Raw genomic sequence first — 57671 nt, 5'->3', positions numbered from 1 at the left:
AGTAAATACCTTGGAGAAGGTTGGACTTCCCTGACCAGAGATGCAGAACAGGAAATCAATGTTTGGCATCACCTGACAATGACGTCGGGTATCAATGATGATGTAGCGAATTTGAATGACTTTTCCCCCGAAAATTTAAGATACCAATCTGAGCCAGGTCTAAGGTGGGCATATCATAATGCCCTTTACACCCTGTTGTACAATGTGGTGGAGAGTGCCACTGGAATGTCATTTAACGATTTCTTTAACCAAAACTTAGCTTCAAAAATCGGAATGACTGGCTCATGGCAAAGGATTGGATTTAACAATGTGTATTTCAGCAATGCCCGTTCAATGGCAAGATTTGGATTGTTTATTTTAGCAAATGGGGAATGGGACGGAGTATCGGTCTTGAGTAAGGATTTTGTTCAGGAAATGATTTCCACTTCTCAGTCCATCAATGAAAGTTATGGGTATTTATGGTGGATCAATGGGAAAAATTCTTTTATGGTGCCTTCGATTCAAGCGCAGTTTCCCGGTTCTTTTGCCCCCAACGCTCCAGATGACATGGTATGTGGGATAGGAAAAGATGGGCAATATATCTGTGTGGTCCCTTCATCTGGAATAGTCCTGGTAAGAATGGGAGAAAATCCTGATCAAGCTTTGGTTCCTTTCAGGTTTATTGATGACATATGGAAGGAATTAAATAATATCATTGTGCAGTAATGAGCACATGTTTACAAAGATTTGTATCTTGTCATATTCACCAAAATGTAAATTTTTATGAGTAAAAAAATAGAATACAGTTTGTTTAATGATGTCTGTGGTTTCGTGGATGATGCAGCCAAGCATATGGATTTGCATCCAGGACTTCTGGATCAAATCAAGCAATGCAATAGTATTTATAAGTTTAATTTTCCGTTGAGAAATGAGGATGGTACCTATGAAACCATGATAGGCTATAGGGTCCAACACTCTCATCATAAGCTCCCTGTTAAAGGAGGTATCCGTTACTCTGAGCATGTGGATGAAGAAGAAGTAAAGGGATTGGCAGCTTTGATGACCTATAAGTGTGCTCTTGTCAACATTCCATTTGGAGGAGCAAAGGGTGGTGTTAGCATAGATCCGCTGAAGTACAATGAAAGACAGTTGGAGAAAATCACAAGAAGATATACTGCTGAATTGATTAAGAAAAAATTTATAGGTCCCGCTATCGATGTTCCTGCTCCTGATTATGGAACTGGGGCAAGAGAAATGGCTTGGATAGTAGATACTTTTGAGGCTTTCAACCCTGAATTGATCAATGCAAAGGGTGCTGTTACAGGTAAGCCACTTTCTCAGCACGGTATTGATGGTAGAACCGAAGCTACCGGTCAAGGTGTGTTTTATGGTATACGGGAAGCAGTCAGTGTAGCAGAAGACATGGAGGCATTAGGGCTTTCTGTAGGTCTTAAAGGTAAAAGTGTCATCATTCAGGGACTTGGTAATGTGGGATATTATTCTGCAAAATACCTCAAAGAGTCAGGAGCCAAGATCATAGGAGTTGCAGAGTGGAATGGAGGGATTTGGAATGAGTCTGGTATCGATATTGAAGAGCTGAAAACATATCAAATTGAAAACAAAGGATTCAAGGGATACAGTAAAGGTGAGTTTGTCAAAAACTCCGGAGAAATGTTAACCTACCCTTGTGATATTCTTGTGCCCGCAGCACTTGAAAATCAGATCACCGATAAGAATGCGGATAAAATTCAGGCGAAGATAATTGGAGAGGCAGCAAATGGCCCGGTGACCAATGAGGCTGAGAAGATACTGCTGAAAAAAGGCGTGATGATTATTCCTGACATGTACCTGAATGCGGGTGGTGTAACTGTTTCCTATTTCGAGTGGCTTAAAAACCTGTCAAGGGTTTCTTTTGGCAAACTTGAAAAGCGATATGATATGGAAAAATATAGGAAGCTTTTGGGTACCATCGAAAACGCTACCGGAGAGCGCTTTACCGAAGACGAAAGAGATGCGCTTATCAAAGGTGCCTCAGAGAGAGATTTGGTTTTGTCTGGGTTGGAGGAAACAATGGTGACTGCCTACCACGATATGAATAGAACTAGAAAAGAAAAAGGGATTCAAAGTCTAAGAACTGCAGGCTTTATCCTGGCCCTTCAGAGGATATCTATTAGTTATATGGATTTGGGGATTTTCCCATAATTAAGTCCATTGATGGCTGTCTTACAAATTATTATTAAGTTTTGTAAGACAGCCTTAATCATATCTTTTCTATTTTTTGATAAGAGGCAAGTACTCCACGAACCATAGCCGCTGAAAAACCCTGGTGCTCCATCTCATTAAGTCCAACGATTGTACAACCTTTTGGCGTTGTAACCTTGTCAATAGCCTCTTCTGGGTGCATGTTTTTTTGTATCATGAGTTCAGCTGCCCCTTTGACCGTTTGATTTACAATTTGACTTGCTGTTTTGGCATCAAAACCGATTTGAATGCCTCCTTGAATCATGGCACGCATAAACCGAAGTACATAAGCTATTCCACAGGCACCCAATACAGTAGCAGCTTCCATTAGTCCTTCATCTATGCTGATGCTTATGCCGACACTCTCAAAGAGCTCCTTGACTAGGACTTCACTCTCTGGGGTTTGGTTTTTGCCGCAAATACAGGTAACAGACTCTTGAATATCAGCAGCAATATTAGGCATTGCCCTGTAGGTCACCGTATCAGCATCAAGAGCTAAGTATATTTCGTCTAAGGTTATTCCTGTTGCGAGGGAAACGATAATCTGCTTTTTAGGAGCAAGAACAGGCTTGATTTCCTTCAAAATTTCGGTGACATTATAAGGTTTGACTCCCAAAATCACTAAATCTGCCTGAGCCGCAGCTATAAGGTTATCTGAGTGCACCCTGACTCCTTTGTCTTGTAAGTAAAGTAAATTTGATGGGTTTCTTTTGGTCAGGTGAAGATTTTCAGGATTGAAACCTTCCAAATTCAAAAGTCCATTTACAATGGAACTTCCTAGATTGCCACAGCCAATGATAGCGATTTTGATATCCTTTAACATGATTGAAATACAGTGATAAATTTTATAATCATTGCAAAGGTAAAAAGTAATCATTGGATAGAAGGGTAAAGGCAGGATTTTTGAATGAAATAACCGAGGAAAATTAAACTTGGTTTGATGAATATAAAAGTCAATTTTCCAGAATTTATCTCCTTAAAAAGCAATAAAAAGTTAACTTTGACTTTTTAAAATCTAAAACCTGAATGCCAAAATTAATACGTATTACAACTGTTCCACTTTCCCTAAAACTTTTATTGGCAGGACAGATGAAATTCATGAAAGAAGCCGGATGGGATGTTCTGATGGTAAGTGCTGATGGACGAGAAATAAATGAAGTGCGTAAAAGGGAAGGCTGCGAACATCATGTAATCCCCTTTACCAGAAAAATAACACCTTTTCACGACCTGTACTGTCTGTGGCTTTTATTCATGCTTTTTAGAAAAGAAAAACCGGACATTGTACATTCTCATACCCCAAAAGCCGGCTTGTTGGCTATGATAGCAGCTAGACTTGCGGGAGTAAAAACGAAAATCCATACAGTTGCAGGCATGCCTTATATGGTGGCTGAAAAGAATAAGAAAAAGCTTTTGATTGCAATGGAAAAGCTCACTTTCAGATGGGCTGATGAGGTTTGGCCTAATTCTTTCTCCCTAAAGGACTTTATGCTCCAAGAAGGACTATTGGAAGAAACTAAAGTCAGAGTAATTGGAAATGGTTCTTCTAATGGTGTTGATTTAAGTAAGTTTAATAGGAATTCCTTGGCTGAAAACCATCTGGTTGCAGCCACTATGAGGATCACACCTTCTGAAAATGATTTTCTGATCTTGGCAGTCGGAAGACTGGTAAGAGACAAAGGAGTTGAGGAATTGGTAGAGGCATTTCTTCAGTCCAAAGTTTCTAAATATGGGAAATTGGTGTTGTTGGGTTCTTTCGAACAGAAACTCAATCCGATCAAGGATGATGTCATGCGGAAAATTCAGGATCATCCCAGAATAGTCCAGATAGAATGGTCAGACCATGTGGCCCATTACCTGGCTTTGGCAGATGTGCTGGTCCACGCATCACATAGGGAAGGATTTCCAAATGTTTTGTTGGAAGCTGGAGCCATGCAGGTGCCAGTGATTTGTTCTGATATCATAGGGAATGTAGATCTGATCACCAATAAAGAAACAGGGCTGGTTTTTCCTGTCAAAAATGCAGAGGTACTGAAAGATGCCCTTGAATTTGCCTTTGTTAAAAGAGATTATATGCAGCAATTGGCAGATAATTTATACCATAAAGTCAAATCACAGTTTGACAGGAATGACATCCATCACCTGGTTTTGGAAAATTATACAAGGCTTGTTGAAGAAGAAGATGAAAATGAAGCCCACCAAAGCTGAAATTGTGAAAATACTTGCGTTTATTTGTTTTGATACGTGAAACATAAAATATTCTAAGAAATAAAAATTGAGTCTACCTGCTTAAGGCAAGTGTTCCTTTCCGATGGCCGACGGACATCCCAATACACCGGGACAGGTAATGACCTCTAATAAACAAATTATAATCATATGAAATGCCCATGAGAAAAGGTTCTCACACAGGGGGATGATTATTTAGGGCATTCCATGTGACCTTTGAAAAGCTAATTATAAACACATGAAATATTTGATTACCGGTACAGCCGGTTTTATAGGCTTTCACCTTGCCAACTTGCTTTTGGAAAGAGGAGATACAGTAGTCGGTATCGACAACATCAATGATTATTATGATGTGAACCTGAAATTTGCGAGGCTTAAAGAAAGTGGGATTTCCAAAGAGGAGATTGAAGTTCATCAAGCTGTCAGGTCAAATAAGTTTGAGCGTTACACTTTTATCAAGATGGATCTTGCGGATAAGGAAGCTTTGATGTCTTTGTTTGAAAAGGAAAAATTTGATATTGTCATTAATCTTGCCGCACAGGCAGGTGTCAGGTACTCTTTGATTAATCCTGCGGCTTATATTCAAACAAATGTCACCGGGTTTGTCAATATTTTGGAAGCCTGCAGAGCCTATCCTGTCAAACACCTCGTATACGCTTCATCCAGTTCCGTCTATGGCGCCAATACGCAGATGCCTTTTTCTACCTCAGACAATGTAGACCATCCGTTGAGCCTTTATGCCGCTTCCAAGAAGTCTAATGAGTTGATGGCACATACATACAGTCATTTGTTTAATATTCCCACCACTGGATTGAGGTTTTTTACAGTCTATGGTCCATGGGGAAGACCGGATATGGCATTGTTTTTATTTATTGAGGCCATATCCAAAGGAGAAGCTATAGAGGTATTCAACCATGGTAAAATGAAACGTGATTTCACTTATGTAGGCGATATAGTAGAGGGGATAAAAAGAGTAGCTGATAGGCCTGCTTCAGGAGATCCGCAATGGAATGGAGATAAGCCTGATCCAGGAAGTTCTTATGCCCCATACAAAGTATATAATATAGGCAATTCAAGCCCTGTAGAACTTATGGATTATATAGGTGCTTTGGAAAAGGCAGTTGGAAAGGAAGCCAAGAAAATAATGTTGCCTTTACAGCCTGGAGATGTACCAGCTACTTTTGCAGATGTAAGCGACTTGATGAGAGATACAGGTTACAAGCCTGATACTCCTGTAGAAAAAGGCGTAGCCAAGTTTGTTGAGTGGTACAAAGCATTTTATCAAAAATAGTCCAAGAAAAAAACCATTGATTTTATGAAAAAGAATATTTTGATCACTGGAGGTGCTGGGTTTATTGGCAGTCATGTAGTGGCACTTTTTGTCAAAAAATACCCTGATTACCATATCATCAACCTGGATGCACTCACCTATGCAGGCAATCTTGAAAACCTGAAGGAAATAGAGAATGCCAGTAATTATACATTTGAAAAAGTTGATATATTGGATGAAGCTGAATTGACAAGGGTCTTTCATACACATCAGGTTACCGATGTGATACATTTAGCAGCAGAATCTCATGTCGATAGATCAATCACTGATCCATTGGCTTTTGTCCGCACCAACGTCATTGGAACAGTCAATCTTCTGAATGCTGCAAAAACTTACTGGAAGGAATATGAAAAGCACCTTTTTTATCATGTCTCTACTGATGAGGTGTACGGTTCCCTGGATGATGGCGGGTTTTTTCTTGAAACTACATCTTATGATCCGCAGTCACCTTATTCTGCTTCAAAAGCCTCTTCTGATCATTTTGTAAGGGCTTATAACAATACTTACAAGCTGAGAATTGTTATCTCCAATTGCAGCAACAATTACGGACCCAACCAATTTCCTGAAAAACTGATCCCTCTTTGTATCAACAATATCAAAAACAACAAGCCTTTGCCTGTCTATGGGAAAGGTGAAAATATCCGGGATTGGCTATATGTAGTAGACCATGCAAGGGCTATTGATGTGGTGTTCCATTCCGGTAAAAACGGTGAGACCTACAATATTGGAGGATTCAACGAATGGAAGAACATCGATATAGTAAGAGTCCTCTGTGAGGTCATGGATAAGAAGCTTGGTCGTGAAAAAGGGGAGTCCGAAAAGTTGATCACCTTTGTAAAAGATAGGGCAGGACATGACCACAGGTATGCCATTGATGCTTCTAAAATACAAAAGGAATTGGACTGGGAGCCTAGTTTACAATTTGAAGAAGGGATTGAAAAAACAGTAGATTGGTATTTGGGCAATGAGACTTGGTTGGAAAATGTGACTTCAGGGAATTACCAGAAGTATTATGAGGAGCATTATGAGTAAAAGTATTGCCTTATTTTGGAGATAGGGATAAATAGTCCAAATGCAAATTGGTAAGTATATATGGATGAATTTACAGACTTCACCTAGGTATGGTAGAAGTCTAAGCTAAATTCAAAGTTTTTTTTTGAGTCACGCAAAACAAAAAATATTCAGCAAAACAAGAGTCCATCTGGGGGTTTGTAAATAAAGATTTAGTAATTTTTTACTATAAATATCCGAATAAAACATTCGCCAATCTCATACGAATTGGTTGTATATGCGAAAGTTTGTATCGGGTATATTACCGTTGTGCTACACTTTAGAAAAGCAACTTTCGCATTTTTTCGCATCTAAATAACTCTTTTGTTCCATTATTCGTTAACTTTACAGCATGGAGAAAAAAAGAACACTGATTTTCTACAGGGACTATTTCAATGACTTTTTTGACAAGCTTCCTGAAAAGGTGAAAGGCAAAATTGATGAAGTGCTTTATATGATTATGGTTCTTGAAAGAATTCCGGCAAAGTTTTTCTCGCATATGACTGCTTATGATGGACTCTATGAAATACGGATAGAGTATAGCAGCAATATCTACGGTCCCGATAGCTATCGGGATGCTGTTTTGATGAAGGTAATTTGATAGTGCTGTTCAATGGCTTCCAAAAGAAGTCTCAAAAGACCCCTCAAAAGGAAATTGACAAAGCATTGAAAATCAAAGCCGAGTATTTTGAAGAAAAGAACAAACAAAAGAAAGATGGAAAAAAGTAGCTCAATTACAACATTTGAACAACACCTTGAAAAAAGGTACGGGCAAGTAGGCGAAGAAAAAAGAATGGCTTTTGAAGCGAAAGCTAAGGCTTTTGCCATTGGTGAACTCATAAAAGAAGAGCGAAGACTTTCAAATATGACTCAAGAACAACTTGCCACTAAAACAGGGACTAAGAAAAGCTTTATCTCCAGGATTGAAAATGGAAAAAGCGATATTCAACTTTCAACACTTTATCGAATTTTAGAATTGGGGCTAGGTAAAAAAATCTCATTCACGATAGAATAAAAGCGAAGCACAACATCACCTTGGATACAGCGGGCGGTTCAGAGTAAATAGAAAGATTAGTATCTTTGAGAAGTTAGGAGTGTATTGGAAGAGAACGGCTCCGAATGCCCGCCGTCTCCAAGCTGAATCACGTTATCGCTCACCTTACCCTCATGCCCTTCCATAAAGAAGGTTCCTTTCTCCATTCTACCAAAGAAGCAAGTGTTTCATCGTCAATATAATCATTGGCTAAGGCTTGGGGCAACATAGAGGAATAGTCGCTGAGGCATATCAACTTTACTCCCGCAGCTTCAAAGTTTTGCTTTGCAATATCAAAGCCATAGGTGAAAATACTCACCATGCCAAGTACCTCAAAACCGGCAGCTTTCAAGTCTTCTACAGCTTTGAGGGAGCTCCCTCCTGTAGAGACCAAGTCTTCTACCACTACTACTTTTTGACCGGGAGTGATTTTTCCTTCGATCATATTTTCCATTCCATGACCTTTGGGTTTTGATCTGACATACAAAAATGGAAGTTCCATTTGATCAGCAATCAGCGCACCTTGAGGTATTCCCGCTGTAGCTACTCCGGCAATTGCTTCTGCTGAAGGGAAATTTTGCTCTATGGCTTTTACCAGGTTTTTTTTGATAAATGTCCTGACTTCTGGGAAAGATAGTGAAAGTCTATTGTCACAATAAATAGGTGAACTCCAACCTGAAGCCCAGGTAAATGGTTTTTCTGGTTGTAATCTGATAGCCCTTACTTCAAGTAACAATGAGGCAACTTCTGCTGCAGTCTTTTTGTCGAATATTTCCATACCTCAAAATTAAAGGATAAAATAGAAGAGTCGGTTGTACAGGCTGAAAATTTTATGCATTTTTGATCTTTAGAGAATAGCTTTCAGGCCAAAAAATACCCGCCATGAAGATTTTTATCAACGATAAGCCACTGGATATCCTTACTCATGATGAACTTTCCAAAGATAAAACTTTTGAGTGCATCTATGACCATCCTACTGACATACCTGCCACCAGTGATTTTCATGACGATGTGTTGATTGTCGAACCCTCTCATGATATCATCATCAAGTTACTTTATCTCTTACGAACCAGAAAACTAAAGCATTTGGATTCCGTGACCATAGTCTCTGAAGATAAAAAGGCATTAAAGAAATTTATTAAAAGCCGTTTTTCAGTAATCAAGGCAGCCGGGGGAGTCGTTACCAAGGCAAAAAACATACTATTCATTTACAGGCTTGGGAAATGGGATCTACCCAAAGGGAAATTTGATAAAGGAGAGACTCCTGCGCAATGTGCAGTAAGGGAAGTGGAAGAGGAATGCAATATTCAGGTGAAACTTGGCCCTGAAATATGTAAGACTTGGCACACTTATACCCACAACCGTAAAAGTATACTAAAAAAAACCTATTGGTTTGTAATGGAAAGTGCTGACGATACAGCTATGACTCCGCAAAAAGAAGAAGGCATAGAAGACATCAGATGGCTGAGTCATCATGAAGCAAAAATTGCATTAGTCAATTCTTACCCCTCTATGCGTTACTTATACAAACGGTTTTTGAGAATGGTGCCGAAGGTTCAGACTTCGTAAGGAATATATTCGCTTATGTCCGCACCGAATTTGTGAACTTCTCGGATTACGGTTGAGCTAACTGCAGCAAAATGGGGAGAAGTAATCAGAAATACCGTTTCCAATTCTGGATTAAGTTTACGGTTCATTTGGCTGATAGTATTTTCATATTCAAAGTCCGTAGTATTCCTAAGTCCCCTTAATAAAAAGTTCGCATTATGCTTTTTGGCTAGGCTTGAAGTAAGTTCATTATAAATGATGACTTTGACTTTTGGTTCATCCTTATAAAGTGTCTTGATCTTATTGACCATATCTTCGATTTCAAAATACCTGGTTTTTTTGGCAACATTATATCCAATTCCAATGATGAGCTCATCAAACAAGCTGAGTCCTCTCAAAACGATATCATGATGGCCCTTGGTAAATGGATCAAATGAGCCTGGGAAGATGGCGATTTTTTTCATAGATGAATTTAAATGTATGCCCAACTTGTCTCTAAGGCAGCACTTTCCAGAGTCTTATCGAAACTTTTATGGTAGATTATATTTGGTTGTGGTATTGTGAGTTTGAAGTTTTTAAAGTAAATCTCTCCCCATTCATTATCAATACCAATAGATTTGAAATCTCCTAGGACATTAATTCTACAAAGCTTTCTATTGAACTCGAGTTGCTGTATAATACCTAATGTATATTTCAAAAGATCATCTTTATTATCAGCTTCAAACCGATTGAATACCATCAATTCCTGTTTGGAGAATGCTGCCAGATAGAAATGGTTTTCAAAAAAGTAAATTAAAATTTCCTGGTTCAGAAGGTTTAGTTTTTCATTAAAACAATACGAAAGGAAAGAAATCGCACCATGATAAAATTCAATGTTGGTTTTACCAATACTCAGTAGTTGGTGAATGTTTGTAGAAACTCCCCCGACTATGTGAATTCGATTACTTTCTAATGCTGTGCTATAGGAAGTTTTTTGATTGACTTCCCCTGCAAATGCCAAATAGGTGTTGAGGAAAGCAGGATTGAAAACCATCCCTGGAACCAAACTGAAAATGTGATTATGTACATAGACTCTCGTAGGAAGGTCTAGCTTATATATTTCGTCACTGCTGATTGTCTCAGATAATTGCTCAAGGTTTGAAAAGGAAATTGTATGAACCAGCATTACCTTTTCATTCTGGTCTTTGGCCATTAAAAAAGCCAAGTGCTCATATAAGAAAAGCGATAAGCTTGACACCAAATTGATATCAAACTTATCGCATATGAATTTCTCTTGAGTATTTAGAGTTGAACTTGTCAAAATTACTCCCAGTTACCAGAAGTAGATGAATCAGTTCTAGATCCCACTCTTAGGGCCTTTTCGTTATTATTTTCTCTCCTTTTTGGATTGATTGGAGCAGGATCTCTGATTTCAAAAACTGGAATATCTCTTCCACTTCTTTCGATCATATCAGAGAAAAACTCGAATTCAACTCCACCTGAACCTGGAACTATGTGAAGATTGTCAAGATTGAAATTCGGATATCTCCTTTCATTGAATAGAGAATCCATTACATTCACTGAACCCAGTGTATCAATGGTGACAGTTGTTTCTTCTTTTCCATACTCAAGAAGTTTGGTAGTTTCTTTCTTTTCTATTAACCAAATCTGACCGCCTTGGATAAATTCTCTCAGGTCATTCCAGTTATCTGCGTACTCTCTGTTTGAAGCATTGTATGCCACTTGAGCATCTCTCAGCATTTGAAGTTTTTCAATAATTCTGGATTCCAATGCAGCGATTCTTTTTTCTTCTTGCATGACATTGTCCACGCTCTTGAAAAGCATGAAGCCCAAACCAAGAGCGCCTAAAAAGAAAACTACGGATAATATTTTGCTTAGTGTCATTTTTGAGATGATTTAATCTTTTATAAAGGTTGATGGTTTTTAATCAGGTTGCTATTTTATCGATTTATTTTCAAAATTAAAATATCCATTCCATTTTCTCACATCTTTCAATGATTTTATTCCTTGGAAAATGGGATGTTTTTCATCTTTTTGGATCAAATGGAGCTTATCGATGGTAAGAAATTTAATTTCGGTGATCAATTGATTTTTCTTGTCTAGTTCTGGGTCTGTTCCAAGTTGAAGGTTTCCACCAGTCCTTTCTACTAAAAAAAACAATTCTACTGCATGTAAAGGTGTTTCTAAATACTCGTGAACACAAACAAATTTACATATGCGGATATCAAGTCCTGTTTCCTCCTTAAATTCTCGTTTTAAATTGTCCTCAGTGGAGCTCCCGTATTTCATTCCACCACCGGGAACATTCCAAAAGTATCTTTCAGGCCCCATTCTATGCCTGATCATCAAAACAGAATTATTTTCTATCAGTATGCCATTTACTCTTGTTCTGAGCCTACCTCCGAATTTATCGGTCAATTCTTTTTCCAGTGTTGCCATTTAAAGCTAGATTCGTCATTGCATGACAGGTAAAGATAATCAGGGCTTAATCAAGCCATCAATTTTATTGAAAAAAAATTTTCAGTTCGAACCCACTTCGGGCCAAAATGATTTTTTTTCCCAAATGGATAAGTTTTTAACAGAAGCAGACCCATCAGGAGATACTTTTGTCTTGAGAGGGTACGCTGGAACAGGGAAGACATCTCTTGTGTCTGCTTTGGTTAAAGTGCTTCCAAGAATAAAACTTAAGTCTATGCTACTTGCACCGACTGGAAGGGCCGCCAAGGTAATGGGCAATTACAGCAACAAGGCAGCTTTTACTATCCATAAAATAATTTATCGACCCAAAGAACAAGCTGGAGAAATGGGTTCCGGATTTGAACTGGTTAAAAACTATTACCAAAACACAGTATTTATTGTCGATGAGGCTTCTATGCTGGCAGATGAGCAAATGGGTGGAAGAAGTTTGTTAAGGGATTTAATCCATTATGTCTTTCAAGTGAGCAGTAACAGGCTGATTTTGGTGGGAGATACAGCACAGTTACCGCCGGTAGGCAGCAGCCTAAGCCCAGGGTTAGACAGGGATTACCTGATCAGGCATTTCAGACTCAAGGTTTCCATGATTGAGTTGACTGAAGTGATGCGTCAGCAACTGGAGTCGGGGATTCTATACAATGCCACTTACTTGAGAGATCAGGTGACTTCCAAGGATCCCGTTATTTTTTTCCAAACAAAGGGATTCAATGATTTCTTTAAAATGACTGGAGAAAGGCTGGAGGATGGCTTAAGATATGCCTATGATAAATATGGGGTCGAAAATACAGCTATAGTCACGAGGTCCAATAAAACAGCCGTTCAATACAATCAATATATCCGGAGAACCATTCATTTTTACGATGATGAGATCAGCGCCGGAGATTTATTGATGATTGTCAAAAATAATTATACCTATATGGCCGATTCGGAAAAAGTAAATTTCCTGGCCAATGGGGATTTTGCAGAAGTTACAAAAATCAGGTCTTTTGAGGAAATGTATGGCTTGAGGTTTGCTACATTGGAACTCAGGTTGATCGATTATCCTGAAGAACCTTATTTTGAGGCCAAGGTGATAATGGATACATTATATAGTCCGAGTCCGGCGCTAACAGTGACGGAATATAGGGAGCTCTACAGACAGGTTTCGGAGGACTATATGGATGTTGTTAATAAAAGTGAAAGAATGGAACTGATCAAAAAAGATCCTTATCTTTCGGCTTTGCAGGTGAAGTTCGCTTATGCACTTACTTGTCATAAATCACAAGGTGGACAGTGGGATGCGGTATTTGTAGACCAAGGTTACCTTACTGATGAGCTGGTCAACCATGAATATATACGGTGGTTGTATACAGCGGTGACCAGGGCAAAGAAAGAGTTGTTTATGGTGAACTTTAATCCAAAATTTTACATTTACAACTCGGAAAAGAATTCGAATTAAATTAAATTATAAGACCATGAAAAAGTTGTTTTTGTTAGTAGTGTTTGCCTTTGCAGCTTTTGCAGTTCATGCACAAAGTGACAATAAAGGAGCTACAATTGATTTCAATGAAAAATCCAAGGACTTTGGGGATATCACCCAAGGGGACAAAGTAGAGCATACATTTGTATTTACCAATTCTGGTGATGTTCCATTAGTGATCTCCAATGTGGCAGTTTCTTGTGGATGTACTGCACCAAACTGGCCAAAAGAACCGGTTGCTCCAGGTGCCACGGGAGAATTGAAGGTTGTCTTCAACTCCGCCGGTAAAATGGGAAGACAAAATTCAGTGGTGAGAATATATTCAAATGCCTCTGAGCCTATCGAGAAGGTGTCTTTGATTTCAAATGTGCTTCCTAAGGGGAAGTGAAAATTTTTCTTTTATTAGGTCAATAAAAAGGGATGGTGTTCAACGCCATCCCTTTTTACTTTTTATAGGTGTATGAATTGAATCAGCCAATATTAAAGGTCCTCTCACATTTTTCTCAATTGATATTAATTTGTCATGTATGAAATAGAACTACGATTTGATAAGTTTTCGAATGAAAATAAAATCAATGTGAGATACCCAATGAATTATGACATCATCATCAGCAAAAGAAGACAAAGGAAAACGATAAGTATATGGCGCATAAGGGAAATGGATATTCCTAATAGCTACCAAATCTTTTGCCTATTTTGTGAATGAGAAGAAAATAAATGTTAAAATTTAAAATTTTCACATATCATTTGAATTCCATTTCTGAGGAGATGACCAATTCTGCCAGTTTTGCCCATTTGGAATAAACCAAACCACTGGGATGAAGCTGGTCTTCCACTACCATTTCCGGCCTTGCGCCTATTTTTCTATAGTCTTCAGTGATATCTATATAGTGGGTACCAAGAGCCATTGAAACCTCTTTTTTTGCCTGGTTGTAACTGTCAATTTCAGTTTTCACCTTTTCTGGATCCACATTTTTTGACGCTGCAAATGGTGTAATACCCCAATCCGGTATTGAAAGGACCAACACCCTGTCGGGATTGTCATTGGCAAACCGTATGGCTTGTTCCAATTGTTTGCGAAACTCCAATTTGAAATTCTCCACATCTCTTCCTCTGTATTGGTTATTGACTCCGATCAGCAGCGTAACCAGGTCGTAGGTATTGCCGGAAATTTCCGCTTCATCAATTCCTTTTGCCAATTCATCAGTGGTCCAGCCTGTGACGGCAATAATGGTGGGTTTTTCAAAATGAATGTTCCGGGCTTTGAGTGAACTGACCAATTGGTTTGGATAGCGTTCTTTTTCTTCTACTCCTTCGCCTATGGTGTAAGAATCTCCAAGAGCCAGATAGGAATATGTTTTTGTATCTTTGGGTCTGTTTGGTTTTTGGGTCATACAACTCGAAAATATGAGTACAATCAAAAGGTAAAAGAAGAATGGCTGTTTCATAATGGTTATTCAATCCTTAAATATGGGGTAAAGCATAGTGAAAGTACCTGCTTCTGCATCCATTTCGACTTCAGCACCTACAGGTATAATGAACTGTTTGGGTATATGTCCAATCATGGCACCTTTAAATGCCGGGATATTTAATGGCAGGATATAGTCGTCTAATATATCATCTAATGTCAATGATCCATAACCACCCCCGGGAGTACAGTTTGTACATTGACCAAAAATAAATCCCTTTACCTTGGAAAGTGTGCCATTGAGCAAAAGGGTGCTCATCATTCTGTCAATTTTATATGGATCCTCGCTGATATCTTCTATAAATAAAATCGAATCAGTGAAATCCGGAAGATAGGGAGTGCCTGATAAAGCTGTCAGGACGGTAAGGTTACCTCCTAAAATCTTACCTCTTACCACTCCGGGATAAAGCGTTTGAATCCTGTTCTGCTTGACGATCAATTCATCCCCTTTGCTTTGTTCATTTTCAAAAGTCAACATTCCCTGATTAAAAAATATTTGCTCAAATTGATTCACATTGAAGCTGTTCCAGCTTCCTGAACCATTTGGGCCATGAAAGGTAATCAGTCCTGTTTTGGTATGGATAGCATTGTGTAGGGCAGTGATGTCTGAATACCCCAACAATGGCTTTGGGTTCTTTTTTATGCTGTCGTAATTGATCAAGGGTAATATTCTGGCAGCACCGGAGCCTCCTCGAATACAAATGACAGCTTTGACGCTTTTGTCTTCAAACATCCTGTTGAGGTCGGAAGCCCGCTCTTCATCGGTACCAGCCAAATGACCCCTGCGCTTTTTCAGGTGCTCACCAAGTACCACCTCAAGCCCCAAAGCTTCTAATGCTTCTTGTGCAAACTGGAATTCTATACGCTCCCCTGTAGCAGCAGAGGGACTAATCAAACCTACCTTATCTCCAGTTTTTAATGGAGCAGGAAGGAGAAGGCTTTGATTAAGTGCTGAATCAGTTATAAATGAGGTAAGCGGCAAGGCTCCTATTCCCAATCCGAATGTTTTTATAAAAGCTCTCTTGTTCATGGCCTGATTTCAGTTTTCTCCAAAATAAATTAATATTCTTCAAATTGCTTCTTGGTCAAAAGAATCTTTAAAGACATATCGCTTGAAATGGTCAGTAATTTTCCTTTATGTAAAGCAGCACTTTTTCCATTTCTCTCCTTATTTCCGATGCTTTATTCATGTAATTGTTGTTTAAAAAAGCAAAGGCATGATGTCGTCCGCTGTCAGTCCTGATGATGCCTACCAAGGCATGGTTATTACTGATGGTTCCTGTTTTGGCAAAAATATAAGGACGTGGTGCTTTGTAATTATTCTTCAAAGTTCCATTTATTCCACCTTGAGGGAGCAATTGCATCAACTGGTCTCGGGGAATAGCCCTATCGATTTTCTCCATAAGGGTAATCATACTTCTTGGAGTGACAAGGTTATGTCTTGAAAGGCCAGAACCATCCACCCACTTAGGGCTATCCGGTAAGTCTTTCAAATAAGTTTTCTTGATGTAATCAATAGCTCGATCTGAATTGAGCTCTCCAAAAAGTTGGTCTGAGACCATCAATAAAATTTGTTCTGCTATAAAATTATCACTTTCCTGAAGCATTTCCTTCCAAAGCGGATTCATGCTTCCTCCATTAAAGACCCTTGCAGATGCAGGAAGTTCAGCGTTGACGAGTTCTACAGGTTTTTTGAGTACATCCCTTAGCAATTGAACGGTGAGCTCAGGAGAGGTTACATAGGGTAACATTGGGCCTGGATTGGTATACGTTTTTGGATTGTAATAAAAAACATTGCTATGAAAGTCTCTTCTTACTGTAGGGGATACTTTATCGAAAGTTTTTACACTATTGGCAAAAGCAGGAATTGTAGATTGTGGGGTGCGGTTGACATTCTTGAAAATAACAATGTTTCCATAAATGGGTAAGGAGGATCTTTCGGCAGAATAAGAATAATAATAATCATCCCACTGCCATCCATAGCCAAAGGACTCGTCTTTCCAGTTGGATGCTGAAAAATTGATTTTTTTGTATTTGGAGAGGAAGTCTTCGATTTTAGGTTGGGGAAGAATGTTGTACTTCCAAGAAGGATCACCTGAGCCCCAGATGGTAATTTCTTCTCCGTTTTCCACATATCGGAAAGTATTGGTTCTGTCTCTCAAGACCATCAAAGAAGCATAAAAAGTAAATAATTTGGTGGTAGAAGCCGGTATGAAGTTCATATGGCTATTTTTTTCAAAATGAACCCAGCCTGAATCCAATTCATACAACATGAAACCAGTGGGGTGGTTATCAAAAAAAGTATTTGGACCCACCAATGCGTTGAGTCCTTCATACCGTTCTCTGGCATCTAATTCTTGCGCAATGATAGAACCGAAAGAAACCGAAAATATCAGTAAAGCGAGGGCAATCTTTTTAATCATGAAGTTACTTTTTGGGATGTTTGGCAGAGATCATCATCATTATCCAACCGGCTATAAAAGCAACGCCGCCTATAGGAGTAATTGCTCCCAGCCAAGAAACGCCGGTAAGCGATAATATGTATAATGATCCGGAAAAAATAAAGATACCAGCTACGAACAACCAAAATGCAGAAGTAAGCTTTCTATTGCTCGGGTAAAGCTCCAGTATGAAAGCACAGACCAGCATGGCTAAAGTATGGTAAAAATGGTATTTAACGGCTGTTTCGAAAGTGTCAGCCGTATTATTGTTTTCCAAAATAGCTTGAAGGCCATGTGCTCCAAATGCACCTATTCCAACAGCCAATGCACCGAATAGCGCAGCAATCTGTAGATATCTGTAATTTTTCATTTTTAGTTGTAATCTCTTTCTCCAAAAATAGCTGTTCCAATTCTTACCATTGTACTTCCTTGTTTTTGTGCAATCAGATAATCTCCAGTCATTCCCATGGAAAGCTCTTGAAGGTCAAAATTTTCAGGCAGTTGACTTTGGCTAAGTTTATCTTTTAAGCTTTTTAAACCTGCGAATTCTTTTTCTACCTGTATTTGATTTTCTGTAAAAGTAGCCATTCCCATCAAGCCAATTATCTTCACATTCTTAAGTTCATGAATTACCTCACCTGCCAACATGTCGAGCAATTCTTTTTCGTCAAAACCAAATTTACTATCTTCTTCCGCAATATGTACTTGCAAGAGACAATTGATGGTCCTGTTTACCTTTATCGCCTGCTTGTTGATTTCTTTTAGGAGTTTGAGAGAGTCCACACCATGAATCAGATGAACAAACTCAGCCATGTATTTTACTTTGTTCCTTTGGAGGTGGCCGATCATATGCCAACGAATATCTTTCGGTAGTTTTTCAGCCTTTTCAACCATTTCCTGAACCTTATTTTCCCCAAAATCCCTTACTCCGGCCTCGTATGCTTCCATAATCAGTTCGGCGGGTTTGGTCTTGCTCACTGCGATGAGTTTGCAATTTGGATCAGTAAACGTATTTTTTATTTCAATTAGGTTTGCTTTAATGCTCATTCCTTTAATTTTGGTACTTAAGAGGTACATCTAAAGTAAGCAAAGATATGGCGATATTGGGTACATTACTAAAAAAAGGGATCAGATTAAGAGTTTCTCTTGAGCAGGAGTATGGCTCGCCTATAGAACTGCAAAAAGAGGAGCTTAAAAAGCTTTTGATAAGGGCATCATCTACAGAGATAGGGAAGAAGTATGGATTTAAGTTGATCCTGAGGGAATTCAAAAAACCCAACAATGATTTTTATAGGGCATTTAGCTCAATAGTGCCTATTTACGATTATGAAAAAATATACCAGGAATGGTGGTATAGACTGAAAGCTGGGGAAAGAAATATCACCTGGCCGGGTGCCATCAGGTATTTTGCACTGACTTCCGGGACATCAGGGGCGGCATCCAAGTACATCCCCATTTCTACAGAAATGGTGAATGCGATCAGGAAAACCGGAGTCAGACAAATGTTGTCTCTTTCTAAGTATGAACTCCCAGATGATCTTTTCACCAAAGGTATTTTGATGTTGGGAGGGAGTACTGATCTGGATTTCAACGGTACTTTCTTTTCGGGAGACTTAAGTGGCATTACCACTGGGAGGCTACCCATTTGGTTTCAACGTTTTTATAAGCCTGGTAAGCAGATTTCAAGGAACAAGAATTGGGGGGAAAAGCTGGATCAAATTGTCGAGATGGCTCCCAAGTGGGATATTGGGATTATTGTAGGTGTTCCTGCATGGCTTCAGATTCTAATCGAAAAAATCATAGAAAGGTACCAGCTGAAAACTATACATGACATCTGGCCCAATCTCCAGATTTTTGTGCACGGAGGCGTTTCTTTTGAGCCTTACAAAAAAGGCTTCGAAAAATTGCTGGACAGGCCTTTGATCTATATGGAGACCTACTTGGCTTCAGAGGGTTTTCTGGCATTTCAGGCGCTACCAAACCGAAGAAGTATGCGTCTGGTTCTTAATAATGGGATCTTCTATGAATTCATACCTTTTATAGATGACAACTTTGATGAAAATGGAGAGGTTAGGGAAGGTGTGAGGACCCTGAAGATTGATGAGTTGGATGAAGGGAAGGATTATGCCCTTTTGATCAGTACCTGTTCGGGTGCATGGCGATACCTTATAGGAGATGTGATCAGGTTTGTTTCTTTGGAAGAAAGTGAAATCATCATCACTGGCAGGACCAAGCATTTTCTGAGTCTTTGCGGGGAGCACCTTTCTATGGATAATATGAATAAGGCTATAGAAATGGTGGCTGAAGAAAGAAATTTGAATATCAAGGAGTTTACTGTGATAGGGCTTCCAGATGGGAATCTCTTCAAACACCACTGGTTTGTAGGTACTGATGATGAAGTCAATCAAGATGAACTCATGGAAGAAATAGACGAAAAACTCAAGATCTTGAATGACGATTATGTGGTGGAGAGAAAGCATGCCTTAAAAAATGTTGCATGTACGGTTTTGTCTCCCAGGTACTTTTACGAATGGCTAAAAGTTCAGGGAAAAGAAGGCGGACAAAACAAATTTCCCAGAGTACTCAAAAAAGAAAAAATGAATCATTGGCTGGAATTTTTGAAGTCAAACAATATCGAAATATGATGCAGGCCCTGCTGGAAGGGATAGGAATGGGACTGGTTTTGTCAGCGATGATAGGGCCAGTCTTTTTTGCCTTGATCACCAATAGTATTGAAAATGGGTTTAGGCATACAGTCGTGTTGGCATTAGGAATCTTATTCAGTGACCTGATTTATGTGCTGATTACTTATTTTGGAGTCAGTTTTTTTTCTCAAAATCCCTATTTTGAAATCATTCTGGGCTTCGTGGGAGGAATAATTTTGATTGCTTTTGGTATCAACTCTTTTTTCAAAAAGAACCTTTCCCGTCCCAACTCAGGCGGATTACCTTTACCCAAAGCGGGAAAGACAAAAGGGTTTTTCAAAGGATTCAGTATCAATGGAGTGAATCCATTTGTACTGTTATTTTGGATTTCCATTGCTGGTTTGGTAAGTTTAAAGGATAAATTTGGAAGGGCGGATATCACGCTTTATTATATTGGAATTCTGGGGACTGTTTTTTCGATAGATTTGCTTAAAGCCTATGTGGCTAAACAGCTGCGTGCATTTATTACGCCAAGGGTGATGGGACTTCTCAATAGGGTAGTAGGGGTGTTGTTGGTACTATTTGGTCTGCGTTTGATATATTTTGCACTGGAAAGGCAGGGGTTGGTGTGAAAAAATGTAGGAGGTTCCTTTCTGCTGTAACTACTGGCCTCAGTTAGTACCCCCACTAACCGAAACCACTCGCCTCGGTTAGTGTCTCCACTAACCGAAACCGAAACTGAAAACAACTTCAAACCCTCAAGAACTTATTTATTATCTCCCGCAGATTACGCAGATTTTCGCAGATAGAAATAGCAGTTTTACTGTTTAGCCCATAAGCCTCGGTTACTGTCTTCACTAACCTAAATCGGAACTGAAAACGAAGCCTCGGTTAGTGTCTTCACTAACCGAAACCAAGCCTGAGTTAATTTCTTCACTAACCGAAATCGAAACTGAAAATAACTTCAAACCTTTCGCCTCAGTCAGTGTCTCCACTAACCGAAACTTCAACTCAGCATCTTTCTTCAAAATCTCCAGATTTAACCTTTTATTGTTGCAAAACTTAATGTTTTGGTTTGTAATGGAGGCTCTTTTTTAATGAAACTTCTTCACCTTTTCCTGCGCAGCAGTAGTTGAAAAATCCTGGGATAGCCTTTCTGCATAATCATCCAAAAGCTCCCTAACCCGTGTATGATTTTTGGATTTGACAATCAATCCTGCATGGTAATCCAAAGGTACCTTAAAGCAAACCTCAGTATCATTGAAAGAAGATAAATCAGGATGTTGGTATTTGGATAGGGTAAGTACGATTCCTGCGTATCCTTTTTGAATTTTTGGGAGCTTATACTTGGTTCCTTTTACTTTTGCGTCTTCGATTTTAGCCCACTCCGTCCACATATTGATGCCAGATGCTGCGTCTACCATTTCTGCAAGATGTGCCCCGCCTACACGTGATGAGGTTTCAAGAAAATAGATTTTCCCATCTTTCTTGCCTTTGATAAATTCAGTATGGGCGGCGCCACTTTTCATACCAAAGGCCTTCATGACCTGTTTATTGGCCTCTTTGATGGCTTTGTCATCATCTGAACCATAGGTGATATTGGCACTTCTAAAGATTCCACCTCCTAGTGAAATTTCCATAGGAGTAGCCAAATACTGGGAAACGATGCAAGCAATGGGTTTGCCATCAATATTCAGACTATCCGCATGATAGACATCCCCAGGTTCGAATTTTTCTACCAGATACCTGACCCTGTTGTCACCCAGCTCGTGGATATTTTGCCAAAGCTCATCTTTGTTGTGCACCTTAATGATACCATTTGCAGAAGCTTCAGAACGGGGCTTAAGTACCCATGGAGCAGGAACAGTGTCAGCAAAGTTGTTGATTTCTTTATCATTGAAGAGAGGAGAAAATTCAGGGACCAATACCCCTGCATCTTTAGCCCTCATGCGCATGGCTAATTTGTCTCGGAAATACCTACCTGTAGTTTGCCCCATGCCCGGGATTCTCAGACTTTCGCGAAGAAAGGTTGCTTTTTCAACATCATAATCATCCAAAGCAATAATAGAATCGATTTTATTGGCTTTCATGATGCCGGCAACTCCAAAAAGAAGTTTCTCCAAGTCCCAGTCCAAATCCTGTCCAGGCATATAGAATATTTCATCAATATGGTCATGCGGCCAGGGACTGTCTTTGAGTTTTTCTGTTGTGATCAAATAAACCTTATTTTCCGCTTCTTTGAGTGCTATCAGAAAAGCAGCTCCTTTGAAATAGTTGGAAATACACAAAAATGTTTTGGAAGTATCTTGACTCATGGCTTAGTGATTTTCTAACAATTTAATCAATAAATGAACACCAAAGGCAGTGGCATGCTTGGTTTTTGCAAATTCAGAATCCCCAAATGCAGTACCCGCAATATCTATGTGGGCCCAGGAAGTGTGTTTTTCAGTGAAAAACTCCAAGAATTTGGCCGCCGTGATGGCTCCGGCAAAAGGTTTGCCGTGGAAATTTTTGATGTCCGCAATTTCGCTGTCCATTTCAGACTTATAGCATTCCCATAGGGGAAGTGGCCATACCCTTTCACCTATTTTCTCACCTTCGTTTTGGAGGTTTTTAGACAATTCCTGGTCATTGGTAAACAACGCGGCACATTCATATCCAAAAGTTCCTACAGTGCTTCCTGTAAGTGTAGCAATGTCAATGATGGTATCGGGCTGATAGTTTTTGATCAGGTAGCTAATGCCATCAGCCAGGATTAGCCTGCCTTCAGCATCTGTATCGATGATTTCTATAGTTTTACCACTATAACTTCCGATGACATCCGAAGGTAAATAGGATAGATTGTCTACAGCGTTTTCTACGCAGGGGACTATCGCAGTTACCTGAACGGGTAGATTGAGGTCGGCAATAAGTTGCATAGCTCCCAGTACTGCCGCTGCTCCACCCATGTCACATTTCATATGGACCATTCCCTGGGTTTTGATGTTCAGGCCTCCTGTATCAAAAGTGACTCCTTTGCCTACCAATCCAATATGTTTGCTTGCCTTTTTGTGCTTATAGCTCATGATGATAAACTGAGGCTCTTTTACCGAGCCTTGGCTGACAGCAAGAAATGCTTCCAACTTTTCTTTTTGGGCTTTTTTACGGTCGAGGACTTTTACGGAGAAGCCATATTGTTTCCCACTGTTTTTAGCCCAGTCAGCCAAATATTCCGGGGTAGCAACATTAGAGGGTAAATCTACCAATTTGAATGTTTCCAACTGGGCATTGGCGATTTTATGGGCTTTTTCCACGTCTTTGGCCACTTGATTGAGTGGACTGTGGATGTAAAGCTGAAGTGAGGAAAAATCCTTTTTATCTTCTGATTTGAAATGAGATAACCTGTAGGTGCCCAGTACAAAACCGGAGACTGCTGCTTCAACAAAAGCGCTGTCCATTTCTTGATGGAAATACAAGTGTACATCTGAATCTATCAGATCGTCTTTTTTAGCAGTAATTCTTCTGAAAGCTTTTTTGATGCTATTGTATTCGGGGTCTTTTCCCAATCCGATTAGATAGAAAATCAAATCCTTGTCTTCGGATTCAAATAATAAAGTACTGTCTTTTTTCCCAGAAAAAACTTTCGAAGAGATGTCTTTTCCTCCGAATTTCTCTGGCAGCTTAATTTTATCTTCAGATTCCATGTAGGGAATGATAAGCAAGCCTTTAAGTTTTTTATTTGAAGGATTGATTTGTGTTTTCACGGGATTATATGTTAGTATATGCAAAAATTGATTTAAATATTACCCTCTTTATTTGAGAAAAAGAGCCACTCTATTGCCTTTGGAAATTCATCAGACCAATAGGTTTCACTGTGCTTGCCTTCCTCATTGATACTGAGCTTCACCTTCATTTTTTCTCTGATACTTTCTCTTTTGAGGAGTCTCTTCTTAAACTTCTTAGTGTGTTTTACCATAGTTTCACTTTCATCACCTCCCGCATAGAGGTAAATTTTGGTTTCCATTGGTTCAAAGAAGTCTAGGAAGGGAAATTTGATTTTTGGAATTACCCAAAGAGATGGAGAAAATATCATGAGTTTTCCATAAACTTCCGGATAAATCAAGCCTGAGAAAATACTGACCAATCCTCCCATACTACTGCCTCCTATGCCGGTAAACTCCCTTTCTGGTTTGGTTCTAAAGTTTTTGTCGACAAAAGGTTTCAGGGTGTCCGTAACAAACCTGATGTACTTTTTACCCTGTCCTTGGCCAAGCAGGGTTTTGCCAAAATTATACTCCAGCACCCGCTCTTTTTCTCCGTGTTCTATAGCAATGATGATGATTTTCCCAATGCCATAATCAGACATTACTGCCAGCTTTTTATCAATCTGCCAATTCCCATAAGGGGCATTTTCATTAAAAAGATTTTGGGCATCTTGCAAATAAAGAACAGGATAGTGTTCATCACTTGTTTCATAATCATGTGGCAGCAAGGCCCATATTTTCCTGGTTTTTTTGAGCTGGGGGATTTCAAACTCTTCCGAGATCAGGTGTACTTTAGGCAGTTGACTCGGTCTGTAAGGAAGCCAGTTTTTTCTCCATTTGGGGACATGCTCTTCCTGTATGCCAGTTTTGAGGTCAGAAAACCTGTTAAGGGTTTTATTTCCATACCTGTCGATTTCTACTTCTGACCAATCACCTTTGGTGAATTTGTAAATCAATTGATCTGGAAAGCTGAAACCTTCAGGGAAGCGAAATGTATATTTACCCTCCTCTACTCGTGTCAGTTGAAAGCTCCTATCCTGAGTAACCCAATCATTGAAATTCCCAGCCAAATACACAGGCCTTTCGTCATCTTCATCTGTAGTGAGATAGATGGATAAACTATTGTTTAACGTATTTTCTGATTTTTCTTCTTCCACTACTGTCTTTTCTTCACTTTCCATCCGGGAGGTTCAATTATTTGGTATAAATAGGGGCTATAAAAATAAATGCTTCACTTTTCGAAATGAAGCATTCAAAGCTATTTATTTCAAAACCTGACCGGAGAAGTTCTGTTTTCAGGAGTCTGAATCATGATAAAAGACTCCCCCTCCTTTGCATGACAGGCATTGCAAGCGGAAGTAAGCATCTGAAAACCTTTGATAAACTCTTCCTTATTTTCTTTTTTGATAATTTCTTCCATCATGGGCAAAGTCTCTTCCATAAAGGATTCGGAGGACTCAGCCCTAACAGGCCTTCTTTTTAGACCATCTTCCATGGCTTCTATGATGTGCTCCACTTGATGGTCAGCATAACCCCAATTTTCATCCATTCCTGCCCAGTAAAGCTCTGAATAGCGATAGGAGACCTCTACCATTGTTCGGCTAAAGCCACCAAGCTGATGTGCCACTTCGTCGAGTTTTTCCTCAGTGGTTCCTTCAAGCCAGCCTTCCGGTCCCACAGCAGTGGATTTTTCCTGTGGCTGACAAGCGTAAATAAAAAATGTTGATAATAATAATATAGGTAGTTTTTTCATCTGTTTTTAATTTGATGTTTAATAATGGTCATTTCGATTGCTTATCACGGGTTGTGAAAGATTCATAATTGTAACCATCGGGCACTCTTTAATGTTAGGCACTCGGTTGTCATGCCCGGCTGTCTCGGGTAGCTTTTTTCATATGTTTGGTAAGCTGTTGACTAACTGGATTGTATGCACTGCTGCTACACCAGCTGTTTCTGACCGAAGTCTGCTTTTCCCCAAAGAGCAGGGGTGGAATATATGATCAAAAGCAAGTTGGAGTTCCTGTTGGGAAAAGTCTCCTTCTGGACCGATCAGGATCAAATATGCTCTGTCCTTTTCTATTTTTTCGAAAAGGTGTTGGTCGTTTTCTTTGTCCACATAAGCGATAAAACGCTGGTATTCATCAAATTTTTTATTCTGAACCAATTCTATCATCGGAGTGACAGGATTTAGTTTTGGAACCCTGGTTTTGAGACTTTGTTTACAGGCAGCAATAATCTTTTTTTCTAACCGATCTAATTTCAGTTTGCTTCGTTCTGAATGTTCTGACTCCATAAAGGTAATTTCATGAACTCCTATTTCCGTGAGTTTTTCAACCATCCATTCCATACGTTCTGAATTTTTAGTAGGACTTATGGCAAGGTGAATGTAATAATCGTCCTCTGGGGTGAAGAGTCTTTGGTCAATTTGTATGTTTGCTTTTTTTGGATTGGGGTCAATGATGGTGCATTCAAAGAGACATCCTTTGCCATCTGTGAAGTTTACCCGATCCCCCTGTTGTTTCCTGAGTACCTTTATCAGGTGTCTGGACTCTTCAGCATCCAAATGGAATGTGGAGTCTTGAATATTTTGGTGGAAGAAAAGCTGCATAATTTTTTTGTTTTCCTAAAAGTAGCACTTATCAAAGTTAGTAAAAATGATTAAAGTCATGTGATTCACAGAAATTGAATTCTGTCTCATACAAAAAAAGCGCAATCCCTGAGGGACTACGCTTTCCAAATTACTAACCTTTATAATTTATAAACTGTATTATGAATACTTATCCTTTGGAAATTTCCATATTAACGGATTTTCCTTTGATAGTGTTGTTCTTCATTACCTTGATCACGTGATCAGCATCTTTTTGAGGAACATCTACGAAAGAGAAATTATCAAAAATGTCGATTCCTCCGATGTTTCGTCCTTCAAGTCCGGTTTCTCCGGCAATTGCTCCGACGATATCATTTGGACGGATCCTATCTTTTTTACCTAGGTTAAGAAAAAGTCTCGCCATACCTGGCTCTTTAACTCCTTTTTCACGGGTTGATCTTCTTCTTTCGCCTCTTTCGCCTCGCTCACCTCTTTCTCCTCTTTCGCTTCTTTCTCCTCGTCCACCTCTTTCAAAACGGCTACCTCTATCTCTTTCTCTACCTCTTCTTTCGCCATCTCTGCCTCTGCTGCTGCCTCTGTCTCTGTCTCTGCTGAGATCAAGATCGAAATTTTGGTCCTGCATTTCACTAACAGCATCTGCCATTTGCATTTTGGTAAGACCAAGCATAACCTGCTCTACAGTAAGACCTTCGGCAAGCATTTGACCGATAGTTTCTTCATAAAACCTGTTGTCTTCTTCCTTGCTTAAAAGTCTGTGGACATTTTTCACAAGCTGTTGCTTTTTGAGGTCAATCAAATCAGCCACAGAAGGAGGTGACATTTTAGTGATGGTAGTTTTGATAAACTTCTCAATATCCTTCACCCTGAACATGTCTTTTCTTCCAGTGATAAAGTTGATGGCGGTCCCTGATTTACCAGCTCTGCCAGTTCTACCGATCCTGTGTACGTAGTTCTCTTCGTCCAATGGTAGGTCAAAATTGAATACTGCTTCAACATTATCCACATCAATTCCTCTTGCTGCTACATCAGTTGCTACCAAGACAGATACATGTCCCTTACGGAATTTGTTCATTACTTTGGTACGCTGTGCCTGAGACAAGTCTCCATGAAGTGCTTCAGCGCCTATGCCTCTAGCTACCAATTCTTCAGTAACCTCATCAGTTACTCTTTTAGTATTACAAAAAACTACACTCAAGGCGTATTGATTCAGGTTCATCAACCTGCTCATTAATTCCATCTTCAAGGATGGTTTAACTTCATAATACTCTTGAGAGATATTTTCTACAGTCAGTTCCTTTCTTAAAACCCTAACCACCTCAGGATTGTCCTGGAATTTTTTGGTAAGATCTAGAATTGGCTTAGGCATGGTTGCCGAGAAAAAGACAGTCTGTCTTTCTTCAGGACATTCGCTAAGGATGTTTTCAATATCTTCTCTGAAACCCATGTCAAGCATTTCATCTGCCTCATCTAAAACGATGATACGAACCAGGTCTAGTTTGAGTGTTCCTCTATCCATGTGATCCATGATCCTTCCGGGAGTTCCCACTACAATCTGCACACCTTTTTTCAAGCTTCTGATCTGACGATCAATAGCTTCTCCACCATAAATACAGGTAGAAGATATGCCTCTTTTATATTTTGATAATTTCACAATCTCTCCTTCTACCTGTACCGCCAACTCTCTGGTAGGGCAAAGAATCAAAGCCTGAGGCTTATTGATACTTGCATCTACATTGTCGATGATTGGAATACCAAAAGCAGCTGTCTTACCGGTGCCCGTTTGAGCCTGTCCGATGACATCCTTGCCTTCCAGCATAAAAGGGATTGATTGTGATTGAATAGTTGAAGGGTGGGTATAGCCCATCTCTTCCACTGCCTTTAGGATTTCACTAGAAATCCCAAGGTCTGAGAATAATAATTCTTGTTCCATGAAATGTTTCCTTACTTCTTCAAACCATGATTTCCTAGAAGTATCCCAGATCTAAGCGACAGTAAGGAAACCCACGGTGTGAAAAATGTTCTTAATTAATTCGGGTACAAAAGTATGATAAAATATTTTGAATACCAACTTTATTCTAAAACTATTTAGAATATTTTACACGAATTTTTTATTTGACGCATAAAATATTTTGTCAGATGTATTTTTCTGAAAGTTTATTGATCAACGAAATGTATTCGGATTCTGCTTCTTCTTTTGATTTTCCTTTTAAAGATAACCACGCATTGTATTTGGCTGCTGCTACAAAATCAAAACCGGTAGGTCTCTCTTCCTCATTATCTCCTTCTGTTGCTTGCTTATAAAAACTATAAATTTTTAGTAATTCATCATTACTAGGCTTAGAAGTGAAATTTTTGGTTAGGGCTACAGCTTCTTGAAGGGTTTTTGCTTCCATTGGTAAACTCGTTTTCTTGTTTGAGTTTCCAAATATAGTCAAAGAATTATTTTATGGAGATTTTGACGAATAAAATTTAAAGAACAATATTTCAGGTTATGGGTGTCAATTTTTGAAACCTAAAAGTTCAGAAGATTTCAAATTAAAAAAGCCCCTGAGATTCTCAGAGGCTTTAACTTTGGTCTATGAGGGATTAACCTCTTCTGTTCATTGAAACATAATCTCTTTCTGTCTCTCCAGTATATATTTGACGTGGTCTTCCTATCGGCTCACCATTTTCTCTCATTTCTTTCCACTGAGCGATCCAGCCTGGAAGTCTTCCCATGGCAAATAGTACGGTGAACATGTCTGTAGGTATTCCCAATGCCCTGTATATAATTCCTGAGTAGAAATCTACGTTTGGATAAAGCTTTCTATCTACAAAGTACTGATCATTTAAAGCTGCATGCTCCAATTCCTTTGCAATATCCAGGACAGGATCATTTACACCCAATTTAGCCAACACGTCATCTGCTGCCTTTTTGATGATTTTTGCCCTTGGATCAAAGTTTTTGTAAACCCTATGTCCAAAGCCCATCAACCTGAAAGGATCATTCTTGTCTTTTGCCTTATCAAGGAATTTTTTAGTATCTCCTCCATCAGCTTTGATGGCTTCCAGCATTTCAATTACTGCCTGGTTTGCACCTCCGTGAAGTGGCCCCCAAAGCGCATTGATGCCTGCTGATATGGATGCATAGATGCTGGCTTGAGAAGATCCTACGATCCTAACAGTTGAAGTAGAGCAGTTTTGTTCGTGGTCTGCATGGAGGATCAAGAGTTGGTCCATTGCTTTGGCAACTACTGGATCTACATCGTATCTTTCAGCAGGAAGAGCAAACATCATCTTCAAGAAGTTTGAACAATAATCCAGACTGTTATCTGGATAATTTACAGGATGGCCTACTTCGTTTTTGTATGCCCAAGCAGCGAAAGTTGGCATTTTGGCCAATAGCCTAATAATGCTTAGGTTCACTGCATCTTCATTACGTGCAGGATCAAGGGATTCTGGATAGAATGCCGTAAGTGAACAGATCAATGACGACAATACACCCATTGGATGTGAATTGGAAGGGAATCCGTCAAGTATTTTCTTGATGTCTTCATGCACCAATGTATGGGTAGTGATTTCTCGAGTGAAATTCTGGTATTCGGCTTGTGAGGGAAGATGATCGTAAATCAACAAATAAGCAACCTCCAAGAAAGATGACTTTTCTGCAAGATCCTCAATTCTATATCCCCGATACCTTAAAATTCCGTTTTCACCGTCCAAAAAAGTAATGGAGCTTGTCGTTGATCCCGTGTTTTTGAAGCCTGGGTCAATGGTGATCAAACCAGATTGCGCTCTTAGTTTGGCGATGTCAATTGCTTTTTCATTCTCAGTACCTTCAATAATCGGAAGTTCGTATTCCTTTCCTCCGTAAGATAACTTAGCTATTTCGGCCATAAGTATATATTATTTATTTTTCAGTTTATTGTTTCAAAATTATTAACTGTATTTAAAGTGCTTAAGTTAGTAAAAACAGGTGTTTTTTAAACTATTTATTATTTCAATAACCCATATTCCGGTATAAGTGTCCAAGAGAAGGTAGTTGAAGAAATCTCTTGATCTTTAAGCCTTTTCGGTTTTATTAATGTCAAACCTCATTGGATTAATTATGATAAAAATAGATTGTCAAAATAATATTTCGCACTTATCTCACGAAGCTACTATATTTTTTTAGCAAAAAAAAAGCCCCGAAGGGCATTTTTTATTTACAGAAATGATCGAAAACTTCAACCAAATGATCACCTATCATTTGAGCATTACGACCTTCTATATGATGTCTTTCTACAAAATGCACCAATTCTCCATCTTTAAATAAAGCCATTGCTGGGGAAGACGGTGGATAAGGGAGGTGATGTTTTCTAACAGAGTCTACTGCGCCCTTGTCATTTCCTGCAAATACTGTTGCCAAAACACTTGGTTTAGCATCGCTTTTATCTAAAGCATACCTTACTCCTGGTCTTGCAGCTCCTGCAGCACATCCGCATACGGAGTTGATTACGATAAAGGTTGTGCCTTTATGTTCTTTGAGGTGATTTTCTACATCCTCTGAGGTTCTGAATTCCTGAAAACCTACATCTGTCAATTCTGCACGCATTGGTGCTATCAATTCTTCTGGATACATATCTGTTTTGATTTAATATATTTTTAAAGAAAGCCTAATTCTAACTGAGCTGCTTCTGACATCATGTCCTGTGAATAAGGAGGATCAAAAGTAAGTTCTAGTTCCACATGGTTGATTCCCGGAATCTGTTGAATTTTATCTTTGACTTCAGAAGGGATAAATTCTGCTGAAGGACAGTTGGGCGAAGTAAGAGTCATCAAGACAAAAACATTATTCACCGGATAAACACTTATCTCATAGATAAGTCCAAGTTCATATACGTCAACTGGGATTTCAGGGTCATAGACTTGCTTGATGGCATTGATGACTTTTTCCTTTAACTCCTGCTGAGGTATTTCTTTTAATTTTTCTGTGTTTTCTGACATAGTATCAGGCGTTTTGTTTGGCTTGGTAAGCCAAAGCGTAAAGTTTCATCTGTTTAATCATAGAGGCGAGGCCATTTGATCTCTGGGAACCGATAATGTTTCCCATACCGATTTTATCTATAAATTTTAGCTCTGCGTCTATAATCTCTTTCGGGCTTCGTTCTGAAAGCACCCTGATCAGCAAACTGATCAACCCTTTGGTAATATCTGTATTTGAATCTGCAAAAAAATGGATTTTCTCATTCTCCATTTTTGCAGTCAACCACACCTTGGATTGACAACCTTTGATGATATTATCATCAATTCTATCGTTTTCAGGGAAGTCTGGTAAGTTATTACCTAACTCCATGATATAGAAGATTGTAGACTCCTTGTCATCCCCTAAAATCTCAAATTCTTCTATTATTTCATTTTGAATATCCTGGATATTGCTCATTTATTTTTGATTTTGGCAATCTTCGAGACCGCTGCTACCAACCTGTCTATTTCGGATTTGGTATTGTAAACAGAAAAAGAAGCCCTTACGGTTCCCTCAAGACCAAGTCTATGCATCAAAGGTTGTGTGCAGTGATGTCCTGTTCTGACCGCAATACCATTGGCGTCTAACATCATTCCCACATCAAATGGATGCATTTCATTGATATTAAAGGAAATTACACTCACTTTTTCTTTTGCAGTACCTACTGGAATGAAACCTTTGATTGAGTTTAAACCATCAGTAGCATAGCTTAACAGTTCATCCTCATGTTCCTTGATTTCTTTTTTTCCAAGTTGTTGTATGAACTCTATTGCCTTTGCAAAGGCAATTACATCAGCGATATTTGGAGTGCCAGCCTCAAATTTGAATGGTATTTCATTGTAGGTGGTTTTTTCGAAACTTACCTCCTTTATCATTTCACCTCCACCTTGATAAGGGGGCATGCTTTCCAAAACTTCTCTTTTGCCATAAAGAATTCCAAGTCCGGTCGGACCATAGAGTTTGTGTGCTGAGAAAGCAAGGAAATCACAATCTAAATCCTGTACATCCACTTCCAAATGACTTGTAGACTGGGCTCCGTCTAACAGTACTCTGGCCCCTACTTTATGGGCTGATTTGATGATTTGTTTTACCGGGTTAATGGTCCCAAGAGCATTAGAAACATGTACAATACTTACAAATTTGGTCTTTTCAGACAATAAATTCTCAAAAGCCTCAAGGTCAATTTCTCCTTCCTCACTAATAGGTATTATTTTGAGAATTGCTCCTTTTTCCTCACACAGCATTTGCCAAGGAACGATATTGGAGTGATGCTCTAAAGTTGAGATGATAATTTCATCTCCTTTGCTGATAAATTTCCTACCAAATGTTGAAGCTACCAGATTGATGCTTTCCGTAGTACCCTTGGTAAAGATTATCTCTTCTTCCTCTTTGGCATTGATGAATTTTTGTATTGCAGATCGGGTATTTTCGTAGTATCGGGTAGCACGGTCAGCCAATGTGTGAGCCCCTCTATGAATATTTGAGTTGTCTAGCTCATAATATTGCACCAAGGCGTCCAAAACCTGTTTAGGTTTCTGGGTGGTGGCAGCATTATCGAAGTACACCAAAGGCTTGCCATTCACTTCCTGATGAAGTACTGGGAATAAATTACGTATTTCTTCGATGTTAATAGGCATGATTAAATATTACTCCCGAGTCGTTCTTTTACCAATTCAGTTACCTGATTTTTAAAGGATTCATCAGTGATGTGTTCTAAAATTTCTCCAGCAAAGGCAAATAATAACATTCCTTTCGCTTGGTCTTTACCTAGCCCTCTGGTCTGAAGGTAAAATAATGCTTCTTCATCCAATTGACCTGTTGTACAGCCATGAGAGCATTTTACATCATCTGCCCAAATTTCCAATTGTGGTTTGGTGTTGATGGTTGCATCTTCAGATAACAGAATATTATTGTTTTGCTGGAAAGCATTGGTTTTTTGTGCATCCTGTCTCACAAAAATTTTTCCATTGAAAACTCCTCGCGAACCATCAGCTAAAATTCCTTTGTATAACTCGTTGGAGTCTGAATGTGGCATGGTATGATCCACATTGGTATGGTTGTCTACATGGGTTTTCCCATTGAGCAAATACAATCCATACATGTTTCCGACTACACCTGAATCCAATAGGTTGAGACTTAGGTTGTTTCTAGCCATGTCTCCACTCAACGAAATTACTGTGCTGGTAAAAACAGCATCTCTGTAAATATCTGATTCAAAATTACTGACAGCAAGTGATTGCTTGCTTTCATTTTGTAACCTTGAATAGTACGAGTTGGAATTTTTTGCGGCTTTCACCTCCACTACTTGATTAAAGAAATAAGGTTGGTCATCAAGTGAAATACTGTTTTCCAAAAAGGAAGCTTCAGCATTTTCCTCAACTTCGATCAATACTCTTGCAGGGATTACCTGTCCTGCTTTTGCTTGGTTGAAAAATAAAAGAAAAACCGGTTGTTCTACCTTTTGATTCTTTTTTACCTTAATGTAAATACCATCCTTAAAACTAGCTGTATTGATTGCAGCGAAGACGTCTTTTTTGATTTTAGCTATTTCACCCAACAAACTTGGCTGAGAACTGGAAAGTAATGAAATCTCGTAACCTTGTTTGGAGAGTTTTGACAGTTCAAAATCTACCGTACCGTTGTTGAATACAAGGTAGTCTCCTGTGTATTCACTTGGAAGCGCATTTTGGATATCGTCTGCCTTCAAGTCAGTAGGCTGAGCGGTGGAGAAATTCGTAATAGATTTTTCCAGCTTTCTTTGAATCGCCGTAAATTTGTATTCTTCTTCCTTGATTCCAGGAAGCCCTTTCTCCAAAGCAAAGGCTTTGGCTTTTTCACGTAACGCGGAAAAAGAGGGGTTTTCAGGAAATTGTAGGAGAGAACTTAATATATCAGTTTTTATAGCTGTTGCCATTTCAATTTGAGTTAGATTAAAGGGATTAGGAATTAAACAGAAGCTGTGTCCACCTCTTCTTTGATCCAATCATATCCTTTTTCTTCAAGTTCCAAAGCCAAATCTTTGGATCCTGATTTTACAATCCTGCCATTATAAAGTACATGGACAAAATCAGGAATTATATAGTCCAATAACCTTTGGTAGTGGGTCACCACTATTGAAGCGGTTTCAGGAGATTTGAGTTTGTTGACTCCGTTGGAAACGATTTTCAATGCATCTATATCCAATCCAGAATCTGTTTCATCCAGAATCGAAAGTGTTGGTTCCAACATCGCCATCTGGAAAATTTCATTTCTTTTTTTCTCACCGCCTGAGAAACCTTCGTTCAAAGACCTGCTCAGTAATTTTTGGTCCATTTCTACCAATTTCATTTTCTCTTTCATAGTTGAAAGGAATTTGACTGCATCCAGAGGTTCTAATCCTCTGTATTCCCTCACCTGATTGACAGCTGTTCTAAGAAAATTTGTAGAGCTGACACCTGGGATTTCTACTGGATATTGAAATGCTAAAAACACACCTTCTCTTGCCCTGTCTTCAGGAGCCAAATCAAGTAGGTTTTTACCTTTAAAAATAACTTCTCCTTCAGTGACTTCATATTCTTCCCTTCCGGCAAGCACTGAGGCCAGAGTTGATTTCCCTGAACCGTTAGGGCCCATGATGGCATGTACCTCCCCAGCTTTTATTTCCAAGTTGATACCTCTCAAAATAGGTGTACCTTCTATTGATGCGTGTAAGTTTTTTATGGTAAGCATATTGTAAATTCTATTGATTCTAAGTGTTAATTAATTTATCCAACAGATCCCTCAAGCGTCAGTGCCAATAATTTTTGTGCTTCGACGGCAAATTCCATTGGAAGTTGGTTCAATACCTCCTTGGCATAACCGTTAACAATAAGTGCTACAGCGTCCTCAGAACTGATACCCCTTTGATTGCAATAAAAGAGCTGATCTTCTCCGATCTTGGAAGTGGTAGCCTCATGTTCTACCATTGCAGTGGAGTTTTGGATATCGATATATGGGAAAGTATGTGCCCCACATTTGCTTCCCATCAATAAAGAATCACATTGTGAAAAGTTTCTTGCGTTAGTAGCCCTTTTCATGACCTGAACCTGACCTCTGTAAGAATTTTGGGAATGTCCTGCAGAAATACCTTTTGATACGATTCTTGACTTGGTATTTTTACCGATGTGAATCATTTTGGTTCCTGTATCCGCCTGTTGGTAATTGTTAGTCACGGCTACAGAATAAAACTCACCCACTGAATTATCTCCTTTAAGTATACAGGAAGGATATTTCCAAGTGACCGCAGATCCAGTTTCTACTTGTGTCCAGGATATCTTGGAGTTGTCACCTGCACATATGCCTCTTTTGGTTACAAAATTATAGATACCGCCTTTGCCATTCTTGTCTCCGGGGAACCAATTCTGTACAGTGGAATATTTGACCTCTGCATTTTTTGCAGCGTATATTTCTACTACTGCGGCATGAAGTTGATTTTCGTCTCTTTGTGGTGCAGTGCAACCCTCAAGATATGATACATATGAATCATCCTCCGCAACTATAAGTGTCCTCTCAAATTGACCTGTATTGGCTGCATTGATCCTGAAATAAGTGGACAATTCCATCGGGCATCTCACCCCTGAAGGGATGTAGCAAAACGAGCCATCTGAAAAAACAGCTGAGTTCAAGGCCGCATAATAGTTATCCGTCATAGGTACTACTGAACCAAGATACTTTTTGATCAATTCAGGATGTTCCTGAACAGCTTCACTGAAAGAACAAAAGACTATACCTAATTTTGATAAGGTATCTTTAAAAGTAGTTCCTACAGACACTGAATCAAGGACAGCATCAACGGCTATTCCCTGGAGTCTTTTTTGTTCGTTGAGTGAAATGCCCAACCTTTCATATATCTGCAACAATTCAGGATCTATTTCATCTAAATTTTTAGGTTTTTTATCCTGTTTTGGAGCGGAATAATACCTTAATGCCTGAAGATCAATTTTAGGATAATGAACATTGGCCCATTCTGGTTCTTTCATTTCCAGCCAAGCCTTAAAAGCTTTCAATCGCCAATCCAAAAGCCATTGTGGCTCTTCTTTTTTGGCAGAGATCCATTTGATAATATCTTCATTGAGTCCAATAGGAGCCTCATCGGCTTCATAATTCACAGACCAGCCATGTTCGTACTCCTTTGAGGTAAATTCTTCTAAGATTTGATTGTCTTTGCTCATGAGGTGAGTTATTTAGACTAATTATAGTTTGTGCTTCGAAGGTACAACATTATAGAAAAAATAATTGTTCGATGTCGTATAAAAATATTGAAAATACCAATTATATATCAGGTTAAATAATTGGTTATCAATATAATAAAAAAAATCACAGATGAATCATACAAATTCACCTGTGATTATAATGTTATAATTATTCATTGAATAATGAAAAAATTTATTTATTTAGATTTAATCTAAATTGGTTTTTATGCTAAATTTATTTTTATCAGAAAATGATTTTAATCATGTTATTTGTCAAAAAACTGAATAGGTCTATTAATGCTTTCCTCGAGTACAATCAGGGTTTCTGTCCTATCAATGCCTTCTACTTTTTGGATTTTATCCAAAACGGTCCTTAGGTGATTGGTGTCTTTACAGATGATTTTGGCAAAAATGCTATAATTTCCGGTTGTATAATAAGCATTGATGACTTCAGTGATTTCCTTGAGTTTTTCGATCACGTTGTCATATAGTGAACTCTTTTCCAAATAGATTCCTAAAAATGCAGAAATGTCGTAGCCTAATTTTGAAAAATCAATGTTCAATGTTGCGCTTTTAACTATTCCCATGTCTTCCAATTTCCTCATGCGAACATGAACTGTACCTGAGGACACGAATACTTTCTTTGCTATTTCTGTGTAAGGAGTCTTAGCATCATCATTTAAAAGTGAAATGATCTTAAGGTCTACATTATCGATATCTAAAATTTTGTCCATTTTGAAGGGGTTGTTTTGAATCTATGTTAATAATAATGCTGTCAAATTATAAAATACTTAAAAAATACCAAAATTTATTTTTCAATTTGTAAATATGACATGAATCTGTTTATTTTGCTTTTCATCTTGAATACGTATAGAATATTTTGGTAGGTTACATTATTGAAAAAGAAATAACTGCAATTGCCTCCAAATAATTTAGTATCAAGCAGTTTGTACATGAAACTTTTAATCTCTAAAGTTATATTTGGGTTTATATTCTGAAAAGAGTCTTGCTTTTGGCAAGACTTTTTTATTTGCATCCGATATTTTTTTAAATGCAAAAAATTGTGTTTGAAACAATTAAATATGTATACTTGTCTCTCTAATAGAGATGTGATGATAAAGAAGTTTCAACTTTCTGTTCTAATAATGGCACTTGCATTGATTTCTTTCAGTGTGTCTGCCAGTGTAACTTCTGAAAAAGACGACGAGAATAGTCGGGTTTCTTCAGAATTGAGACTTCATTCAACGTCTGATGATGTTTATGGATCTCCATGGGAATTTCCCGAGTTCACTAATGAAATCATAGATAGTTATGTTCCTTTTATTTTCAGAACAAAGAAGAGTGCTGAAATAACAGAGTTGAGGGTTATTTTGAGTGTAAGTGAGAAAGGTAAGATAGCAGGATATAAAGTTATCAAAGAAGACGCTGACAAGGGTTTGAAAGAACGGGTAGGCTTTGTCTTGAGACAGTTGCCAAGACCACAGTCAGTAGTAGGGTTTGAGCAGCATGAATCTACTGACTTCCTTTTGATTATTAAAAATTAATTTCAAGAGTGTTTAATTATATTGAAAAGTCCCGGGCAGAATTGTCCGGGACTTTTTTTTGAGCGGTTAGGAACATGAGATTAACTCCTTTACTTTTATTCCAAACCAATCTTAAATAATATGAACAAAATTATACTCTCTTCGCTTGGAGCACTCCTGCTTGGTTCGGGAATGGCAATGGCGCAGGAAAAGGTCCTGAATGAAAAGACATGGCCGGAACATGACGAAAAGTCAAAATTTTATACGGTATCCGGTGAGAGACATGGGCAGTCCTTTTTTAAGAAATATGAGTTTCCTGAGGTTGAATATAAGCCTGGGGACAAACTGACTTTTGACATCTACCATACTCCAGATGTGATGTACCATTGGTATAGGTTGTGGGCAGAAAAGTATCCTGAGATCACTGAGTTGTATGAAGTGGATAAGTCATATGAAGGGCGTCCGATTCTTCAGATGACCATTACCAATAAAAAAACCGGCAAGCATACGGATAAACCTGCGGCATATTTTGAAGGAGGACGTCATGGTGGAGAGGTCACGGCTAGTGAAGCCGTTCTTTGGCTGACGCAGCATTTGCTGGAAAATTATGGTAAAGATCCTGAAATCACCAAGCTGATAGACACGAAGACCATTTATGTAAGACCTCAGAATAATCCTGACGGTTCAAATATGTATCTGTTTTCAGAACAAAGAAACAGAAGTACTGTGCGTCCTTATGACGTAGACGGTGATGGTCTATATGATGAGGATCCTGAGGAAGATCTTAATGGTGATGGTGTAATTCACATGATGCGGAAAAAAGCTATAACTGATGAAGAAAAGGCAGAAGCCAATTATATCCTTGATCCACGGGATCCCAGCGGAAGACTGATGAAAAGGGTTTTTGAAGGACAAGGTGAGTACCTGATGTACACTGAAGGAATAGACAATGATGGGGACGGTAAGTTCAACGAAGATGGAATAGGTGGACTTGACTTACATAGAAACTACCCTGAAAACTGGCGGCCTGATAGGAGAGGAGATATGACAGGAAGAGGATATACCCAGTTTGGTGCCGGTGAATATCCATTGAGCGAGATTGAGACAAGGTCTACAGTACTATGGTTGCTTTCACACCCTAATATATCTGTAGTAAACTCTTTGGACACTAGGGTTCCCATGCACCTGAGGCCACCTTCTACATCCTCCTCTGAGGAGTCCATGTTTGAGAAAGATAGAAAAATATATGAGTATTATGATAGCTTGGGGATGAGTATTACAGGCTATCCTTGGGCAGGTGATGTTTACGAAACCTATTCTACCCGATGGAAAGTTAACAGACTCACTGGAGATCCTCTAAAACCTAATCCCCTATTTGGACATGGGCCAGATTTCGGTTATTTCTATTATGGAGCTATTTGGTATGGAGATGAACTATGGAATAATGGTGCGATGAAAGATTATGATGGAGATGGTATCCTTGATGATTATGACGCATTGATGTGGGATGATGAAGAGAATGAGTCCAGGGGATTTAAATCCTGGGAAAAATTTGACCATCCGCAGTTGGGTGAGATTGAGATAGGTGGATTCCATCCAAAATTCTTCTCACAAAACGGGCCACCTTGGCAATTGGAAGGCTGGATCAGAAAGCAGTCACTATTCAACTTGGCCATGGCCATGGATTTACCTCAGATTGAAATCAACGACGTTCAAGTTAACAAGTCCGGTGATGAGTACGAAATCAGGGTCAAATGGAGTAATTCAGGGAAACTGCCGGTAGCTTTAGATCAGGCAAAAAGAGTAAAAATCGTACAGGAAGATCGATTGATGCTTGATTTTGATAAGGAACTGATGAAAGGTTTTGAAAATGCGAAGGTACAAATTATCAGCCCTGAATTATATGACAAGACGATCTATGCTGGCTACACGGAAGCAGGGGAGTCTAAAGAGTCTGTCTTCAGGGTGAAAGTCAACCATAACGAGCCTGTAAAAGGAAAAATCAAATTGCTCTCAACACGAGGTGGGTACGTTGAAAAAGAGATTACTTTAGGTAATTGATTTTAATTTCGGAATAATATAAACCAAACCATAAAAGCCAAGATGAATTTCTGAGCTTTTATGGTTTTTTTAATTTGGGCCTTAAAACCAAATACTTTCCATTAAAATAATTTTGACTGTTGCATAGGAATTCTATTGTTAGATTTCCGGAAAATTAATGTCCTAATATGAAATTGATTAGAGTAAAGCATTTATTAACATTTTTATTAGTATTCTTAGTCACCCTGACATTTGCCCAAGAAAAACGGTCACTTACACATAATGATTATGATGGCTGGGAATCAATCAGCGCTGAAAAGATCACCAAAAATGGAAACTGGATTGGATACGAAGTTAATCCACAGGAAGGTGATGGGAGGCTTGAAATAGCTGGGACAAAAACTTCAGATAGGAAAATTATAGTTCCTCGTGGTGGTAACTGGTCATTTTCTCACGATGGAAGGTTTGCCGTTGGTAAAATTGTTCCCGAGCGGGATTCTGTCCGTTACCTTAAATTGAAAAAGGCAAAGTCAGATGAAATGCCGAAAGACAGTTTGTTCATTTTTGATCTGGAGAATGCAGGTATAGAAAAATTTGCCAGGGTAAAATCCTACGCCCAGCCAAAGAAAAAAGGAGATTGGTTGGCTATTCATTTTGAAAAAGAAAAAAAATCAAAACCTGAGAATAAGGCAGAAAATGATTCCACGGAACTAGAAACTGAGAAAAAAGACCGTCCTCGGAATTCTGAAGGGACAAAGCTTATCGTTCGAAACTTTGAGGGGAGTAAGAAATTTGAATTTCACAGGGTCAAAACCTACGGGTTCTCAGAGAATGGTGATTTTTTTTACTACATCAAAGCAGAAGAGGATACATTGAAAAATACAGGAATTTTTCTTTTGAACCTTCAGACAGGAATCTCTAAAATAATTGATGTCAGAAAAACAGAATATCTTGCACCAGCATTTTCTTCTACCAACAAGTATTTGGCTTTCCTTACAACTGAGGATTCACTGGAATCTAAAAAGCCATACTATGATTTGTATCTGTACGATATTGCAAAGGAATCCAATCAAAAGATTCTTGAAAGAAACTCGGAGGGGATTGAGGGTATGATTTCCAAAAACGGAAGGATATTTTTTTCCAAAGATGAAGAGAGGTTGTTTTTTGGAACTGCACCCGATTACAGGACTTTTGAATATGAAGATGATACTACCATCCTGGATGAGGATAGGGTGAAGTTGGATATCTGGGGTTGGCAGGATGCTGATATACAGCCCATGCAATTGAGAAATAGAGAAAGAGAAGAAAAAAGAACGTATCTGGCACTTTATGACCTCCGGAATGGTAAGGTTTTGCAATTGGCAGATGAAAAAATCCCGAATGTAAGCATTGATAAAAATGCAAAACTTAAAGTTGGCATAGGTACAGATGAGAGCCCTTACCGCAGAAATTACAGCTGGGACATTCAAATTGGTAAAGATGTTTACATTGTAAATTTTGAAAATGGACACAGGTACCTCATGCAGGAAAATTTGTCAGGAAACCCTCAATTGTCTCCTGAAGGTAAATTTGTCTATTGGTACTCCTATAAAGACAGTTCTTGGATGGCATTTGACATTGCTAAGAGAAATTTCACCAATATGACCAAAAGTGTAGGAATCAATTTTTATGATGAGACGCATGACTCACCTGCTATGCCATCAAGTTATGGTGCAGCAGGCTGGATCAAAGGTGATGCAGCGTTTTTGGTTTACGATCAATACGATGTGTGGAAAGTTGATCCCACTGGCAATGCAGCTCCAATAAACCTGACTGCTGGCGAGGGGAGGAAAAGAAAAATTACTTTCAGAAGACAGAAACTGGACCCTGAAGAAGAGTCAATTGATCCAAGTAAGGCATTCATTTTGAGTGGTTTTCATGAGTTTGATAAGAGAGATGGGTATTTTACAGCCAATTATACCCAAGCTTCGGAACCTCAAGAGCTACTTTTTTCTGACCATCGATATTTCGGCTTTTTAAAAGCCAAAGAAGCAGACAAAGTTATTTTAAGAAGATCAACTTACAAAGACAACCCAAATGTCTACATGACTGACCTTTCTCTTCAGTCATTAGTCAAGGTTTCTGAAATTAACCCGCAGCAATCTCAGGTGAAATGGGGATCTGTAGAGCTGATCAATTATATGGCCAATGATGGTACCGCTTTGCAAGGACTTCTTTTCAAACCAGAAAACTTTGATGAAAGACACAAATACCCAATGATGACTTATTTCTATGAAAGGAACTCAGACGGTCTTCATAATTATAGAGCACCCGTGCCAAGTGCATCCATCATTAATATCCCGTTTTTTGTCAGTAATGATTATTTGGTTTTTGTGCCTGATATTAAATATGACCTAGGTTTACCCGGGCCAAGTGCATTCAATTGTATCATTCCAGGAGTTCAGAATATTGTCAGCAGGGGATACGTAGATGTAAAAAATATGGCAATCCAAGGTCAAAGCTGGGGTGGGTATCAAGTGGCTCATCTGATTACTAGAACCAATATGTTTAAGGCTGCAGGAGCAGGAGCACCGGTAGTTAATATGACATCTGCCTATGGTGGTATCCGTTGGGGAACCGGAATGAGCAGAATGTTTCAATATGAACAAACTCAATCAAGGATTGGGGGTACACTTTGGGAAAAACCAATGTATTATCTTCAGAATTCCCCACTCTTTTATATGGATAGGGTAGAAACTCCTGTTCTTATTATGCACAATGATGCGGATGGTGCTGTGCCCTGGTACCAGGGGATTGAGATGTTTATGGCATTGAAAAGATTGAATAAACCTGCATGGCTTCTCCAATACAATGATGAAGATCATAACCTCAGATTAAGAAAAAACAGGAAAGATTTATCTGTCAGGCTATCACAGTTTTTTGATCATTATCTGAAGGGTGCTCCTGCACCTTTATGGATGACCGAGGGACTGCCTGCTGTGGAAAAAGGGAGAACTCTTAAATATGAACTTTCTGAAGAAGAATCCAACGATTGGTGATTTTGGAATTAGCTTTTCCAAAACTCCCTATTCATGGTGACAATATTGGCAAGAGAAATACCCTGAGGACAAACCTTTTCGCAGGCTCCTGTAAATGTGCAGGAGCCAAAACCTTCAGCATCCATTTGGGCAACCATTTTTTGAACCCTTGTTTTTGCTTCTAATTTTCCCTGTGGTAACATGGAAAGATGGCTTATTTTGGCTCCGGTGAACAGTGCTGCACTGGCATTTTTACAAACTGCTACGCATGCACCACATCCTATACATGCAGCGGCATCAAATGCTGATTCAGCCGTATCATGTCCAATTAGAATGCTGTTTGCTTCTGGCGCCTGTCCGGTATTGACACCGATATATCCTCCTTTAGCAATGATCCTGTCTAAGGCTGTTCTGTCAATACAAAGATCTTTTTTGATGGGGAATGCAGTAGCCCTAAATGGTTCCAAAAATACTTCTTCTCCGTCCTTGAAACTGCGTAGGTGTGTTTGACAGGTAGTGGCTTGTTTTTCGGGGCTTTGAACATGTCCATTGATTACGAAGCCACATTGACCACAGATGCCTTCCCGACAATCAGATTCGAAAGCGATGGGGTCTTCCCCTCTTTTGATGAGTTTTTCATTCAAAAAATCCAGCATTTCCGGAACGGACATGTTTTCGTCCAGCCCTTCTAAGTTGTACTTTTCAAACTTGCCCTTTGCATCTCTACTTTCCTGTCTCCAAACTTGTATTATCAGCTTCATATTATTTATAACTCCTTTCGCTAACTTTGATGTTTTCAAAATCTAAATCTTCCTTATGTAATTTGAATACATTTTTTTCCAATGATTCCCAAACAGAAACAAACTTGAATTCTTCATCATTTCTTTTGGCTTCACCTTCTTCGGTCTGGAATTCTTTCCTGAAGTGTGCCCCGCAAGATTCTTCCCTTTGAAGTGCATCTTCAACGATCAATAGGGCCAATTCCAGGTAATCTTCCACCCGGGCAGCTTTCTCCAGTTCAAAATTGATTTGATTTCCGGCAGGTACAAGTAGGTCAGTGTAAAAACTTTTTTGCAATTCCTGTATTTGGGATTTTGCTTCCAAAAGGACGGCTTCTTCCCGAATCAATCCACATTTTGTGTAAAGGATAATCCCCAATTCTTTATGAAACTCCTCAGCAGTTTTGTTGCCTTTGATTTTCAGTAATGTTTCAAGCCTCTCTTGGGTATCTGTAATCAGCTTTTCTTTTTCAATTTGATCAATGGTTTCATGTGGTTTTTCACTTGCTAAGAAATTCATGATGGTATGCGGAGCTATAAAATAACCGTCTACACAGGCCTGCAATAAGGAATTGGCCCCAAGCCTGTTTGCGCCATGATCTGCGAAATTGGCTTCTCCAAGCACAAAAAGTCCTTCAAGATTACTCATCAATTCGTAGTCTACCCAAAGCCCGCCCATAGAAAAATGTGCTGCGGGTGATATGAGCATGGGTTGCTTATAGGCATCCATACCAGTAATTTTTTTATACATGTCAAAAAGGTTTCCATAGCGTTTTTCAATGGTTGGTTTTCCTTCTTGTGCAATAGCAGAATCAAAATCCAGATAGACAGCATTTTTCATTGGGCCTACACCATGTCCTCCATCAATCTGCTCTTTGGCAGCGCGAGAAGAAATGTCTCTCGGGGCTAAATTGCCGTAGGAAGGATACTTTCTCTCCAGATAATAGTCTCTTTCCTCCTCAGGAATTTCGTGCGGAGGTCTGTCATCGGCCTTTTTTTTCGGAACCCATATTCTACCGTCGTTTCTGAGGGATTCAGACATCAAGGTAAGTTTGGATTGGTAGTCTCCCATTTGAGGAAGTGAAGTGGGGTGGAATTGGGTCCAACTTGGCGCTGCAAAAAAAGCTCCCCTTTTATGGGCCCGCCAGATTGCGGAAGCATTACAATTCATAGCCAACGTAGAGAGGTAATAAATTTTCCCGTAACCACCTGTAGCCAAAACAACTGCATCAGCTTCCATGATTTTGATTTCTCCAGTGTCGAGGTTACGGGTCACTATGCCTTTTGCCTTATTATTCACTACTACCAAATCCATCATTTCATGCCTTGTGTGGAGGTTGATGTTTCCAACAGCTGTCTGACGAATCAAAGCCTGATAGGCACCTTGCAACAATTGCTGTCCTGTCTGTCCCCTTGCATAAAATGTCCTACTTACCTGAACACCTCCAAAAGAACGGTTGCTCAGGTAACCGCTATATTCTCTTGCAAAAGGAACTCCTTGGGCGACTGCTTGGTCAATTAAAGCAAGGGAACATTCGGCCATGCGGTACACATTGGCTTCCCTCGATCTGAAATCCCCACCCTTTACCGTATCGTAAAACATCCTCCAGACACTATCTCCATCATTTTTATAGTCTTTTGCGGCATTGATTCCTCCTTGGGCAGCAACACTGTGTGCTCTTCGAGGAGACTCATGGAAAGTGTAGACTTCAACCTGAAAACCGAGTTCTGATAAACTTGCAGCACAGGAAGATCCAGCCAGCCCTGTTCCGACTACAATAACCTTATATTTTTTGCGATTTGCTGGATTGATCAGCTTTGCACTGGCTTTGTATTGCGTCCATTTATGTTGTATAGGACCTTCTGGAATTTTGGAATTTAACATATTTGAATATAATCAAGAGAAATCAAAAATAGTTATAACTGTTGTTCAATCTATTTTCTGATAGTAAACAAGTTTTTGAAAAGTTCTTTCAGGACGGTTTGTGAATAATCTAAGGAAACTGAAATCAGAATTAATAGAAGACTTAGAGACAATTTATTCATGGATGTTTCAATCAATTCGTGAATCGAATGCTTTTGAATTAGCATTTGAAGCAACTCTCAGGTTATCTGCCTTAGGTTTTGAAGTCACTTTTGGGAAATAATTCAATTAATCCTGCAGGAAGAATCATAAGATTCTTAAACAGCCGTTCAAAATGCTTGTGTATAAATATACAAAAACCCTTAGTCAATTACTTCAAAATATTATATTTGGAGATATTTCTATTGAAGAATAGAATGATTTGGATAAAAATGTATTCCACCTCAAACCTAATACAATAAACCATACCTATGCTACTAGAACCATTAGACCTCATTGTTTTTATCGGGTACTGCTGCCTGATAGTGGGCATGGGGCTTTTTGTCTCACGCGAGAAAAAAGGCCATGTCAAGAATTCACAAGATTACTTTTTGGCTTCCAAAGCACTACCGTGGTGGGCAGTTGGGGCATCGTTGATTGCATCCAATATTTCCGCTGAGCAGTTTATCGGCATGTCCGGATCAGGATTTGCTTTGGGGCTCGCCATTTCTACATATGAGTGGATGGCTGCCATTACCCTTTTGGTGGTTGCGATTTTCTTCCTTCCCATTTATATCAAAAAAGGGATTTACACTATGCCGGGCTTCCTTTTGGACAGGTATGATACCAGAGTAAGGACTACCATGGCTATCTTTTGGTTGCTATTATATGTGTTTGTCAACCTGACTTCAGTGCTTTATCTGGGCGCTTTGTCTTTGAATACAATCATGAATATTCCACTTGGATATGGAATAGCAGGGCTTGCGCTTTTTGCTATGATATATTCAATTTACGGAGGATTAAAAGCCGTAGCTTGGACAGATGTGGTACAGGTTTTTTTCCTGATTTTAGGTGGTTTGGCAACTACTTACATCGCCTTGCAAATGGTAGGAGAGGGTAGTGCCTGGGAAGGACTTGGATTGTTGAGACAAGAAGTTCCTGGACATTTCTCTATGATCTTGGAGCGAGGTGAAATGATGATCCCTGATGGAAAGGGAGGTACCTATGATGCCTATCAGGACTTACCGGGAATTTCTGTTTTGGTTGGAGGTATGTGGATCACCAATCTCAGTTATTGGGGTTTTAACCAATATATCACCCAAAGAGCTTTGGCTGCAAAAAGTCTGGATGAAGCCCAAAAAGGGATGATCTTCGCAGGATTTTTAAAATTATTGATGCCTTTGATTGTCGTGATTCCAGGGATTGCAGCTTTGGTTATTGTGAAAAACGGAATTGATACGGGTTTTATACAATCTATGCAGGATCCGGTAAGTGGAATTATCAAATCCGACAGGGCTTACCCCACTTTGCTTCAATTGCTTCCTTCAGGATTGAAAGGCCTGGCGTTTGCTGCTCTGACTGCAGCGATTGTTTCTTCCTTGGCTTCTATGGCCAATAGTACATCCACTATTTTCACCATGGATATTTATAAAAAGTATATTGGCCAAAATGCCTCAGAGACAAAGCAGGTAGCTGTTGGAAGGATTACGGCTGTTGTTGCTTTTGTTATCGCTGCGATTGTAGCTCCTGCATTGGGTCAGTTGGATCAAGCGTTTCAGTTTATTCAGGAATACACAGGCTTTATCAGTCCAGGTGTGTTTGCAATTTTCTTCTTTGGGGTATTCTGGAAAAAAACCACTTCGAATGCAGCACTTACAGGAGCTGCTATAAGCATACCACTTTCAGTACTGCTGAAGTGGGGAATGCCTGACCTGCCTTTTCTTGATAGAATGGGTGTTGTATTTTTGGCGATTGCTGCTCTGATGATTGCCATCAGTTTGTATGAAGGCAAAGGGAAAGACCATCCAAATAGTATTGATATTACTGGTGATCTATTCAAAACCAGTGCAGGTTTTAAAATCGGAGCATTAATCATCGCAGGAATTACTGCAGCACTTTATATAGTATTCTGGTAAAATGAGAAGGTTATTGATAGGATATGACATTGGTAGTTCGTCAGTAAAAACTACCCTATTGGATGCGGATACCGGAAAAGTGGTTGCCTCAGAAGGCCTGCCAAAAGTAGAAATGCCCATCCATTCTCCCCAAAAGGACTGGGCGGAACAGGATCCGGGAATGTGGTGGAAATACATTGTGGAAACCACCAACGCGATTGTGAAATCTGCTGATATCAAGAAGGGTGAGCTCAAGGCAATCGGGATTTCTTATCAAATGCATGGACTTGTCTGTGTAGATAAAAACAAAGAAGTCATCCGTCCTGCAATCATCTGGTGCGACAGTCGGGCAGTGGGGATTGGTAATAAGGCATTCAAGGAATTGGGAGAAGAATACTGTCTACCTAACCTATTGAATTCACCGGGAAATTTCACCGCATCCAAACTCAAATGGGTTAAGGAAAATGAGCCAGACACCTATAGTCGTATCTACAAAATCATGTTGCCAGGCGATTATATCGCCATGAAACTGACAGGTGAAATCCTGACATCCGAAACTGGGCTTTCCGAAGGGATATTCTGGGATTTTAAGGAAAATGGATTGTCAGAAAAGCTCCTTCAGAATTATGGTATAGACAAATCCCTGATAGCAGATGTAGTGCCTTCATTCTCCCAGCAAGGAAGAGTAACAGCTGAAGCTGCTGAAATCCTGGGAATAGAGGCTGGAGTTGCGATTACCTATAGGGCAGGGGATCAGCCCAATAATGCCTTTTCCCTGAATGTCTTGAGTGAAGGTGAATTGGCCACTACAGCGGGCACTTCGGGTACCGTTTATGGTGTAAGTACGAAGCCTGTTTATGACCCCAAATCCAGAGTGAATACCTTTGTCCATGTGAATCATTCTCAAGATGACCCCCATTACGGGGTTTTGCTTTGTATCAATGGTACAGGTATTTTGAATTCATGGGCCAAAAAACTGATAGGAGGAGAAGCTGTATCTTATCCTGAAATGAATGATTTGGCTGCTGAAACTCAAATTGGAGCAGATGGTTTGTCATTTATCCCTTTTGGAAATGGAGTGGAAAGAATCATGCAAAACCAAGCAGTAGGTGCCCAAATGATGGGATTGAACCTGCTGCAACATGACAGAAGACACGTGCTCCGTGCAGTGCAGGAAGGAATAGTTTCTTCGCTTAAATATGGTTTTGATATCATGAAGGACATGGGGCTTAACCTGAAAACGGTAAAAGCAGGAAAAGCCAATATGTTTTTGAGTCCTTTATTCAGGGAAGCTTTTGTCAATATGAATGATGTGGTCTTGGAGCTTTACGACACCGATGGTGCTCAGGGAGCTGCTCGAGGTGCTGGAATAGGAGCAGGAATCTATTCAAATGCTGAAGAAGCATTTTCAGGATTGGAAAGACTGGCTTCATTTGAGCCTGAAACGGATAAAAAAAATGCTTATGCCGGAGTGTATGAAAATTGGCAAAAAGCATTGGAAAAAGTAATCTGAAAAATTATGTAAATAAATTTAAAAGCCTGCAACCCTAGGAAGGATTGCAGGCTTTTACTTAATAAAGTTGATTCGATCATTCTGGTAGCAATACCCCGTCTATGATGTGCACAACTCCGTTTCTGCCTTCCATATCCGCTCCTGTTACCACAGCATCATTGATATATACCTTACTGTCTTTTATTGAGACTTTTAATTTTTCTCCCTGAACAGTTGTGATTTCTTGTCCATCTTCCAAGTCAGCTGCCATGGTTTCTCCCGAAACGACATGATAAGTCAAAATTTCAGTGAGCTTATCTTTATTTTCGGGTTCCAGTAAACTTTCCACAGTTCCTTCAGGTAATGCTGCAAAAGCTGCATTGGTAGGAGCAAAGATGGTAAAGGGTCCATCGCTATTGAGGGTTTCAACTAACTCAGCTGCGTATACCGCTGAAACCAAAGTCGTATGATCAGGGGATGCTCCTGCAATTTCAACTACAGTAGGTGCTTCTTCTTCTACCACCACTTTATCTAAAACTTCCGGCTCATCTTCTTCCTGTCTGACCTTGGTATTACAGCTAAAGGCAGCCAAAGTGATGCATGTAGCTACTGCCAAGGATAATATTCTTACATTTTTCATTTTAAGATATTTTAAAGTTCATTAATAATAACTCACTTAAGCAGAAAAAGTTATTACCAGTAATACAAAAATGAGTGTGAATGGAATTAATGAAGGGATAAACTTAGGGGTCAATTTTTATTTTAAGTAGATAATTAAATGATCATGGCACTACTTAGCCAAAGAGAAAATGGAAATATTGAGGACAAATTAATCTTTAGACCCTACCTTGGATTTCCAGCAGGATCTTCTTCCCTGCCAAACCATACGGCTGCAAATCTACCATTTATGCCTATCCCCACAGCTTTCCACTCTTGGGTCCAAGCTCCTATATTTTTAATTACTGCATCATGACCTGGACTGCTTTTCCAAGAATTCAATGCACCAATTGGATTGATATTGAAAGTACTATAAGATGCTATTTCATATCCAATTCCTGGATAGTCTGTAAGTTCTCGTGGTTTGTTCCACATGCATGCAGCTTGTGCATGGTCAGCTGTGTAGCAACAAGGGGTCCATTCTCCAAACTCTGACCAACTATGACTGTTGCATTCACCTACCATAGGGTTATTTTCCTGTAGGTCTTTTACATGTGTTTGAGCTACAATACTAAGAGAGGCAGATAACGGAATTTCGGCCAATCCAAACTCCGCTCGATAATTCATCAGTAGGGTATATAACTCCATCTCTTTTGCTGAAAGTGTAATCCTGTTATCTTCGATTTCAGGCTCAGACTCGCAGGAAAATAATAAAGCACTATATAAACCCAAACATAGCACTGAAATTATATTTAAAAACCGATTTCTCAAGGTCTAATTATTTAGAATTATGATTTTCCGCTTTACCCCCCAGGCCACTTATTTAATAGGATCAGACACCACTACAAATCCTATAACCAGCCATTTTCCATCGTTCGGGTATAATTAATATCCATACTACTTAACAGCATTCAATAAAATTAAATATGATGAGTTCGTAGTATTATTATCAATCAGGCCAATAATATACGGAAATCTCCAATAATACATTATCGCATAAGCACCCTTAAAATTTTTTATTTTCGTTCTATTACTTTTATCATCGTATTTTGAGGTACTTCATCACTGAGTAGCATGCCGTTAAGAAGAGCTATTTCTTCAAACCTAGACTGAGGCATGTTGTAACTACGAAACGCAGCTTCCAGCGTCATCGCTCTTGGAATTGTTTTGATGCGGATCACATCCGGCTTTCTATTTAGCTTTTCTGTATCTTTAAGTTCAGCAAAGTTTCTCATTGTAGTCTCCATTAGGCTTCTGTAGGTTGGGAATTTGGAAATTTCTCCTATGCCCATGATGTTGTAAATGTTACCACCAAAGTTTATGAGGGTCATCAAAACCCGGACAGTACCCTTTTCCTGTTTTTGATCTGCGAGAAGCACTAAAGTTTCCATGTCATTGCGGGTAACTTTGTTTGATTCTACTAGTTCGAGTTTGTATTGCTCTAAAATTCCCCGAGAGGCTTCTTCAAGTGAGGTTCCTGATGCGAGGCTAAGCATCATGAGAGCATCTCCGCTTTTTGGAGCCATTTGAACCTGTTGAGGCGTATTCTGAGTGCTCCATTCTTTTGGGATAGGAAATTGAAATTTGAGAACAGGGTGGTAGAAAGTATTGTTTTCGATAAATCCCTGGTTCGGATCTTCTCCCACTATCAGCCCATCAATCCTTTGGAGGTAGGTGTTTCTATTTACTTCGGGGTTGGTAAGGTTGAGCTTTTCTTTCCATTCCCCAGCCATTCTTGCCACAGTGATATTGCGTTCTGATGGAGAGGGATGGGTCGATAAGAAATCAGGAATTTCATTACCTCCTGATTGGGCCTGCTGTCTTTCCAAAGTCTGGAAAAATCCTGCCATCTCCACTGCATCATATCCAATCCTTGAGGAATATTCCACTCCAAGTTTGTCTGACTCTCTTTCGGCTTCTCTTCCAAAACTCAATAGAGCCAGTTGCATTCCCTGAGAAAGTGGTTCTACAAACTGTGATATTTCAGGGACAAGTATTACCCCTGCTATAAGACCTATTTGCCCTAGCATCTGATTCCTTTGTCGAATGACAGAATGTCGGGCTGTTATGTGTCCGATTTCGTGCCCCAATACTCCTGCAAACTCTGCTTCATTATTGAAATGGGCCATGATGCCCCTTGTGAAGTATACATAGCCTCCAGGAACAGCGAAAGCATTAATGACAGGAGAGTCCACAATCTTAAATTCGTAATCCAAGTGAGGTCTATGAGAAATTGCTGCCATTTCAAGACCTTTAGTGGTGATGAATTGCTGGAGTTCTTCATCTTCGTAATTGCCAAAAAATGCCATAATCTGGGGGTCGGACTCTTTTCCCATTGCAATTTCCTGCGCCTCAGACATGAATACCAGCTGCCTTCTGCCTGTGACAGGATTTCTCGCACAACTCCAGCACACCATCAGGCATGCAGCCCAAACAAACGTTATCCGTAAAGATTGATTTTTCATATTTTTATTTTTCGTATACAAAATTTTAAACCACGCTGAATGATGAGTTAATATCTCTCATTTTAACCCGATAGCAGTTCCGCTCATTATGTGACATTTTCGCCATTACTCTCTGTCACGAGCATGCTTGATTTCATAAAAAAGAAAATAAAAGTCGGATAAAAATATGTTATTCAAATCTTATGCTAGCTTTTCAAATAGTTATTTCTTTTTGTTGACAGTTAACTAATAAAAATCATTCGGCATGGTGACAGAATTATCCTTTACTCAGCCAAGAATATAGACGATGGAATTTTTGTAAGCATTTAAATCAGAAAAAATACCTAACGAAAATATCTAAGTTGTTGCTTGGAAGCAATGGAGATTGGTCGTAGGCCACACCAATTGATAGGCCACGATATAATCTGCCTTCAAGGGTGAAAATACTTCTTAACTCATTCACTCTTATTAAGTAAGAAAAGTTTACGTTTCTATCAAAGCTTAGGAAAACCCCTGCATCTATTTCGGTTTTTAGTTCTGTATACAGAAGTACATAGGGGGCTACTATCAATCTTTCATTTATGGTGAATTCATAAGAAGTATTTATCACAAAAGCCCTTTGTGTGGTAATTATGTCTTCTTCATCTAATTTTTGAGAAAGACCGATTGTATTCCTAAGGGAAGCCCCAATTTTGAATGCTTTCCATTGAAATTGTGCTCCTAAATCAAAATCGGGTGAAAGCCGAAGAGAATTTCCAGTTTCTTCATTTGGTATTTGGTAATTTGACCAGTTTATGATGTCCGAATGCAGTGCAAGTCTACCTCCAAATGTCAAACTGCTGTTGTTTCCAAGCTTTAAAATTTTCCCATATCCTCCATAAAGCGAATTCCTACTGAAATAGGAGTAATTGTCATTCATATATCCTACAGTGAAGTAAGAGCTTTTATCTTCATTCATGCTGAGGTAATCAGCATAAAATGTTGGACTTTTTTCCCATATCCCTTCATTCTCAGGAATGATTTTAGTCCGACTGTAGAGCAAAAGACGTTGGCTAGCTTCGCCCATTTCGGGAGTGGAAGCAGGGTTATAAAAGAGCATGTCCTGAAAATATGCACTTGGCCGCATATTATACTGTGCCATGGTAAGGGAAGGTAGTATAGTGAAAAAAGCTAAAATTAGAAGTCTTTTCATATTTTCAATGTTTTATGTTCATGACTTGTGCTGATTTTTGGGAGAATTTTGTATTTACCCTAATAGCTACCAGAGCATTTTTTAAGGTGGTTCTTTCACCCTGTATGCCTGGGGAAGACAGACTCAATTCATTTTAGTAAGTTAAATTCGTTTGTAGTATTGATAATGAAATTCCCCAACTCTGAAGTATGGCCTCCTCCTGGATAAGTATAAAATTCAACTTCCCCACCAGCCGCAAGAATACCATCTCTGGCATCTTCTGAGTTATAGTATGGTACAATCTGGTCATCGTCTCCATGGTGCAATATGACTTTTCCGACAGGAAGCCATCCCTCATGATTGGAATTGCGTTTCAATACAGCTCTATATGCTGAGTCATTTCCATTTAGAATGCTGGTTCTAAAATGGGATTTGAAAACCAGTGCGGGGTCAGATGAAGGAGTGAGGATGGAAGACATCTGGTCAAAAACCGGATAGTTGTAAAGTTGGTCAGTAGGTCGTCTTAGCTCTGAAAATTTGTTGATCGAATAAACTGCCCAAGAGAAAATAGGCATAATCAAAACTTCTTCTCCAGCCCTGCTCATTTTATCATTGTGAAATCGTTCAAAGTTATGAGGCCCAGCCAAATGAGAGCTTCCCAAAATATTAAATTCAGTAGGGAATTGCTCTTGTACAAATCTGTGAGTTGATAAACTTGCAGCCCCACCTTGTGACCAGCCGGCAAGAAAAAGTCTGTTGTCATAGGTTAAATCTGTATGATTTAAAATGAATTCCTTAGCTGCCAAAAGCCCATCCATATTAGAAACAAACATTTCTTCCATGTACATGTAGGGATGATCTGTACCGATCGTGATACCATAACCGATATAGTCTGGCATGAAAACCACATAGCCTGCGGATGCCCAACCTAGACCCATATTTCTCACATCCCTATTTTTATCCATCTCCCCGGCATAATTGGAAGGTGAAATATCATTGGCTCCTAAAATTTCAGAAGGCAATTCGGTACCGTGAGTGTACATTAGTAAATTGGCTATATCAACTCCTCGAGGCACAATAATCAAACCACGTGTATCAATGGCTTTTCCCATATATTGGGTTCTGTAGGTCAGTGCAAAAAAATCAACATCGTATTGGGCAAGGGCACTTCCATCCAACTCATTCATTCTTGAAATGATCTCTTCCCTATTTAAACTTCCCCTCTCTAGAATTTCTAAAATGGTGCCGCGATCTCTTGGGATGAATGTTTCTTCCTCTTTTGTGCAACTAGATGTGATTGTCCAAAGTAATAATCCTATAAGAGCTATTATTGTCCTTCGGCTTAACATATTACGTGGTTTTGATTCAAAATAAAAATTTAATTCATTGAAAATAATAATTAAATAATTAAATATCAAAACTTTAATATCCCTTTTTAAAGGATCTCGACTAAGAAATCTTAATGCCTTTGTGGCTAAACAGTGAAATTAAAACAACCGAAAAATAAAAAATTGAAGTAAATGGAGGATGATTTACCCAGTATTTATGTTGAAAGTTTTTCACAGAAAATAAATTCAATTTTTAAAATATTTACTTTCCTATATTGCTATTACTGAATGATTTCTTCAAAGATTGAGATAGATACCAGGCTGTAGGAGTCTAAGAAAGGTATTTGGAATTCCTTTTGATTAAACTGGATTTAAGGTGCTATATGTAAATACACATCATTTACCTAAACCCACCTTCATTTGACAGGGGTGAATTAATACATAATGATTAAAAAAGCATCCTTTACAAATACAACCTACGTCCTATCAATAATCCCTCCTGACCTTCTCCACCTCTTCCAAATCATACTTTGGAGTACCGCCTTTTTGGGTGGCAACAAAGGCTCCCAAGGCACAGGCAAAGTCCAGGATTTCTTCAGATTTTTTTTCTTCTAAATAGGACTTGACAAAGCCACTCAAAAAAGCATCTCCTGCCCCAACAGTATCTGTGACTTGTACTTTATAGCCAGTGTGTCTGTAGATTTTTCCGTCTTCATAGATCATGGCACCCTTGGAGCCTAAGGTGACACATACCAATGCAATTGGGAAGTGTTCACAGAGGTAAGCGCATACTTGTGAGGCTGTTTTGAGCATGTCATCGGATGACTCCGGAACATCAATATCAAAATAATCGGCCACGATGACCAGTTCGTCTTCGTTGATTTTCAGAATGTCTGTGTAGCCGAGAATAATTTCTATCTGTTCAAAATCATAATAGGGAGACCTGAGATTGATGTCAAAAATTTTCAATACAGGATGATGCAGTAAGTGGTACAATGTGTCCCAACTGGCTTGATTCCGTACTCCCAAACTGCCAAATATAAATGCATCTGCTTGTTTCACCTGTTGGGAATTGCTTTCATTCAGCCCAATATAATCCCAAGCCGCAGGGGAATTGATGCTGTACTTGATGTTTTCTGGATCCTCGTTGTTGACTGTTACTGTGCCGGTGGGGTGATCCTCGTCTTCCTGTATTAAAGCGGTTTGGAGTCCATAGGATTTGACAAAGTCCAGAAGTTTTTCTCCATGAGTATCTTTACCTATACGGGAAATCATTTGCACATCTAAACCCAGTTGATTGAGGTGCAAGGCCACATTCATAGGGGCCCCACCCGGGATTTCATGGTCAGGGAAACAGTCCCAAAGCATTTCACCAAAACAGACGACTTTCTTAGACATTTTCTTTCTGTAATTGTTGTTGAATTTCTTCCAAGGATTTTCCTTTTGTTTCCGGCATTCTAAAGGCTACCCAAAGCAGTTGTAGCACCATCATCAGGGCAAAGAAAGCAAAGATGTTTCCTGCACCGAAGGAACTGGCAAAGGAGGGGAATAGATTGGCTATCAAAGCTGCAAATATCCAGTGGGTAAACGAACCCAAGGATTGTCCAAAAGCGCGAAGCTCATTGGGGAATATTTCGGATATAAATACCCAGATCACCGAACCCTGCCCTATGGCATGAGAAGCTATGAAAATAAAAACAAACCAAGGCAGGAGTGTATTACTTACAGCTCCGCCAAAATAGCTGTATGCCATCAGGGAAAGTGAAATGATATAGCCTATGGAGCCTATATACATCAGGACTTTCCGGCCTAGTTTGTCAATCAGGTATAGGCCTGACATGGTAAAAACAATATTGATGACACCTATCCCAATGGTGGAAAAAAGGGCATCTTCAGTAGCGATCCCTGCTGCTTCAAATATTCTTGGGGCAAAGTAGATGATGGCATTGATGCCGGACATCTGATTGAAGAAAGCGATAAGGAAAGCAAAAAAGGTAACTTTCCGGAACCTTGGATGGAACAAAGCCGTCCAGACTACATTTCCTTTGGTCTCCTTACTTTCTTCAATAGCGAGGCGAATGGCTTCATCCACCCCATCCGGGTCAGTTTTGGTGAGGATTTCTCTAGCACTTTTATAGTCCTGCCTTTTGGCAATGAGCCATCTTGGACTTTTTGGTACTTTGATGATCAGGATGCTATAAATCAAAGCAGGGATTGCTTCTACACCCAACATCCATCTCCAGGCCTCTGCCAAGTTGGCTGTGCCGATCAGGTAGTTGGAGAAATAGGCAACCAAAATACCAAAGACTATATTGAATTGGTAAAGGGCAACCAATTGACCCCTTCTTTTGGCTGGGGCAATTTCGGAAATATACATTGGAGCCACTACGGAGGAAGCACCTACTCCCAGGCCTCCTAAAAACCTGAAAAACATAAAGGTGTTGACGTCATTGGCCAAGGCTGAACCCAATGCCGAAACCAGGTAAAACACCCCTATCCAAACCAGTGATGCTTTTCTGCCATATTTATCAGCTGGAATCCCTCCAAACAAAGCGCCTATTACTGTACCGTACAAGGCCATGGCAACTGCGAGTCCATGTGTCCAATCACTGAGGTTCCAGAGTTTTTGTATATCTCTTTCTGCTCCTGAAATTACTGCGGTATCAAAACCGAACAGGAACCCGCCCAATGCGGCTGTAATGGATAGGAATAGGACGTAGTTTTTGTTCATAGGTAAGAGATGGAAGAATGATTAGAACTCTGTAATTTAATAAACAATCTCAAAACTCCTGAACCAGAGGCGGTCGATATTCATTGATATTGGAT

Annotated in this window: 54 protein-coding genes (1 of these 54 running past the window's edge); 18 read left to right on the top strand and 36 right to left on the bottom strand. The window is 39.3% G+C overall.

The window, feature by feature from the left end; all coding sequences use genetic code 11:
- On the top strand, positions 1–705 hold the 3' portion of the coding sequence (locus tag EA341_RS17730; protein ID WP_293016508.1) for a serine hydrolase. It extends 384 nt beyond the left edge of the window; only the last 705 of its 1089 coding nucleotides appear in the window; the start codon falls outside the window, past its left edge; the stop codon is at positions 703–705.
- A gap of 57 nt (positions 706–762) precedes the next feature.
- Positions 763–2181, top strand: a complete 1419-nt coding sequence (locus EA341_RS17725; RefSeq protein ID WP_293016507.1) for a Glu/Leu/Phe/Val dehydrogenase — start codon at positions 763–765, stop codon at positions 2179–2181.
- A 58-nt stretch (positions 2182–2239) separates the two neighbouring features.
- Here the strand turns inward: EA341_RS17725 and proC are convergent, their stop codons facing one another.
- Positions 2240–3043, bottom strand: a complete 804-nt coding sequence (proC, locus tag EA341_RS17720) for a pyrroline-5-carboxylate reductase (RefSeq protein WP_293016506.1) — start codon at positions 3041–3043, stop codon at positions 2240–2242.
- Between the two features lie 203 nt (positions 3044–3246).
- On the opposite strand from proC, the gene EA341_RS17715 reads away from it, so the two are divergent.
- The 6 genes from EA341_RS17715 to EA341_RS17695 all read left to right on the top strand — a co-directional run bounded on the left by EA341_RS17715 (position 3247) and on the right by EA341_RS17695 (position 7838).
- A complete protein-coding gene (locus tag EA341_RS17715; protein WP_293016505.1) occupies positions 3247–4425 on the top strand; it encodes a glycosyltransferase family 4 protein in 1179 nt (392 codons plus the stop codon).
- Positions 4426–4681: 256 nt separating this feature from the next.
- Complete coding sequence (locus tag EA341_RS17710) at positions 4682–5734, top strand: NAD-dependent epimerase (RefSeq protein ID WP_293016504.1); 1053 nt, start codon at positions 4682–4684, stop codon at positions 5732–5734.
- A 24-nt stretch (positions 5735–5758) separates the two neighbouring features.
- Positions 5759–6805, top strand: a complete 1047-nt coding sequence (gene rfbB, locus EA341_RS17705) for a dTDP-glucose 4,6-dehydratase (protein WP_293016503.1) — start codon at positions 5759–5761, stop codon at positions 6803–6805.
- 370 nt (positions 6806–7175) lie between these two features.
- Positions 7176–7424 (top strand): hypothetical protein, encoded by a 249-nt coding sequence (locus EA341_RS17700; RefSeq protein ID WP_293016502.1) that lies wholly within the window; start codon positions 7176–7178, stop codon positions 7422–7424.
- Positions 7425–7426: 2 nt separating this feature from the next.
- Positions 7427–7552 (top strand): type II toxin-antitoxin system RelE/ParE family toxin, encoded by a 126-nt coding sequence (locus EA341_RS19040; RefSeq protein WP_367127806.1) that lies wholly within the window; start codon positions 7427–7429, stop codon positions 7550–7552.
- The gene (locus EA341_RS17695) at positions 7512–7838 is read left to right on the top strand and encodes a helix-turn-helix transcriptional regulator (RefSeq protein ID WP_293016501.1); all 327 of its coding nucleotides are present in this window, start codon (positions 7512–7514) and stop codon (positions 7836–7838) included. The genes EA341_RS19040 and EA341_RS17695 overlap by 41 nt, the downstream gene beginning before the upstream one ends.
- 139 nt (positions 7839–7977) lie before the next feature.
- On the opposite strand, the gene pyrE is transcribed toward EA341_RS17695, so the two are convergent.
- Positions 7978–8634, bottom strand: coding sequence for an orotate phosphoribosyltransferase (gene pyrE, locus EA341_RS17690; RefSeq protein ID WP_293016500.1), 657 nt, complete (start codon positions 8632–8634; stop codon positions 7978–7980).
- Between the two features lie 104 nt (positions 8635–8738).
- Here pyrE and EA341_RS17685 point away from each other — a divergent pair, with 104 nt between their 5' ends.
- On the top strand, positions 8739–9425 hold the full coding sequence (locus EA341_RS17685; RefSeq protein ID WP_293016499.1) for an NUDIX hydrolase: 687 nt from the start codon (positions 8739–8741) through the stop codon (positions 9423–9425).
- On the opposite strand, the gene coaD is transcribed toward EA341_RS17685, so the two are convergent.
- Genes coaD through EA341_RS17665 form a run of 4 tightly spaced genes read right to left on the bottom strand, consistent with a single transcriptional unit; the run spans position 9413 to position 11843 of the window.
- Entirely contained in the window at positions 9413–9868 is a 456-nt protein-coding gene (coaD, locus tag EA341_RS17680; RefSeq protein ID WP_293016498.1) for a pantetheine-phosphate adenylyltransferase, read from the bottom strand. The two genes, EA341_RS17685 and coaD, sit on opposite strands and share 13 nt — an antisense overlap.
- An 8-nt stretch (positions 9869–9876) precedes the next feature.
- Positions 9877–10704 (bottom strand): DUF3822 family protein, encoded by an 828-nt coding sequence (locus tag EA341_RS17675; protein WP_293016497.1) that lies wholly within the window; start codon positions 10702–10704, stop codon positions 9877–9879.
- A gap of 2 nt (positions 10705–10706) precedes the next feature.
- On the bottom strand, positions 10707–11288 hold the full coding sequence (locus EA341_RS17670) for a hypothetical protein (protein WP_293016496.1): 582 nt from the start codon (positions 11286–11288) through the stop codon (positions 10707–10709).
- Positions 11289–11339: 51 nt separating this feature from the next.
- Complete coding sequence (locus EA341_RS17665; RefSeq protein ID WP_293016495.1) at positions 11340–11843, bottom strand: NUDIX hydrolase; 504 nt, start codon at positions 11841–11843, stop codon at positions 11340–11342.
- Positions 11844–11865: 22 nt separating this feature from the next.
- On the opposite strand from EA341_RS17665, the gene EA341_RS17660 reads away from it, so the two are divergent.
- Complete coding sequence (locus EA341_RS17660; RefSeq protein WP_293016494.1) at positions 11866–13317, top strand: AAA family ATPase; 1452 nt, start codon at positions 11866–11868, stop codon at positions 13315–13317.
- A gap of 16 nt (positions 13318–13333) precedes the next feature.
- Positions 13334–13726, top strand: coding sequence for a DUF1573 domain-containing protein (locus tag EA341_RS17655; protein WP_293016493.1), 393 nt, complete (start codon positions 13334–13336; stop codon positions 13724–13726).
- 355 nt (positions 13727–14081) lie between these two features.
- Here EA341_RS17655 and EA341_RS17650 read toward each other — a convergent pair whose 3' ends face one another.
- The 5 genes from EA341_RS17650 to EA341_RS17630 all read right to left on the bottom strand — a co-directional run bounded on the left by EA341_RS17650 (position 14082) and on the right by EA341_RS17630 (position 18294).
- Complete coding sequence (locus EA341_RS17650) at positions 14082–14786, bottom strand: SGNH/GDSL hydrolase family protein (protein WP_293016492.1); 705 nt, start codon at positions 14784–14786, stop codon at positions 14082–14084.
- A gap of 9 nt (positions 14787–14795) precedes the next feature.
- Entirely contained in the window at positions 14796–15836 is a 1041-nt protein-coding gene (locus tag EA341_RS17645) for an LD-carboxypeptidase (protein ID WP_293016491.1), read from the bottom strand.
- A 91-nt stretch (positions 15837–15927) separates the two neighbouring features.
- Positions 15928–17229 (bottom strand): D-alanyl-D-alanine carboxypeptidase, encoded by a 1302-nt coding sequence (locus EA341_RS17640; protein WP_293016490.1) that lies wholly within the window; start codon positions 17227–17229, stop codon positions 15928–15930.
- A 4-nt stretch (positions 17230–17233) separates the two neighbouring features.
- The gene (locus EA341_RS17635) at positions 17234–17617 is read right to left on the bottom strand and encodes a DUF423 domain-containing protein (RefSeq protein ID WP_293016489.1); all 384 of its coding nucleotides are present in this window, start codon (positions 17615–17617) and stop codon (positions 17234–17236) included.
- A 2-nt stretch (positions 17618–17619) separates the two neighbouring features.
- On the bottom strand, positions 17620–18294 hold the full coding sequence (locus EA341_RS17630; protein ID WP_293016488.1) for a YggS family pyridoxal phosphate-dependent enzyme: 675 nt from the start codon (positions 18292–18294) through the stop codon (positions 17620–17622).
- A gap of 47 nt (positions 18295–18341) precedes the next feature.
- Between EA341_RS17630 and EA341_RS17625 the strand changes: the two genes are divergently transcribed.
- Together EA341_RS17625 and EA341_RS17620 are read left to right on the top strand one after the other, a co-directional pair.
- Positions 18342–19892: a GH3 auxin-responsive promoter family protein gene (locus EA341_RS17625; RefSeq protein WP_293016487.1), complete on the top strand. Its 1551-nt coding sequence runs from the start codon at positions 18342–18344 to the stop codon at positions 19890–19892.
- Entirely contained in the window at positions 19889–20524 is a 636-nt protein-coding gene (locus tag EA341_RS17620) for a LysE family translocator (protein ID WP_293016486.1), read from the top strand. The genes EA341_RS17625 and EA341_RS17620 overlap by 4 nt, the downstream gene beginning before the upstream one ends.
- 462 nt (positions 20525–20986) lie before the next feature.
- On the opposite strand, the gene EA341_RS17615 is transcribed toward EA341_RS17620, so the two are convergent.
- The 16 genes from EA341_RS17615 to EA341_RS17540 all read right to left on the bottom strand — a co-directional run bounded on the left by EA341_RS17615 (position 20987) and on the right by EA341_RS17540 (position 37171).
- Entirely contained in the window at positions 20987–22207 is a 1221-nt protein-coding gene (locus EA341_RS17615; protein ID WP_293016485.1) for an ATP-grasp domain-containing protein, read from the bottom strand.
- 3 nt (positions 22208–22210) lie between these two features.
- Entirely contained in the window at positions 22211–23635 is a 1425-nt protein-coding gene (locus EA341_RS17610; RefSeq protein ID WP_293016484.1) for a M17 family metallopeptidase, read from the bottom strand.
- A gap of 32 nt (positions 23636–23667) precedes the next feature.
- Complete coding sequence (locus tag EA341_RS17605) at positions 23668–24816, bottom strand: alpha/beta hydrolase-fold protein (RefSeq protein ID WP_293016483.1); 1149 nt, start codon at positions 24814–24816, stop codon at positions 23668–23670.
- Between the two features lie 86 nt (positions 24817–24902).
- Positions 24903–25388, bottom strand: coding sequence for a hypothetical protein (locus tag EA341_RS17600; protein ID WP_293016482.1), 486 nt, complete (start codon positions 25386–25388; stop codon positions 24903–24905).
- Between the two features lie 138 nt (positions 25389–25526).
- Positions 25527–26243 carry a 16S rRNA (uracil(1498)-N(3))-methyltransferase gene (locus EA341_RS17595; RefSeq protein WP_293016481.1) on the bottom strand — a complete coding sequence of 239 codons (717 nt, stop codon included), beginning with the start codon at positions 26241–26243 and terminating at the stop codon, positions 25527–25529.
- Between the two features lie 169 nt (positions 26244–26412).
- Positions 26413–28173 (bottom strand): DEAD/DEAH box helicase, encoded by a 1761-nt coding sequence (locus EA341_RS17590; RefSeq protein WP_293016480.1) that lies wholly within the window; start codon positions 28171–28173, stop codon positions 26413–26415.
- A 202-nt stretch (positions 28174–28375) separates the two neighbouring features.
- Entirely contained in the window at positions 28376–28636 is a 261-nt protein-coding gene (locus tag EA341_RS17585; protein WP_293016479.1) for an acyl-CoA-binding protein, read from the bottom strand.
- A 193-nt stretch (positions 28637–28829) separates the two neighbouring features.
- The gene (locus EA341_RS17580; RefSeq protein WP_293016478.1) at positions 28830–30119 is read right to left on the bottom strand and encodes a citrate synthase; all 1290 of its coding nucleotides are present in this window, start codon (positions 30117–30119) and stop codon (positions 28830–28832) included.
- Positions 30120–30423: 304 nt separating this feature from the next.
- Entirely contained in the window at positions 30424–30843 is a 420-nt protein-coding gene (locus tag EA341_RS17575; protein WP_293016477.1) for a BrxA/BrxB family bacilliredoxin, read from the bottom strand.
- Positions 30844–30866: 23 nt separating this feature from the next.
- On the bottom strand, positions 30867–31208 hold the full coding sequence (locus EA341_RS17570) for a DUF59 domain-containing protein (RefSeq protein WP_293016476.1): 342 nt from the start codon (positions 31206–31208) through the stop codon (positions 30867–30869).
- Between the two features lie 4 nt (positions 31209–31212).
- Positions 31213–31644 (bottom strand): SufE family protein, encoded by a 432-nt coding sequence (locus EA341_RS17565; protein WP_293016475.1) that lies wholly within the window; start codon positions 31642–31644, stop codon positions 31213–31215.
- Positions 31641–32864 (bottom strand): aminotransferase class V-fold PLP-dependent enzyme, encoded by a 1224-nt coding sequence (locus EA341_RS17560; protein WP_293016474.1) that lies wholly within the window; start codon positions 32862–32864, stop codon positions 31641–31643. The genes EA341_RS17565 and EA341_RS17560 overlap by 4 nt, the downstream gene beginning before the upstream one ends.
- Before the next feature lie 2 nt (positions 32865–32866).
- Positions 32867–34141, bottom strand: a complete 1275-nt coding sequence (sufD, locus tag EA341_RS17555) for a Fe-S cluster assembly protein SufD (protein ID WP_293016473.1) — start codon at positions 34139–34141, stop codon at positions 32867–32869.
- 32 nt (positions 34142–34173) lie between these two features.
- On the bottom strand, positions 34174–34935 hold the full coding sequence (gene sufC, locus EA341_RS17550) for a Fe-S cluster assembly ATPase SufC (protein WP_293016472.1): 762 nt from the start codon (positions 34933–34935) through the stop codon (positions 34174–34176).
- A 35-nt stretch (positions 34936–34970) separates the two neighbouring features.
- On the bottom strand, positions 34971–36416 hold the full coding sequence (gene sufB, locus EA341_RS17545; protein WP_293016471.1) for a Fe-S cluster assembly protein SufB: 1446 nt from the start codon (positions 36414–36416) through the stop codon (positions 34971–34973).
- Positions 36417–36703: 287 nt separating this feature from the next.
- Entirely contained in the window at positions 36704–37171 is a 468-nt protein-coding gene (locus EA341_RS17540; RefSeq protein WP_293016470.1) for an Lrp/AsnC ligand binding domain-containing protein, read from the bottom strand.
- Positions 37172–37519: 348 nt separating this feature from the next.
- Between EA341_RS17540 and EA341_RS17535 the strand changes: the two genes are divergently transcribed.
- The 3 genes from EA341_RS17535 (at position 37520) to EA341_RS17525 (ending at position 43038) form a co-directional block, all read left to right on the top strand.
- A complete protein-coding gene (locus EA341_RS17535; protein WP_293016469.1) occupies positions 37520–37981 on the top strand; it encodes a hypothetical protein in 462 nt (153 codons plus the stop codon).
- 120 nt (positions 37982–38101) lie between these two features.
- Positions 38102–40021 (top strand): M14 family metallopeptidase, encoded by a 1920-nt coding sequence (locus tag EA341_RS17530; RefSeq protein WP_293016468.1) that lies wholly within the window; start codon positions 38102–38104, stop codon positions 40019–40021.
- A 167-nt stretch (positions 40022–40188) separates the two neighbouring features.
- Positions 40189–43038: a prolyl oligopeptidase family serine peptidase gene (locus tag EA341_RS17525; protein ID WP_293016467.1), complete on the top strand. Its 2850-nt coding sequence runs from the start codon at positions 40189–40191 to the stop codon at positions 43036–43038.
- Positions 43039–43046: 8 nt separating this feature from the next.
- Here the strand turns inward: EA341_RS17525 and EA341_RS17520 are convergent, their stop codons facing one another.
- Both EA341_RS17520 and EA341_RS17515 read right to left on the bottom strand, forming a co-directional pair.
- Positions 43047–43778: a succinate dehydrogenase/fumarate reductase iron-sulfur subunit gene (locus tag EA341_RS17520; protein WP_293016466.1), complete on the bottom strand. Its 732-nt coding sequence runs from the start codon at positions 43776–43778 to the stop codon at positions 43047–43049.
- A gap of 1 nt (position 43779) precedes the next feature.
- Entirely contained in the window at positions 43780–45681 is a 1902-nt protein-coding gene (locus tag EA341_RS17515; protein WP_293016465.1) for a fumarate reductase/succinate dehydrogenase flavoprotein subunit, read from the bottom strand.
- A gap of 449 nt (positions 45682–46130) precedes the next feature.
- Between EA341_RS17515 and EA341_RS17510 the strand changes: the two genes are divergently transcribed.
- Positions 46131–47774, top strand: a complete 1644-nt coding sequence (locus EA341_RS17510) for a sodium/sugar symporter (protein ID WP_293016464.1) — start codon at positions 46131–46133, stop codon at positions 47772–47774.
- Position 47775: 1 nt separating this feature from the next.
- Positions 47776–49266 (top strand): FGGY family carbohydrate kinase, encoded by a 1491-nt coding sequence (locus tag EA341_RS17505; protein ID WP_293016463.1) that lies wholly within the window; start codon positions 47776–47778, stop codon positions 49264–49266.
- A 76-nt stretch (positions 49267–49342) separates the two neighbouring features.
- Here the strand turns inward: EA341_RS17505 and EA341_RS17500 are convergent, their stop codons facing one another.
- The 7 genes from EA341_RS17500 to EA341_RS17470 form a co-directional block, all read right to left on the bottom strand.
- The gene (locus EA341_RS17500) at positions 49343–49885 is read right to left on the bottom strand and encodes a fasciclin domain-containing protein (protein WP_293016462.1); all 543 of its coding nucleotides are present in this window, start codon (positions 49883–49885) and stop codon (positions 49343–49345) included.
- A gap of 203 nt (positions 49886–50088) precedes the next feature.
- A complete protein-coding gene (locus EA341_RS17495) occupies positions 50089–50634 on the bottom strand; it encodes a hypothetical protein (protein ID WP_293016461.1) in 546 nt (181 codons plus the stop codon).
- Between the two features lie 284 nt (positions 50635–50918).
- Positions 50919–52367, bottom strand: a complete 1449-nt coding sequence (locus EA341_RS17490; RefSeq protein ID WP_293016460.1) for a M48 family metalloprotease — start codon at positions 52365–52367, stop codon at positions 50919–50921.
- A 310-nt stretch (positions 52368–52677) separates the two neighbouring features.
- A complete protein-coding gene (locus EA341_RS17485) occupies positions 52678–53538 on the bottom strand; it encodes a type IX secretion system membrane protein PorP/SprF (RefSeq protein ID WP_293016459.1) in 861 nt (286 codons plus the stop codon).
- Positions 53539–53666: 128 nt separating this feature from the next.
- Entirely contained in the window at positions 53667–54866 is a 1200-nt protein-coding gene (locus tag EA341_RS17480) for a hypothetical protein (protein WP_293016458.1), read from the bottom strand.
- Between the two features lie 465 nt (positions 54867–55331).
- Complete coding sequence (locus EA341_RS17475) at positions 55332–56243, bottom strand: carbohydrate kinase (RefSeq protein ID WP_293016457.1); 912 nt, start codon at positions 56241–56243, stop codon at positions 55332–55334.
- Positions 56236–57576, bottom strand: coding sequence for a sugar porter family MFS transporter (locus EA341_RS17470; RefSeq protein ID WP_293016456.1), 1341 nt, complete (start codon positions 57574–57576; stop codon positions 56236–56238). The genes EA341_RS17475 and EA341_RS17470 overlap by 8 nt, the downstream gene beginning before the upstream one ends.
- Between the last annotated feature and the right edge of the window lie 95 nt (positions 57577–57671).

Source organism: Mongoliibacter sp. (assembly GCF_007692705.1).
In the GTDB taxonomy this organism is placed as follows: domain Bacteria; phylum Bacteroidota; class Bacteroidia; order Cytophagales; family Cyclobacteriaceae; genus Mongoliibacter.
Note: the sequence above shows the minus strand (reverse complement) of the source record. Positions and strands in the feature narration are given on the sequence as shown.

Coding starts and splice junctions, on each gene's coding strand:
- EA341_RS17725 (WP_293016507.1), top strand. CDS start 763: ATGAGTAAAAAAATAGAATACAGTTTGTTTAATGATGTCTGTGGTTTC.
- proC (WP_293016506.1), bottom strand. CDS start 3,043: ATGTTAAAGGATATCAAAATCGCTATCATTGGCTGTGGCAATCTAGGA.
- EA341_RS17715 (WP_293016505.1), top strand. CDS start 3,247: ATGCCAAAATTAATACGTATTACAACTGTTCCACTTTCCCTAAAACTT.
- EA341_RS17710 (WP_293016504.1), top strand. CDS start 4,682: ATGAAATATTTGATTACCGGTACAGCCGGTTTTATAGGCTTTCACCTT.
- rfbB (WP_293016503.1), top strand. CDS start 5,759: ATGAAAAAGAATATTTTGATCACTGGAGGTGCTGGGTTTATTGGCAGT.
- EA341_RS17700 (WP_293016502.1), top strand. CDS start 7,176: ATGGAGAAAAAAAGAACACTGATTTTCTACAGGGACTATTTCAATGAC.
- pyrE (WP_293016500.1), bottom strand. CDS start 8,634: ATGGAAATATTCGACAAAAAGACTGCAGCAGAAGTTGCCTCATTGTTA.
- EA341_RS17685 (WP_293016499.1), top strand. CDS start 8,739: ATGAAGATTTTTATCAACGATAAGCCACTGGATATCCTTACTCATGAT.
- coaD (WP_293016498.1), bottom strand. CDS start 9,868: ATGAAAAAAATCGCCATCTTCCCAGGCTCATTTGATCCATTTACCAAG.
- EA341_RS17670 (WP_293016496.1), bottom strand. CDS start 11,288: ATGACACTAAGCAAAATATTATCCGTAGTTTTCTTTTTAGGCGCTCTT.
- EA341_RS17665 (WP_293016495.1), bottom strand. CDS start 11,843: ATGGCAACACTGGAAAAAGAATTGACCGATAAATTCGGAGGTAGGCTC.
- EA341_RS17660 (WP_293016494.1), top strand. CDS start 11,866: ATGACAGGTAAAGATAATCAGGGCTTAATCAAGCCATCAATTTTATTG.
- EA341_RS17655 (WP_293016493.1), top strand. CDS start 13,334: ATGAAAAAGTTGTTTTTGTTAGTAGTGTTTGCCTTTGCAGCTTTTGCA.
- EA341_RS17650 (WP_293016492.1), bottom strand. CDS start 14,786: ATGAAACAGCCATTCTTCTTTTACCTTTTGATTGTACTCATATTTTCG.
- EA341_RS17645 (WP_293016491.1), bottom strand. CDS start 15,836: ATGAACAAGAGAGCTTTTATAAAAACATTCGGATTGGGAATAGGAGCC.
- EA341_RS17640 (WP_293016490.1), bottom strand. CDS start 17,229: ATGATTAAAAAGATTGCCCTCGCTTTACTGATATTTTCGGTTTCTTTC.
- EA341_RS17635 (WP_293016489.1), bottom strand. CDS start 17,617: ATGAAAAATTACAGATATCTACAGATTGCTGCGCTATTCGGTGCATTG.
- EA341_RS17630 (WP_293016488.1), bottom strand. CDS start 18,294: ATGAGCATTAAAGCAAACCTAATTGAAATAAAAAATACGTTTACTGAT.
- EA341_RS17625 (WP_293016487.1), top strand. CDS start 18,342: ATGGCGATATTGGGTACATTACTAAAAAAAGGGATCAGATTAAGAGTT.
- EA341_RS17620 (WP_293016486.1), top strand. CDS start 19,889: ATGATGCAGGCCCTGCTGGAAGGGATAGGAATGGGACTGGTTTTGTCA.
- EA341_RS17615 (WP_293016485.1), bottom strand. CDS start 22,207: ATGAGTCAAGATACTTCCAAAACATTTTTGTGTATTTCCAACTATTTC.
- EA341_RS17605 (WP_293016483.1), bottom strand. CDS start 24,816: ATGGAAAGTGAAGAAAAGACAGTAGTGGAAGAAGAAAAATCAGAAAAT.
- EA341_RS17600 (WP_293016482.1), bottom strand. CDS start 25,388: ATGAAAAAACTACCTATATTATTATTATCAACATTTTTTATTTACGCT.
- EA341_RS17595 (WP_293016481.1), bottom strand. CDS start 26,243: ATGCAGCTTTTCTTCCACCAAAATATTCAAGACTCCACATTCCATTTG.
- EA341_RS17590 (WP_293016480.1), bottom strand. CDS start 28,173: ATGGAACAAGAATTATTATTCTCAGACCTTGGGATTTCTAGTGAAATC.
- EA341_RS17585 (WP_293016479.1), bottom strand. CDS start 28,636: ATGGAAGCAAAAACCCTTCAAGAAGCTGTAGCCCTAACCAAAAATTTC.
- EA341_RS17580 (WP_293016478.1), bottom strand. CDS start 30,119: ATGGCCGAAATAGCTAAGTTATCTTACGGAGGAAAGGAATACGAACTT.
- EA341_RS17575 (WP_293016477.1), bottom strand. CDS start 30,843: ATGTATCCAGAAGAATTGATAGCACCAATGCGTGCAGAATTGACAGAT.
- EA341_RS17570 (WP_293016476.1), bottom strand. CDS start 31,208: ATGTCAGAAAACACAGAAAAATTAAAAGAAATACCTCAGCAGGAGTTA.
- EA341_RS17565 (WP_293016475.1), bottom strand. CDS start 31,644: ATGAGCAATATCCAGGATATTCAAAATGAAATAATAGAAGAATTTGAG.
- EA341_RS17560 (WP_293016474.1), bottom strand. CDS start 32,864: ATGCCTATTAACATCGAAGAAATACGTAATTTATTCCCAGTACTTCAT.
- sufD (WP_293016473.1), bottom strand. CDS start 34,141: ATGGCAACAGCTATAAAAACTGATATATTAAGTTCTCTCCTACAATTT.
- sufC (WP_293016472.1), bottom strand. CDS start 34,935: ATGCTTACCATAAAAAACTTACACGCATCAATAGAAGGTACACCTATT.
- sufB (WP_293016471.1), bottom strand. CDS start 36,416: ATGAGCAAAGACAATCAAATCTTAGAAGAATTTACCTCAAAGGAGTAC.
- EA341_RS17540 (WP_293016470.1), bottom strand. CDS start 37,171: ATGGACAAAATTTTAGATATCGATAATGTAGACCTTAAGATCATTTCA.
- EA341_RS17535 (WP_293016469.1), top strand. CDS start 37,520: ATGTATACTTGTCTCTCTAATAGAGATGTGATGATAAAGAAGTTTCAA.
- EA341_RS17530 (WP_293016468.1), top strand. CDS start 38,102: ATGAACAAAATTATACTCTCTTCGCTTGGAGCACTCCTGCTTGGTTCG.
- EA341_RS17525 (WP_293016467.1), top strand. CDS start 40,189: ATGAAATTGATTAGAGTAAAGCATTTATTAACATTTTTATTAGTATTC.
- EA341_RS17520 (WP_293016466.1), bottom strand. CDS start 43,778: ATGAAGCTGATAATACAAGTTTGGAGACAGGAAAGTAGAGATGCAAAG.
- EA341_RS17515 (WP_293016465.1), bottom strand. CDS start 45,681: ATGTTAAATTCCAAAATTCCAGAAGGTCCTATACAACATAAATGGACG.
- EA341_RS17510 (WP_293016464.1), top strand. CDS start 46,131: ATGCTACTAGAACCATTAGACCTCATTGTTTTTATCGGGTACTGCTGC.
- EA341_RS17505 (WP_293016463.1), top strand. CDS start 47,776: ATGAGAAGGTTATTGATAGGATATGACATTGGTAGTTCGTCAGTAAAA.
- EA341_RS17500 (WP_293016462.1), bottom strand. CDS start 49,885: ATGAAAAATGTAAGAATATTATCCTTGGCAGTAGCTACATGCATCACT.
- EA341_RS17490 (WP_293016460.1), bottom strand. CDS start 52,367: ATGAAAAATCAATCTTTACGGATAACGTTTGTTTGGGCTGCATGCCTG.
- EA341_RS17485 (WP_293016459.1), bottom strand. CDS start 53,538: ATGAAAAGACTTCTAATTTTAGCTTTTTTCACTATACTACCTTCCCTT.
- EA341_RS17480 (WP_293016458.1), bottom strand. CDS start 54,866: ATGTTAAGCCGAAGGACAATAATAGCTCTTATAGGATTATTACTTTGG.
- EA341_RS17475 (WP_293016457.1), bottom strand. CDS start 56,243: ATGTCTAAGAAAGTCGTCTGTTTTGGTGAAATGCTTTGGGACTGTTTC.
- EA341_RS17470 (WP_293016456.1), bottom strand. CDS start 57,576: ATGAACAAAAACTACGTCCTATTCCTATCCATTACAGCCGCATTGGGC.